General features: G+C 69.6%; 49 protein-coding genes, 1 tRNA gene and 1 rRNA gene. 39 read left to right on the top strand and 12 right to left on the bottom strand.

All coding sequences use genetic code 11. The features are described 5' to 3' along the window. The first annotated feature begins 134 nt into the window (after positions 1-134). The 5 genes from H629_RS0111590 to ilvA all read left to right on the top strand — a co-directional run bounded on the left by H629_RS0111590 (position 135) and on the right by ilvA (position 5,757). Complete coding sequence (locus H629_RS0111590) at positions 135-1,463, top strand: inorganic phosphate transporter (RefSeq protein WP_024357420.1); 1,329 nt, start codon at positions 135-137, stop codon at positions 1,461-1,463. Then, complete coding sequence (locus H629_RS0111585) at positions 1,460-1,759, top strand: hypothetical protein (RefSeq protein ID WP_024357419.1); 300 nt, start codon at positions 1,460-1,462, stop codon at positions 1,757-1,759. Before H629_RS0111590 ends, H629_RS0111585 begins: the two co-directional genes overlap by 4 nt. Before the next feature lie 46 nt (positions 1,760-1,805). Beyond that, entirely contained in the window at positions 1,806-3,209 is a 1,404-nt protein-coding gene (locus H629_RS0111580; protein WP_024357418.1) for an aldehyde dehydrogenase family protein, read from the top strand. A gap of 107 nt (positions 3,210-3,316) precedes the next feature. Next, positions 3,317-4,513, top strand: a complete 1,197-nt coding sequence (locus H629_RS0111575; protein WP_024357417.1) for an AI-2E family transporter — start codon at positions 3,317-3,319, stop codon at positions 4,511-4,513. Next, on the top strand, positions 4,510-5,757 hold the full coding sequence (gene ilvA, locus H629_RS0111570) for a threonine ammonia-lyase (protein ID WP_024357416.1): 1,248 nt from the start codon (positions 4,510-4,512) through the stop codon (positions 5,755-5,757). The genes H629_RS0111575 and ilvA overlap by 4 nt, the downstream gene beginning before the upstream one ends. A 160-nt stretch (positions 5,758-5,917) precedes the next feature. On the opposite strand, the gene H629_RS0111565 is transcribed toward ilvA, so the two are convergent. After that, positions 5,918-6,517 carry a TetR/AcrR family transcriptional regulator gene (locus tag H629_RS0111565; RefSeq protein WP_024357415.1) on the bottom strand — a complete coding sequence of 200 codons (600 nt, stop codon included), beginning with the start codon at positions 6,515-6,517 and terminating at the stop codon, positions 5,918-5,920. Between the two features lie 157 nt (positions 6,518-6,674). Here H629_RS0111565 and H629_RS0111560 point away from each other — a divergent pair, with 157 nt between their 5' ends. The 10 genes from H629_RS0111560 to H629_RS0111510 all read left to right on the top strand — a co-directional run bounded on the left by H629_RS0111560 (position 6,675) and on the right by H629_RS0111510 (position 17,650). Next, complete coding sequence (locus tag H629_RS0111560; RefSeq protein ID WP_024357414.1) at positions 6,675-8,390, top strand: amidohydrolase; 1,716 nt, start codon at positions 6,675-6,677, stop codon at positions 8,388-8,390. A 72-nt stretch (positions 8,391-8,462) separates the two neighbouring features. Then, entirely contained in the window at positions 8,463-9,875 is a 1,413-nt protein-coding gene (locus tag H629_RS0111555) for an APC family permease (RefSeq protein ID WP_024357413.1), read from the top strand. A 212-nt stretch (positions 9,876-10,087) separates the two neighbouring features. Beyond that, positions 10,088-10,759 carry a response regulator transcription factor gene (locus tag H629_RS0111545; RefSeq protein WP_024357412.1) on the top strand — a complete coding sequence of 224 codons (672 nt, stop codon included), beginning with the start codon at positions 10,088-10,090 and terminating at the stop codon, positions 10,757-10,759. Positions 10,760-10,762: 3 nt separating this feature from the next. After that, positions 10,763-12,136, top strand: coding sequence for a sensor histidine kinase (locus H629_RS0111540; protein ID WP_024357411.1), 1,374 nt, complete (start codon positions 10,763-10,765; stop codon positions 12,134-12,136). Then, complete coding sequence (locus H629_RS0111535; protein ID WP_024357410.1) at positions 12,133-13,101, top strand: TAXI family TRAP transporter solute-binding subunit; 969 nt, start codon at positions 12,133-12,135, stop codon at positions 13,099-13,101. The genes H629_RS0111540 and H629_RS0111535 overlap by 4 nt, the downstream gene beginning before the upstream one ends. A 235-nt stretch (positions 13,102-13,336) precedes the next feature. After that, positions 13,337-14,083, top strand: coding sequence for an amino acid ABC transporter ATP-binding protein (locus H629_RS0111530; protein WP_029746913.1), 747 nt, complete (start codon positions 13,337-13,339; stop codon positions 14,081-14,083). A gap of 61 nt (positions 14,084-14,144) precedes the next feature. Further along, a complete protein-coding gene (locus tag H629_RS0111525; protein WP_024357408.1) occupies positions 14,145-15,056 on the top strand; it encodes a glutamate ABC transporter substrate-binding protein in 912 nt (303 codons plus the stop codon). Between the two features lie 70 nt (positions 15,057-15,126). Beyond that, positions 15,127-15,783 (top strand): amino acid ABC transporter permease, encoded by a 657-nt coding sequence (locus H629_RS0111520; protein ID WP_024357407.1) that lies wholly within the window; start codon positions 15,127-15,129, stop codon positions 15,781-15,783. After that, entirely contained in the window at positions 15,780-16,700 is a 921-nt protein-coding gene (locus H629_RS0111515; RefSeq protein WP_024357406.1) for an amino acid ABC transporter permease, read from the top strand. The genes H629_RS0111520 and H629_RS0111515 overlap by 4 nt, the downstream gene beginning before the upstream one ends. Positions 16,701-16,855: 155 nt before the next feature. Then, positions 16,856-17,650, top strand: coding sequence for a TSUP family transporter (locus H629_RS0111510; RefSeq protein WP_024357405.1), 795 nt, complete (start codon positions 16,856-16,858; stop codon positions 17,648-17,650). A 177-nt stretch (positions 17,651-17,827) separates the two neighbouring features. On the opposite strand, the gene greA is transcribed toward H629_RS0111510, so the two are convergent. Both greA and H629_RS0111500 read right to left on the bottom strand, forming a co-directional pair. Further along, a complete protein-coding gene (gene greA / locus H629_RS0111505) occupies positions 17,828-18,313 on the bottom strand; it encodes a transcription elongation factor GreA (RefSeq protein WP_024357404.1) in 486 nt (161 codons plus the stop codon). A gap of 158 nt (positions 18,314-18,471) precedes the next feature. Continuing rightward, positions 18,472-18,930 carry a DUF4307 domain-containing protein gene (locus tag H629_RS0111500; protein WP_024357403.1) on the bottom strand — a complete coding sequence of 153 codons (459 nt, stop codon included), beginning with the start codon at positions 18,928-18,930 and terminating at the stop codon, positions 18,472-18,474. 84 nt (positions 18,931-19,014) lie between these two features. Between H629_RS0111500 and mca the strand changes: the two genes are divergently transcribed. From mca to recQ, 3 genes are read left to right on the top strand one after another with little or no spacing between them, the layout of a single operon-like run. Continuing rightward, on the top strand, positions 19,015-19,881 hold the full coding sequence (gene mca / locus H629_RS0111495) for a mycothiol conjugate amidase Mca (protein ID WP_024357402.1): 867 nt from the start codon (positions 19,015-19,017) through the stop codon (positions 19,879-19,881). Beyond that, a complete protein-coding gene (locus H629_RS0111490; RefSeq protein WP_036085050.1) occupies positions 19,878-20,138 on the top strand; it encodes a hypothetical protein in 261 nt (86 codons plus the stop codon). Before mca ends, H629_RS0111490 begins: the two co-directional genes overlap by 4 nt. A 6-nt stretch (positions 20,139-20,144) precedes the next feature. Further along, positions 20,145-22,247, top strand: coding sequence for a DNA helicase RecQ (gene recQ / locus H629_RS0111485; RefSeq protein WP_024357400.1), 2,103 nt, complete (start codon positions 20,145-20,147; stop codon positions 22,245-22,247). Positions 22,248-22,353: 106 nt separating this feature from the next. On the opposite strand, the gene trhA is transcribed toward recQ, so the two are convergent. After that, entirely contained in the window at positions 22,354-23,157 is an 804-nt protein-coding gene (gene trhA, locus H629_RS0111480; RefSeq protein WP_024357399.1) for a PAQR family membrane homeostasis protein TrhA, read from the bottom strand. A 102-nt stretch (positions 23,158-23,259) separates the two neighbouring features. On the opposite strand from trhA, the gene H629_RS0111475 reads away from it, so the two are divergent. From H629_RS0111475 to H629_RS0111460, 4 genes are all read left to right on the top strand, one after another. Continuing rightward, positions 23,260-24,045 carry an isoprenyl transferase gene (locus tag H629_RS0111475; RefSeq protein WP_024357398.1) on the top strand — a complete coding sequence of 262 codons (786 nt, stop codon included), beginning with the start codon at positions 23,260-23,262 and terminating at the stop codon, positions 24,043-24,045. Positions 24,046-24,050: 5 nt separating this feature from the next. Beyond that, a complete protein-coding gene (locus H629_RS0111470) occupies positions 24,051-24,839 on the top strand; it encodes an SDR family NAD(P)-dependent oxidoreductase (protein WP_024357397.1) in 789 nt (262 codons plus the stop codon). A gap of 221 nt (positions 24,840-25,060) precedes the next feature. Beyond that, on the top strand, positions 25,061-26,461 hold the full coding sequence (locus H629_RS0111465; RefSeq protein WP_024357396.1) for an amidohydrolase: 1,401 nt from the start codon (positions 25,061-25,063) through the stop codon (positions 26,459-26,461). 154 nt (positions 26,462-26,615) lie between these two features. Further along, entirely contained in the window at positions 26,616-27,371 is a 756-nt protein-coding gene (locus tag H629_RS0111460; protein WP_024357395.1) for a nucleoside phosphorylase, read from the top strand. Between the two features lie 8 nt (positions 27,372-27,379). Here the strand turns inward: H629_RS0111460 and H629_RS0111455 are convergent, their stop codons facing one another. Both H629_RS0111455 and H629_RS0111450 read right to left on the bottom strand, forming a co-directional pair. Continuing rightward, positions 27,380-27,871, bottom strand: a complete 492-nt coding sequence (locus H629_RS0111455; protein WP_024357394.1) for an S-ribosylhomocysteine lyase — start codon at positions 27,869-27,871, stop codon at positions 27,380-27,382. 155 nt (positions 27,872-28,026) lie between these two features. Next, positions 28,027-28,329, bottom strand: coding sequence for a hypothetical protein (locus H629_RS0111450; protein ID WP_024357393.1), 303 nt, complete (start codon positions 28,327-28,329; stop codon positions 28,027-28,029). 272 nt (positions 28,330-28,601) lie between these two features. Between H629_RS0111450 and H629_RS0111445 the strand changes: the two genes are divergently transcribed. Next, the gene (locus H629_RS0111445; protein ID WP_024357392.1) at positions 28,602-29,159 is read left to right on the top strand and encodes a phosphorylase family protein; all 558 of its coding nucleotides are present in this window, start codon (positions 28,602-28,604) and stop codon (positions 29,157-29,159) included. A gap of 151 nt (positions 29,160-29,310) precedes the next feature. Here the strand turns inward: H629_RS0111445 and H629_RS0111440 are convergent. Then, a tRNA-Ser gene (locus tag H629_RS0111440) sits at positions 29,311-29,401 on the bottom strand. A gap of 339 nt (positions 29,402-29,740) precedes the next feature. Here H629_RS0111440 and H629_RS0111435 point away from each other — a divergent pair. The 3 genes from H629_RS0111435 to H629_RS0111425 all read left to right on the top strand — a co-directional run bounded on the left by H629_RS0111435 (position 29,741) and on the right by H629_RS0111425 (position 34,347). Then, positions 29,741-31,411: a helicase HerA-like domain-containing protein gene (locus tag H629_RS0111435; RefSeq protein ID WP_024357391.1), complete on the top strand. Its 1,671-nt coding sequence runs from the start codon at positions 29,741-29,743 to the stop codon at positions 31,409-31,411. An 81-nt stretch (positions 31,412-31,492) separates the two neighbouring features. Then, positions 31,493-32,815, top strand: a complete 1,323-nt coding sequence (gene radA / locus H629_RS0111430) for a DNA repair protein RadA (RefSeq protein WP_024357390.1) — start codon at positions 31,493-31,495, stop codon at positions 32,813-32,815. Positions 32,816-32,844: 29 nt separating this feature from the next. Continuing rightward, entirely contained in the window at positions 32,845-34,347 is a 1,503-nt protein-coding gene (locus H629_RS0111425) for a malate:quinone oxidoreductase (RefSeq protein ID WP_024357389.1), read from the top strand. A 429-nt stretch (positions 34,348-34,776) separates the two neighbouring features. Here the strand turns inward: H629_RS0111425 and H629_RS0111420 are convergent, their stop codons facing one another. The 3 genes from H629_RS0111420 to H629_RS0111410 form a co-directional block, all read right to left on the bottom strand. Continuing rightward, on the bottom strand, positions 34,777-35,541 hold the full coding sequence (locus tag H629_RS0111420; protein ID WP_024357388.1) for an HAD-IIB family hydrolase: 765 nt from the start codon (positions 35,539-35,541) through the stop codon (positions 34,777-34,779). Between the two features lie 92 nt (positions 35,542-35,633). Then, positions 35,634-36,062 carry a DUF6941 family protein gene (locus H629_RS0111415; RefSeq protein ID WP_024357387.1) on the bottom strand — a complete coding sequence of 143 codons (429 nt, stop codon included), beginning with the start codon at positions 36,060-36,062 and terminating at the stop codon, positions 35,634-35,636. A gap of 58 nt (positions 36,063-36,120) precedes the next feature. Then, positions 36,121-37,638 carry an aminotransferase class I/II-fold pyridoxal phosphate-dependent enzyme gene (locus H629_RS0111410; protein ID WP_076624015.1) on the bottom strand — a complete coding sequence of 506 codons (1,518 nt, stop codon included), beginning with the start codon at positions 37,636-37,638 and terminating at the stop codon, positions 36,121-36,123. Positions 37,639-37,869: 231 nt separating this feature from the next. Here H629_RS0111410 and H629_RS0111405 point away from each other — a divergent pair, with 231 nt between their 5' ends. The 8 genes from H629_RS0111405 (at position 37,870) to argH (ending at position 47,838) form a co-directional block, all read left to right on the top strand. Further along, a complete protein-coding gene (locus tag H629_RS0111405; RefSeq protein ID WP_051137892.1) occupies positions 37,870-39,315 on the top strand; it encodes an APC family permease in 1,446 nt (481 codons plus the stop codon). Positions 39,316-39,337: 22 nt separating this feature from the next. Then, on the top strand, positions 39,338-40,519 hold the full coding sequence (locus tag H629_RS0111400) for an amidohydrolase family protein (RefSeq protein ID WP_024357384.1): 1,182 nt from the start codon (positions 39,338-39,340) through the stop codon (positions 40,517-40,519). Beyond that, positions 40,516-41,784, top strand: a complete 1,269-nt coding sequence (locus H629_RS0111395; protein ID WP_084705410.1) for a M20 metallopeptidase family protein — start codon at positions 40,516-40,518, stop codon at positions 41,782-41,784. The genes H629_RS0111400 and H629_RS0111395 overlap by 4 nt, the downstream gene beginning before the upstream one ends. Further along, a complete protein-coding gene (locus H629_RS0111390) occupies positions 41,781-43,100 on the top strand; it encodes an aspartate aminotransferase family protein (RefSeq protein WP_024357382.1) in 1,320 nt (439 codons plus the stop codon). Before H629_RS0111395 ends, H629_RS0111390 begins: the two co-directional genes overlap by 4 nt. 14 nt (positions 43,101-43,114) lie before the next feature. Further along, positions 43,115-43,957, top strand: coding sequence for a MurR/RpiR family transcriptional regulator (locus tag H629_RS0111385; protein ID WP_024357381.1), 843 nt, complete (start codon positions 43,115-43,117; stop codon positions 43,955-43,957). 85 nt (positions 43,958-44,042) lie between these two features. Further along, entirely contained in the window at positions 44,043-45,362 is a 1,320-nt protein-coding gene (locus H629_RS0111380; RefSeq protein ID WP_024357380.1) for a type I glutamate--ammonia ligase, read from the top strand. Between the two features lie 47 nt (positions 45,363-45,409). Further along, entirely contained in the window at positions 45,410-46,348 is a 939-nt protein-coding gene (argF, locus tag H629_RS0111375; protein WP_024357379.1) for an ornithine carbamoyltransferase, read from the top strand. A gap of 47 nt (positions 46,349-46,395) precedes the next feature. Further along, the gene (gene argH, locus H629_RS0111370) at positions 46,396-47,838 is read left to right on the top strand and encodes an argininosuccinate lyase (protein WP_024357378.1); all 1,443 of its coding nucleotides are present in this window, start codon (positions 46,396-46,398) and stop codon (positions 47,836-47,838) included. An 81-nt stretch (positions 47,839-47,919) separates the two neighbouring features. On the opposite strand, the gene H629_RS0111365 is transcribed toward argH, so the two are convergent. Further along, positions 47,920-49,716: a YncE family protein gene (locus tag H629_RS0111365; protein ID WP_024357377.1), complete on the bottom strand. Its 1,797-nt coding sequence runs from the start codon at positions 49,714-49,716 to the stop codon at positions 47,920-47,922. Positions 49,717-49,834: 118 nt separating this feature from the next. Between H629_RS0111365 and tyrS the strand changes: the two genes are divergently transcribed. Continuing rightward, on the top strand, positions 49,835-51,160 hold the full coding sequence (tyrS, locus tag H629_RS0111360) for a tyrosine--tRNA ligase (RefSeq protein WP_036085046.1): 1,326 nt from the start codon (positions 49,835-49,837) through the stop codon (positions 51,158-51,160). A gap of 179 nt (positions 51,161-51,339) precedes the next feature. Here tyrS and H629_RS0111355 read toward each other — a convergent pair whose 3' ends face one another. After that, positions 51,340-51,921 (bottom strand): helix-turn-helix domain-containing protein, encoded by a 582-nt coding sequence (locus H629_RS0111355; RefSeq protein WP_024357375.1) that lies wholly within the window; start codon positions 51,919-51,921, stop codon positions 51,340-51,342. A gap of 140 nt (positions 51,922-52,061) precedes the next feature. On the opposite strand from H629_RS0111355, the gene speB reads away from it, so the two are divergent. The 4 genes from speB (at position 52,062) to H629_RS14240 (ending at position 57,237) form a co-directional block, all read left to right on the top strand. Continuing rightward, the gene (speB, locus tag H629_RS0111350) at positions 52,062-53,009 is read left to right on the top strand and encodes an agmatinase (protein ID WP_024357374.1); all 948 of its coding nucleotides are present in this window, start codon (positions 52,062-52,064) and stop codon (positions 53,007-53,009) included. A 112-nt stretch (positions 53,010-53,121) separates the two neighbouring features. Further along, the gene (locus H629_RS0111345; RefSeq protein ID WP_024357373.1) at positions 53,122-53,535 is read left to right on the top strand and encodes a YybH family protein; all 414 of its coding nucleotides are present in this window, start codon (positions 53,122-53,124) and stop codon (positions 53,533-53,535) included. Further along, positions 53,532-54,959: a purine-cytosine permease family protein gene (locus tag H629_RS0111340; protein WP_024357372.1), complete on the top strand. Its 1,428-nt coding sequence runs from the start codon at positions 53,532-53,534 to the stop codon at positions 54,957-54,959. The genes H629_RS0111345 and H629_RS0111340 overlap by 4 nt, the downstream gene beginning before the upstream one ends. 751 nt (positions 54,960-55,710) lie before the next feature. Continuing rightward, positions 55,711-57,237 (top strand): 16S ribosomal RNA (locus H629_RS14240). Positions 57,238-57,671 lie beyond the last annotated feature (434 nt).

The raw sequence follows: 57,671 nt of genomic DNA, 5'->3' as shown, positions 1-57,671 counted from the left end.
CTTGACCTGTGCAGAGCGAGGTGAAACCATATGTACGGCGCGCGCGGTGTGCCGGTGTCCGCGGAGAGAACTGTGAACACCGGGTGTCTTCGCGGGTGATCCAAGCACCACATGCTCCCGAACGAAAGACGCCGGTGGAACTCACTCTCATCGTGCTGCTGGTCATCGTGCTGGCACTCTTCTTCGACTTCACGAACGGCTTTCACGACACCGCCAACGCGATGGCGACGCCCATCGCCACGGGGGCCCTGAAGCCGAAGACCGCGGTGCTGCTCGCCGCGATCCTCAACCTCGTGGGCGCGTTCCTCTCGACGGAGGTGGCCAAGACGATCTCGGGCGGCCTCATCAACGAGGGCGACGGCGGGGTGCTCATCACCCCCGAGATGATCTTCGCCGGCCTCATCGGCGCCATCGTCTGGAACCTGCTGACCTGGCTCTACGGGCTCCCGTCGAGCTCGTCCCACGCGCTCTTCGGCGGTCTCATCGGCGCCGCCATCGTCGGTGCGGGCATCTCCTCGGTCAACGGCGGCGTCTTCCTCTCGAAGATCCTCCTGCCGATGCTCGCCGCGCCGCTCACCGCCGGCATCGTCGCCTTCACCGCGACCCGAGTGGCCTACGCGATCACGCGCCGTCACGACGGCAAGAAGGACGGCCGCGGCCGCTTCCGCTACGCGCAGATCGCCTCCTCGTCGCTGATCGCGCTGGCCCACGGCACGAACGACGCGCAGAAGACGATGGGCGTCATCACGCTGACGCTCGTCGCGGCGAACCTGCAGGATCCCGGCACGGGCCCGCACCTCTGGGTGATCACCGCCTGCGCGCTCGCGATCGCGCTCGGCACCTACTCGGGCGGCTGGCGCATCATCCGCACGCTCGGCTCGGGCCTCACCCAGGTGAAGCCGGCGCAGGGCTTCGCGGCCGAGACCAGCACGGCGGCGACGATCCTCGCTTCGAGCCACCTCGGTTTCGCGCTGTCGACCACGCAGGTCGCCTCGGGCTCGGTGATCGGCTCCGGCCTCGGGCGCCGCGGCTCCAGCGTGCGCTGGCGCGCGGTCGGCCGCATCAGCCTCGGCTGGCTCTTCACGCTGCCCGCGTCGGGCATCGTGGCGGCGGTGGCGGCGCTCATCGCGCACATCGGCCCCGTCGGCATCGTCATCGATGCGGTGCTGGGCTTCGGCTTCATCCTCTTCATCTTCTGGCGCTCGCGCCGCAACCGCGTCGACCACTCGAACGCGATCCCGGTGCCCGACGTCGCCGAGGCCGGCTACGCGGTGCGCGTGAAGAAGGGCAAGGTCAAGAAGATCAAGACGCACACCGGCTCGATCCCGCCGCTCACCCCTGTCGCGCAGTCGGCCGTGCGCGACGACATCGCGGCGCGCGAGGCGGCGAAGGCCGCGAAGGAGGCCGCTGCGGCAGAGGTCGCCGAACAGCGCGCCGACGAGACCCGGAAGGAAGAGCGATGAGCATCGACTGGATGGCGTTTCTGATCGTCTTCGCGGCGGCACTGTTCTCGGCCGTGTTCGTGGTGGCCCTGTACTCGCTCGGGATCCGCTTCCTCGCGACACCAGCGCCCCGGGTGCGCGGCACGGATGGCAGCTTCGAGCCGGAGGGGCCGTCCCGCGACGACGAGGACGACGACGTCGACGACATCGGCCGACCCCGCTGGGCGACCGTGGCCGCCAACGTCTGCTTCACGCTGTCGGCGCTCGCGGTGCTCGTCGGCATCTTCCTGATCATTCCGGCGTTGCACTTCTGGTGATCGGCGCTCCCCGCCGCGCCTCGGCGCACGGGAGTAGCCTGGGCGCATGAGCGAGACCCAGGTGGATCGGATTCCCGGCGTCGTGGCGGGGCTGCGACACGGCTTCGAGCGCGGTATCACCCGCCCCGAGGCGTGGCGGCGCGAGATGCTGCGGCGGCTGCGGGCGCTGCTGGTGGAGCGCGGCGACGACTTCGAGCGCGCGCTGCACGATGACCTCGGCAAGTCGGGGACGGAGGCGCAGCTCACCGAGATCGGTTTCCTGGTCTCCGAGATCGACCACGCGCTCGCCCGCCTGCACGGCTGGATGCGGTCGCGTCGCGTCGCGGTGCCGCTCGCAGCGCAGCCGGCCTCGGCGCGGGTCGTGCCCGAGCCGCTCGGCGTCGTGCTCGTCATCGCGCCGTGGAACTACCCCCTGATGCTCGCGCTCTCGCCCGTGATCGGCGCGATCGCGGCCGGCAACGCGGTGGTCGTCAAGCCGAGCGAACTCGCCCCGGCCACTTCTCGGCTCATCGCGAGCATCGTGCCGGACGCGCTCGACCGGCGAGCCGTGGCCGTCGTCGAGGGCGGCGTGCCGCAGACCACGGCGCTGCTCGAAGAGCGCTTCGACCACATCTTCTACACCGGCAACGGGCGCGTGGGCCGCATCGTGGCCCGTGCGGCCGCCGAGCACCTCACCCCCGTCACGCTCGAACTCGGCGGCAAGTCTCCCGTCTACGTCGACGACACGGTCGACCTGGCGGAGGCCGCGAAGCGCATCGCGTGGGGCAAGTTCATGAACGCCGGGCAGACCTGCGTGGCCCCCGACTACGTGCTCGGCAGCGCGCGGGCGCTGCGGGAGCTCGGTCCGTTGCTCGCCGAGGCGATCCACGATCTCTACGGCAGCGCCCCGCAGCGCAACCCCGACTACGGACGCATCGTGAACGATGCCCAGTTCGCGCGATTGGTCGGCTACCTCGACGACGGCGAGGCGCTGGTGGGAGGCGGGCACGATGAGGCCGGCCGCTTCTTCGAACCGACGGTGCTGGTCGGCGCCGAGCGCGACTCGGCGGTGATGCGCGACGAGATCTTCGGCCCGATCCTGCCGCTCGTCGAGGTCGCCGACCTCGACGACGCGCTCTCCCTGGTCACTGCCCGCGACAAGCCGCTCGCGGCGTATGTGTTCAGCGATTCGGCGTCGGTGCGCGAGCGCTGGGAGCGCGAGACCAGCTCGGGCGCCCTGAGCTTCGGGGTGCCGGTGCTGCACCTCGTGGTGCCCGAGCTGCCCTTCGGCGGGGTCGGCGAGAGCGGCATGGGCGCCTATCACGGCGAGCGTTCGTTCCGCGTGTTCAGCCACGAGAAGGCGGTGCTCTCGAAACCGCTCGCCCCCGACACGCTCGGCGCGACGATCATGCCGCCGTTCACGCCGCAGAAGGATGCGCTCGTGCGCCGCTGGCTGCGCAAGCTCCTGTAGCCGCGGCACACCCGCTCGCGGCACCCGGCGGCGCGCCGCGGCACCGCACGCGATGCACCGCGCGAACATATGGCCGGCACGCATCGGGTGCTCGGTAGGATTGTGCCGTGGAAGAGCCCAGAAGCGAACTCGGCGACGCCGTGCACGACGACGCCGCGCACGAGCTGCCCCTCGGCGTGCGGGTGGCCGCCGCCTGGTCGTGGCGGCTGATCCTCATCGGCCTCGCCTTCGCCGGCTTCCTCTGGCTCATCGTGCAGGTGCGGATCATCGTCATCCCGCTGCTCGTCGCGATCCTGCTGACCGCGCTGCTGGCCCCCGTGGTGCAGTGGTTCGAGAAGCGCGGTGCGCCGCGCTGGCTGGGCGTGATCTTCGCGCTCGCGATGTTCGTCGCGGCGGTCTGGATCCTGGTCACCCTCATCGCGACGCAGCTCCGCAGCGGCTTCGACGACGTGGCGAAGCGCTCCGAAGAGGCGTGGTGGCAGCTGCTGCACTGGGGCGAGGCGACCTTCGGGTTCTCGGCGGTCGAGGTCGAGGGCTTCACCGGCCAGATCATGAAGACCGTCGAGGAGCACCAGTCGGAGATCTGGAACGGCGCCCTCGGCGTCGCCACCACCGCCGGCCAGTTCGTGACCGGCACGCTGCTCACCATGTTCTCGCTAATCTTCATGCTGATCGACGGGCGTCGCATCTGGTTCTGGGTGCTCGGCTTCCTGCCGGCGCGGGCGCACGCCCCGGTCGACGCGGCCGGCCGGGCCGGTTGGGTCTCGGTGGGGCAGTACGTGCGCGTGCAGATCTTCGTGGCGTTCGTCGACGCCGTCGGCATCGGTGCCGGCGCCGCGCTGCTCGGCGTGCCCCTGGCGATCCCGATCGCGGTGCTCGTGTTCCTCGGGTCGTTCATCCCGTTCCTCGGCGCCATCACCACCGGCGCCCTCGCCGCGTTCATCGCGCTCGTCTACAACGGGCCGCTCAACGCGCTCATCATGCTCGGCGTGGTGATCCTCGTCAACCAGATCGAGGGCCACGTGCTGCAGCCGCTGGTCATGGGCAGCGCCGTGAAGGTGCATCCGCTGGGCGTCGTGCTCGCGGTCTCGACCGGTGCGCTGCTCGCGGGCATCCCCGGGGCCTTGTTCGCGGTGCCCATCGCGGCCTCGGCCAACTCGATCGTCAACACGCTGGTGCATCGGCAGTGGGACCCGGGGTCGGATCCCGTCGCCGACTATCACCGCCGCGAGAAGACCTCGCAGCGGGCCCGTCACCGCGCCCGCAACGTCGCGCGAATGCTGCGCAAGGAAGGACACTCATGAGCGAGGCCGCTCGTACCGCCCCCACGCTGGATGATTTCGAGCGCGCGCTCAAGACCGTGCACCGGGTCACCCAGCGCACCCCGTTCGAGTCGTCGCGCTATCTCGCCGAGGTGCTCGATGTCCCCGCGGTCTACCTGAAGTGCGAGAACCTGCAGCGCACCGGAGCCTACAAGCTGCGCGGCGCCTACAACCGCCTGACGCAGCTCACGCCCGAGGAGCGGGCGCGCGGTGTCGTGGCCGCCTCGGCCGGCAATCACGCGCAGGGCGTCGCCTTCGCGGCGCGCGAGCTCGGGATCAAGGCCACGATCTTCATGCCGCTCGGCGTCGCTCTGCCGAAGCTGCAGGCCACGAAGCACTACGGGGCCGAGGTGGTGCTCGAGGGTGCCACCTTCGACGAGACGAACCGGGCTGCGCAGCAGTTCGTCGAGGAGAGCGGGGCGATCTTCATCCCGCCGTTCGATCACCCCGCCGTGATCGAGGGACAGGGAACGGTCGCGCTCGAGATGCTGCAGCTGCAGCCCGAGATCGAGACCCTCGTCGTGCCGATCGGCGGCGGCGGCCTCATCTCCGGCGTCGCCGCGGCGGCGAAGCAGTGGGCAGCCCGCGAAGGTCGCCCGATGCGGGTGATCGGCGTGCAGTCCGAGAATGCGGCTCCCTACAAGCCGTCGCTCGAGGCCGGGCATCCGGTGACGATCGAGACGCGGCCCACGATCGCCGACGGCATCGCGGTCGCCCGCCCCGGCGAGCTGAACTTCGAGATGGTGCGCGAGTACGTCGACGAGGTCGTCACCGTCAGCGACGACGACATCGCGCGCGCCATCGTCATGCTGCTGGAGCGGGCGAAGCTGGTGGTCGAGCCGGCCGGCGCCGCGGGTGTCGCGGCGATCCTCGCTGGCAAGGTGCACGCCTCCGGTGTGACGGCGACGATCCTGTCGGGCGGCAACATCGATCCGCTGCTGCTGCAGCGCGTGATCGGCCACGGCCTCGCCGCGTCGGCGCGCTATCTCAAGCTGCGCATCCTGCTGCCGGACGTGCCGGGTCAGCTGGTGCGGACGGCGTCGATTGTGGCGTCGCAGAACGCGAACGTGGTCGAGGTGATCCACACGCGCCACGCGACGGAGCTGCCGGTCAGCCAGGTCGAGCTTGAGCTGCACATCGAGACGCGCGGGCACGAGCACGGCGACGCGGTCGCGCAGGCGCTGCGCGACGCCGGGTACACCGTGCGGGTGGGCGAGCGGTACTAACCCCGCCCCACCCTCTCCCGCCCTCTCCCGACCCCGCCCTCTCCCGCAGTTCAGGGCGTGGATCGCAGTTCAAACTGGGCTTTCTGCTGAAAGGCTCCGCCTGAGCTGCGATCCACGCCCTGAACTGCGGGGTACAGGTGGGGCGAGGGCTGGGTGGGGGTTAGAGAGGGAGGGGAGCCCCGGCCTGCTCGGCGAAGAGGCGGATCGCGCGCCGGGCGTCGTCGAGCGTGATGCTGCCACCGGCCACGATGTGCAGGCCGTAGGCGTCTTCGAGGGCGACGAAGTTCATGGCGATGTCGTCGAGCGGGCCGGTCAGCGCGAATGCGCCGCCGGCGACCCCTTCGGCGAGGATGCCGCGGTAGAGCTCGAGCTGCTCCCGGTAGAGCCGCTGCACGAGCTCGTCGTGCAGCGGCGACTTGCCGGCCAGCACGTCGAACTCGTAGAGCAGCCGCATGAGCGCGTCGTCGGGGCCTTCGGGGAGGCCGGCCTCGACGGCCGTCGCGAGCTTCGCCGCCGCCCCCTGCTGCTGCGAGACGAGCGCGGCGCGTTCGGCGCCGACGCGCTCCATGCCGGCGGCGTGCGCCTCGACGAGGATCGCTTCGAGGTCGTCGTAGTAGTAGAGCAGTGCGCCGCGCGTCACCCCGGCCTGGTTGGCGACGTCGGTGAGCGAAAGGTTGCGCAGGCCGTGCTCGGCGGCGGCGGTGAGGGCCGCGTCGACCACTTCGCGGCGGCGCTGCTTCTGGGTGCTCGGGCGTGCCATGCCTGCCAGTATGCCAGGCGCCGCGCCGCGCACGGCCTCGGCGCGGCAGCGTCGGCGGCGGTCCGCAGGCGTTTCTTGACAAATGAGTAAATTAATTTACTCTGGAGTTAAAGAACTCGGCCGCACCGGCGGCCCGACCGAACTCGCAGGAGATGACATGGCCGTCGACACGCTCTACACCGGTGGCAGGATCCGCACCTTCGACCCCGACCAGCCCTGGGTCGAGGCCCTCGGCGTCACCGGCGACCGGATCTCCTACGTGGGATCCGCCGCAGACGCCCCCGCGGCCCGCCGCACCGTGCAGCTCGAAGGGCGCCTGCTGACCCCCGGCGTCGCCGACACGCACAACCACCTGCTGCTCGGCTTCGACGACCTCGCCGTGAGCCTCGACCAGGTCACGAGCCTCGACGTCGTGCGCGCCCGCATCGCCGAGTTCGCCGAGACCCACCCCGAACTCGAGTGGATCTGCGCCGAGAACGCCCTCTACTCCGTCGTCGAGGGCCGCCGCCCGAACGCCGACGACCTCGTGGGCGTCACTGACAAGCCCGTCTTCATCACCACCTACGACCAGCACTCCGTGTGGCTCAACCGGCCCGCGCTCGCGAAGCTCGGCATCCTGAACGGCGGCGACATCGCCTGGGGCAACCCCGAGATCGACGCGACCACCGGCGAGCCCACCGGCTGGGTCACCGATTTCTACACGAGCGCCATGACGATCAACGGCCTCGCCGAGCTGCAGCGCGACATCCCCATGTACTCGCCGGATCGCCGCTACGCGAAGATCGCGAACAGCCTCGACATGGCCGCTCGCTTCGGCATCACCACCGTGGTTGAGCCGCAGGTGCCGCTCGCCGAGCTCGACCTCTTCGCCCGCGCCGAGCGCGAGGGACGCCTCACCAGCCGCACGATCGCCGCGATCTACCACCCCGTCGGCGCCGACGGCGACTTCCGCGCCCGCATCACCGAGGCGATCCGCGAGACGCCCCAACACGAGCGCTTCAAGCTCGGCCCCGTCAAGCTCTACGCCGACGACGTGATCGAGCCGCACACCGCCGCGATGCTGCAGGACTACGCCAACCGTCCCGGCCATCGCGGGCACACGAGCCTCGAACCCACAGAGTTCACCAGGCTCTTCACCGAGCTCGACCGCCTCGGCTACCAGGTGCACACGCACGCCACCGGCGACTGGGGCATCCGCCTCACCCTCGACTCGATCGAAGCCGCCCAGCGCGCGAACGGCCGCACCGACACCCGCCACGGCATCGTGCACGTCGAGTGCCTCGCCCCCGAGGATCTGCCCCGCTTCCGCGAGCTCGGCGTCGTCGCGGCGATGCAGCCCCGCCACGCCTCACCGGATCTCGTGGCCGGCACCTGGATGGAGAACGTCGGCGAGACCCGCTGGGATCGCGCGTGGCGCTTCCGGTCGATGATCGAGTCGGGCGCCCGCGTCACCTTCTCGAGCGACTGGCAGGTCGGCGAGATGGATCCGCTCGTGGGCGTCTACAGCGCCATGACCCGCGCCGGTCTCGACGGTTCGCAGGCGTGGACCCAGGGCGAGCGCGTCGGCCTCGACGCGACGCTCGAGGCGTACACGCGGGGCGGCGCCGAGGCGTTCCACCACGAGGGTGCGCTCGGCATGCTGCGCGTGGGCTACCTCGCCGACCTCGTCGTCTGGTCGGGCGACCTGTACTGCATGGATCCGGCCGAGATCCTGGAGCAGCGCGCCGAGCTGACCGTGGTCGGCGGGACCGCGATCCACGATGTCCGCGGCGAGCTCGGCGGCACCGCAGCCGCGGCCGCCGTGCAGGATCCCGCGGGCGCCGGCCAGAGCTGCAGCGAGCCCGACGACAGCCACCACTGCCACAGCCACTGATCCGCCGGTTCCCCGGGCGCGCGCCCGGGGAGCACCGCGGTGCACACCACAACGACGTGTAAGGACCCCCCCATGACCAGCCTCCCTTCCCGCACCGGCGTCGCCGCGGGCGATGACCAGATCGCGCACGCCGTCACCCATGAGCGGGGCGCCCTGAAGCGCACCCTCAAGCTGCGCCACCTCGTGTTCATCGGCCTCGCCTACATGGCGCCGCTCGCGGTGTTCGACATGTTCGGCATCGTCGCCGACGAGACCGGCGGCCATGTGCCGCTCGCCTACCTCATGGTGATGGTCGCCGTGCTGTTCACCGCGTTCAGCTATTCGCGCATGGTGCGCTTCTTCCCGATCGCGGGCTCGGCCTACACCTACGCGAAGGAGGCGATCAACGCGCACCTCGGCTTCCTCGTGGGGTGGGCGGCCACGCTCGACTACCTGCTGCTGCCGATGATCAACGCGATCCTCTCGGGCATCTACATGGGGGCGGTGTTCCCCGAGGTGCCGTTCTGGGTGTGGGTGCTGCTGACGGTGGGGATCTGCACGGCTCTCAACCTGGTGGGCGTGAAGCTCGCGGCGAGCATGAACGTGCTGCTCGTCTCGATCCAGCTCGTCGTGGCCGTCGTGTTCGTGGTGCTCACGATCGTCAACATCGTCAACGGTGCGAACGGTGCGGAGTTCACGGCCCGGCCGTTCATCTCGAGCGACATCCAGGTCGCGGCGATCGCGGCGGGTGCGGCGATCCTCGCGCTCTCCTTCCTCGGCTTCGACGCGGTCTCGACCCTCGCGGAGGAGGCCGAGAAGCCCGAGCGCGACATCCCGCGCGCGATCTTCATCATCATCGGCGTGGCCGGAGCCTTCTTCATCACCGTCACCTACGTGATGCAGGTGCTCTTCCCCGATGTGACGCAGCTCGGCGACATCGTGGGAGCCTCGCCCGAGATCGCGAAGTACATCGGCGGCGCCGCGTTCCAGGCGATCTTCGTGGGCGGCTACATGATGGCGGTGCTCGGCTGCGGGATCACGCAGCAGATGAGCGCCGCGCGCCTGCTCTACGCGATGGGCCGCGACGGCGCGCTGCCGAAGCGCCTCTTCGGCGGGGTGAACGAGCGCACGGGCGTGCCGGTGGTGAACGTGCTCATCGTCGCAGCGATCGCGCTCACCGCGCTCTTCGTGGATCTCGACCAGGCGGCCTCGATGATCAACTTCGGCGCCTTCATCGCCTTCACCTTCGTGAACCTCTCGGTGATCTTCGTGTTCTTCCGCTTCCTGAAGCGGCGTTCGGCGGGAGCCTGGCTCGGGTTCGTGCTCGTGCCGGCGGTGGGCGTGGTCATCAACATCTGGCTGTGGCTCAGCCTCGACACCGTGTCGATGATCATCGGCGGCATCTGGCTCGCCGCGGGTCTCGTCTACCTCGTCGTGAAGACGCGCGGCTTCCGAGCTGCAGCGCCCGATCTCACCGGGCCGATCAACATCGGGATGTACGAGTAGGGGCCCGGCCCCTGCGCTTTGCCCCTGCCCTCCCCCTCTTGGGGTCGCAGTTCAGGGCGTGGATCGCAGCTCAGGCGGGGGTTCTCGCTGAAAACCTCCGCCTGAGCTGCGATCCACGCCCTGAACGGAGGGGCTCGGGGCTCGGGGCTGCGCAACAGGCGCGCGGGATGGCCTAGTCTGGAGGTGCCCTCGGACCAGGCGGAGATCCCGACATGAAGATCCTGATCGTTGAAGACGACGAACGCGTCTCCGACGCTCTGAGCGCTTTCCTGCGCCAGGCCGGGTACACGACCGTGTGCGCCGCGAGCGGCGCCGCCGCACTGGAGGTGCTCGGCTCGGACACCGAGGCCGTGCTGCTCGATCTCGGGCTGCCCGACATGGACGGGATCGACGTGTGCCGGCGGATCCGCGGCTTTTCGGGAGTCCCCATCATCGTCGCGACCGCGCGCAGCCACGTCGAGGAGCGCATCAAGGGGCTGCACGCCGGGGCCGATGACTTCGTGGTGAAACCCTACGATGTGCGAGAGCTCGTCGCGCGCATCGAGGCCGTCACGCGACGCACGCGACCACTGCCGGTCGACTCGGGGGAGGCCGCAGGCCTCACCGTCGACGGGGTCTACATCGACTTCCGCAACCGTCTGGTGCTGGCCGACGGCGGCCCGGTCGAGCTCACCCCCAAGGAGTTCGACATCGTCGCGGTGCTGGCTCGCTACCCCGGGGTCGTGGTGCCCCGCGACCGCATCATCCGCGAGGTGTGGGGCACCGACTGGAGCGGCTTCAACCGCTCGCTCGAAGTGCACGTCGGCTCGATCCGGCGCAAGCTCGGCCGCCCCTCGCTCATCGCGACGCTGCGGGGCGTCGGATACCGGCTGGCGGGGGCCTGAACGGTGCGCACCCGTCTCATCATCGTGTTCCTGGTGCCGATGGCGGTGATCCTGCTGGCCCTGAGCGGCGCCTACGCGTGGAGCGTGGCCCGCAGCATCCAGCAGGAGGTCTCCAACCAGCAGCTCGGCGATCTCGGATACTTCCTCACCGGTGCTCGCCAGTCGCTGCGCGCGGCGAACCCGGCTGTGGTGACGGGCGAGCTGGAGCGGTACAGCGATCTGTACGGCACGCGGATCGCGGTCTTCGACCGTTCGGGAACCCTCTGGGCCGCAGGTGGTCTGCAGCCCGAGGAGATCGACGAGGAGATGACGGCGCGGATCGGTCTCGCGCTCTCCGGCCGCCGCAGCGATCCGAATCTGACGGTGCTGCCCTGGTCGCTCGGCGAGACGGTAATGGTGGAACCGGTGTTCGACGACGGCAATGTGATCGGGGCGGTCATGATCTCGGCGAGCGCCGATGCGCCGCGCGGCGAGATCCTCACCCACTGGACCCTGATGGTGCTCGTCTGCGCCGTCGTCATCGGGCTGCTGATCCTCGCGGTGTTCCGGCTCGCGCGTTGGGTGCTGCAGCCGATGCTGCGCGTCGACCACGCCATGGCCGCCATCGAGCACGGCGAGATGGACGCCCGCATCGCCGATGACACGGGTCCGCCGGAGATGCGCCGTATGATCCGGCTCTTCAACCAGATGGCGGAGGAGATCGAGCGCGTGGTGTCGCGGCAGCGGGAGTTCGCGATGAACGCCTCGCACGAGCTGCGCAACCCGCTCGGAGCCCTGCTCATGCGGGTCGAATACCTCGCGACCGGGCTCGACGCCCGCTGGGAGGAGGACATCGAGAAGACCCGCGAAGAGGGCCGTCGCATGTCGCGGATCCTCGACACGCTGCTGAACATGGCGAGAGCCGGACATCAGGACTCGTCGTTCGCCGTGGTCGATCTGGTGGAGCTGGTCGAGGACCGTGCGGCGGCGTGGCGCGATGTGGCCCGTGAGCGGGGGCTCCGACTCAGCGTCGACGGCACCCCGCCCGTGATGAGCACGACCGACCGCACCGCGGTCGAGAGTGCCTTCGACGCCGTGATCGACAACGCGCTCAAGTTCGCACCCGAGGGCTCGACCATCGATGTGACGGTGCGCCGCGGGGGCGACTCGTGCGTGATCGCCGTGCGGGATCGCGGCCCGGGCCTCGAACCCGAGGAGCTCGAACGGGTGACGAGCCGGTTCTGGCGCAGCCCGCGAGATCAGAACGTGCCCGGCTCGGGGCTCGGACTCGCGATCGCCACCGACCTGCTCGCGGCGCTGCAGGGGAGCGTCGAGGTCTCCGCCCCCGACGGCGGGGGCCTCCGTGTCGCACTGCGCCTGCCCGGCGGTGAACGATGACGCGGCTCAGGGCGCACACGCGGGGCGTCGCGGCGGCCGTCGCGCTGGCGACCGCGATGCTCGGACTCACCGGCTGCGTCGGGCCGGTCACCACGGGCAACGAACGGTTCGAGATCGCCGGTGGCGGCACCACCGGGGTCTACTACGCCTACGGCGAGGAGCTCGCCGGCGCCCTGCACCGGGAACTCGGCATCGACATCGCAGTCGAGGAGACCCACGGCTCGGTCGACAACCTGCTGCGGGTCGCGGCGGGGGAGGCCCTGCTCGGCTTCGCGCAGGGCGACACGGCGGCCGATGCGGTGCGGGGCGACGGCTACTTCGCGGAGCCCCTGCCGGTGCGCGCGGCGGCTCGGGTCTACGACGAGTACGTCCACCTGGTCGTGCCCGCCGAGTCGGAGGTGCGCCGGATCGCCGACCTGGAGGGGCGCCGGGTCTCGCTCGGAGCGCCCAACTCGGGGGTGCAGGTCATCGCGACTCGCGTGCTCGCGTCCTCCGACGTCGCGACGGGCCGGATCGAGAACCCCGAACTCGGGCTCGACGCTTCCATCGAGGCCATGCAGCGCGGTGAGATCGACGCCTTCTTCTGGGTGGGCGGCCTGCCGACGCCGGGCATCGAGCGGCTGGCGGAGGCGATGCCGATCCGCCTGCTCTCCATCGAGGCCGACACGGTGGATCGCGTCAACGAGGGGCACGCCGGCGTCTACCGCCTCGCCGACTTCCCCGTGGGCGTGTACGGCATCGAGACGCCCGCCGTCACGATGACGGTGCCGAACTACCTGATCGCCTCCGAGGACGCACCCGAGGAGCTCATCTACGACGTGGTGCGGGTGCTCTTCGACTCGCGTCAGACGATCGGCCGCCGGGTCGCCGCGGGCGAGTTCCTCGACCGGCGCCAGGCCATCTTCACCGCCCCCGTGGAGCTGCACCCGGGCGCCGAGCGCTACTACGTCGACGCGCGCCGGTAGCGGTGCCGATCGCGCCCGTACCCCTCGAACCTCAAGAAGTGCTCAAGAGCACGCTCAAGAAAGCCTCAAGGCGGCTGACGGGCGCGCGATCGGCTCTCTAGCGTAAGGGTCGATCGGTTCGACGATGTACCGCCACCCACACGGGTCGCCAGCGCACGCCGGACTGTTGCAGCCAGGCCAGCCGCCTGCGACGCGCACACCGCGCCGCAGGTCACGACCCAGAGGTGGAGACATGATGAGTGCGAGCGAACCGCTTGTCGTCGTGGAGAACGTGCAGAAGCACTACGGGGAGTTCCAAGCCCTGACCGATATCGATCTCACGATCGACGCGGGCGAGGTGGTCGTGATCATCGGGCCCTCCGGCTCGGGGAAGTCGACGCTCTGCCGCTCGATCAACCGTCTGGAGACCATCACCAGCGGCTCGATCCGCGTCGACGGCAGGGAGCTGCCCGCCGAGGGGAAGGCGCTCGCGAAGCTGCGCGCCGAGGTCGGCATGGTGTTCCAGTCGTTCAACCTCTTCGCCCACCTGACGATCCTCGAGAACGTCACCCTCGGCCCTATCAAGGTGCGGGGCCTCAGCCGGGCCGATGCCGAGCGCGAGGCGATGCAGCTCCTCACCCGTGTCGGCGTGGAGAAGCAGGCCTCGAAGCTGCCCGCCCAGCTCTCCGGCGGGCAGCAGCAGCGCGTCGCCATCGCACGCTCCCTCGCGATGCACCCCAAGGTGATGCTCTTCGACGAGCCCACGAGCGCCCTCGATCCCGAGATGATCAACGAGGTGCTCGACGTGATGGTCGGGCTCGCGAAGGAAGGAATGACGATGATCGTCGTCACCCACGAGATGGGCTTCGCGCGGAAGGCGGCGGATCGGGTCGTCTTCATGGCCGACGGCCGGATCGTGGAGGAGGCCACCCCCGACGAGTTCTTCACCAACCCGAAGAGCGATCGCGCCAAGGATTTCCTCTCCAAGCTCATCACCAGCTGACCGTCCGGGCCGCGGACGCCCCGACCACCCGAACCACCGAACGATCGAAAGGAACACTCCCATGCGTTTCAAGAAATCCCTCGCGGCGCTCGGCTTCCTCGCCGCAGCGGCGCTGACGCTCACGGGCTGCAACAGCGGCGCCCCCGGCGCGACCGAGGGCAGTGACGACGCCCCCGCGGCGGCCAGCGAGACCCCGTGGGAGGTTGCCGAGGGCTTCACTCTCGAGGGCAGCCCCACCTTCGACAAGATGGAGGAGCGCGGCAAGGTCGTCGTGGGCGTCAAGGAGGACCAGCCCGGACTCGGCTACCTCGACAACGTCACCCAGGAGCGCAGCGGCTTCGACGTCGACGTCTCGCGCTGGATCGCCGCCTCGCTCGGCTTCGACGAGGAGCAGATCGAGTACAAGGCGATCGCCTCGGCGAACCGCGAGCAGGCGATCGTGAACGGCGACATCGACTACTACGTCGGCACCTACTCGATCAACGACAAGCGCAAGCAGGACATCGACTTCGCCGGTCCCTACTTCGTGACCGGCCAGGGCCTCCTGGTGCGCAGCGACGACGAGGACTACCAGACGCTCGAAGAGCTCGCGGGCAAGACCGTGTGCTCGGCGACCGGCTCGACGCCGATCCAGAACATCAAGGAGAACTTCCCCGAGATCAAGACGCAGGAGTTCGACCTCTACTCGGCCTGCGTCGAAAACCTGATCAACGGCCAGGTCGACGCGGTGACCACCGATCAGGCGATCCTCATCGGCTATGCCGCTCAGGACCCCGACAACCTCAAGGTGACCACCGGCCCGCTCTTCACCGAGGAGCTCTACGGTGTGGGCCTCCCGAAGGGCGACGACGTGCTGCGCACGCACATCAACGACCTCTTCACCGACGGCGGCACCATCTGGCAGGCCATCTTCGACCAGAACCTCGGCAACTCGGGGATCACGGTCGAGCAGCCCGAGGTCGACGCATACTAACCGCTGGTGGCCGCCGGGGCGGGCGTGAACTCGCCCGCCCCAGCGGCCCTCGCTCAGGAGGGGAAGGCGCATGGACGTCATCTTCGGGAACCTCGATCTCTGGGGGACCGCGATCAAGAACACCCTGCTGGTGTTCTTCGGGGGCGGGGCGCTCGCCCTGGTGCTCGGCGTCGTCGTCGGCGCCATGCGGGTCTCGCCCGTGCCGATCGCGCGGGGTGTGGGCACCGTCTACGTGAACATCATCCGCAACACGCCGCTGACGCTGGTCTTCTTCTTCTTCGTCCTCGGGTACCCCGCGCTCGGGCTCCCGAAGATGAGCACCCTGGTGCTCGGCATCCTCGCCATCGGCATCTACACGGCGACCTATGTCGCCGAGGTGCTGCGCGCCGGGATCAACACGGTACCGGTGGGGCAGGCCGAGGCCGCTCGGGCGATCGGCCTGCCGTTCGGGCAGGTCATGGGCCTCGTGGTGCTGCCGCAGGCGTTCCGCTCGGTGGTGCCTCCGATGATGAGCGTCTTCATCGCGCTGCTGAAGAACACGACCGTCGCGGCCGGCTTCTCGGTCGCCGAGCTCGCGGCGCTGCGCGCCACGATCAATGATTCCGCCGGGCGCCCCGGCAGCCCGATGGAGGTGCTGCTCTGGGTCGCGCTCGTCTTCGTGGTGCTCGTGTTCATCCTGAGCTTCGCGCAGAACCGTCTCGAGAAGAAGTGGAGGATCATCCGATGACTTCCGTGCTGTACGACGTTCCGGGGCCGAGGGCGATCCTGCGCAATCGCCTGATCGCGGTCGCCACGGTCGTGGTGATCGGCGCACTGGCGGCGTTCCTCATCTACCGCTTGGCGCTCTCCGGGCAGTTCTCCGCGACGAAGTGGGGGCTCTTCACCTACACCGCGATCTGGGAGCAGATCCTCGCCGCGCTCGGCAAGACGCTCGCCGCCTTCGGCCTCGCGGCAGTGCTGAGCATCGTGGTCGGCTTCGTGCTCGCGATCGGCCGCCTCTCGGACCACCGGTGGGTGCGCGGGCCCTTCATGGGGGTCACCGAGATCTTCCGCGCGGTGCCGGTGCTGGTCATGATGATGCTGCTCTACTACGGTCTGCCGTCGATCGGAGTGCGCATGGAGCCCTACTGGGCCGTGGTCATCGCCCTCGTGGTCTACAACGGATCCGTGCTCGCCGAGGCGCTTCGCGCCGGCATCGAAGCACTGCCGCGCGGGCAGAAGGAGGCCGGATACGCGATCGGCCTGCGCAAGAGCGGCGTGATGCGGCTCGTCCTGCTGCCGCAGGCGGTGCGGGCCATGCTGCCCGTGATCGTCGCGCAGCTCGTCGTGACCATGAAGGACACGGCGCTCGGCTTCATCATCACCTACCCGGAGCTGTTGTATCTCGCGAAGCAGCTCAGCAGCAATGTGCAGTTCGGGCGTCCACTGCTGCAGTCGGCCTTCGTCATCGGCGGCATCTACATCATCATGTGCCTGATCCTCTCGGGTCTGGCGAAGTGGTTCGAGATCCGCATGCGCAAGAGCCCCAAGGCCAAGGGCGGTGCTGCCGGCACCCCGACGGAGACGGTGCCCGTGCAGCCGGGTGACCCCCGGCTGCACGAGGCGGGCACGACCACCGAGGTGATTGCGACTCAGGGCAGATAGGCGGCGCCCCTCCCCGCCTCTCCAGTCGAGAAGGAGATCGCAGCTCAGGCGGAGGTTCTCGGCGAGAACCTCCGCCTGAGCTGCGATCCACGTGCTGAACGGCGGCCGAGCGGCGAGGCGGGGCCGCGATGTGAGAGGGTGTGCTGGTGACCGAGATCGCGTTCGTGCCCGAGGGCGCTGATTGGACGACCCTGCTGCTGCTGCTCGTCGCGGCCTTCGCCGCGGGCTGGATCGACGCCGTGGTCGGCGGGGGCGGGCTGATCCAGCTGCCGGCCCTGCTGCTCGTGCCCGGCATCACCCCCGTGCAGGCGCTCGCCACGAACAAGCTCGCGTCGGTCTTCGGCACCGCGACCAGCAGTGTCACCTACGCCCGGCGGGTGCGGCCCGGCCTGCGCACGGTGCTGCCGATGGCCGGGATCGCGCTGCTCGGAGCGTTCGGCGGGGCGACCGTCGCCGCCTTCCTGCCCGCGGCGCTCTTCAAACCGATCATCGTGGTCGCCCTGATCGCGGTGGCGCTCATCACCCTGTTCAAGCCCGCGCTCGGCGCGGTGACGCGCCTCAAGCATCGGGGGCGTCGCCACGTCGTCATCGCCGGCGCGACGGGCGCGGCGATCGGCTTCTACGACGGGGTGCTGGGCCCGGGCACCGGCACCTTCCTCGTGATCGCGCTCGTCGGCCTGCTCGGCTACGACTTCCTGCGGGCGAGCGCGCAGGCGAAGATCGTCAACTTCGCCACGAATCTGGGCGCGCTGCTTTTCTTCATCCCGCTCGGCGCGGTGCTGTGGCCGCTGGGGCTGCTGATGGGGATCGCGAACGTCGCCGGCAGCTTCATCGGCTCGCGCATGGCGATCGCTCGGGGCGTGCGGTTCGTGCGCGTGCTGTTCCTCGTGGTGGTGGGCGTGCTGATCGTGAAGCTCGGCTTCGACGTGTGGCACGAGAACTTCGCCTGAGGGGCCACTCTTGCGCCCCGCCCCGATCCCACCCGCGGCCGCAGTTCAGGGCGGAGATCGCAGCTCAGGCGGAGGTTCTCGCTGAAAGCCTCCGCCTGAGCTGCGATCCACGCCTTGAGCTGCGGGGTACAGGGGCAGAAGGTAGGGGGGTAGAGGGCGCGGGGGCAGGGGGGTTGCTCAGCCGGTGTAGGTGTCGACCGCGAGGATCTTCACCGGGATCCGGTTGCCGTTGGGCGCCGAGTAGCTGGTCTCGTCGCCGATGCCCATGCCGATGATGGCGAGGCCGAGCGGGCTCTCGGCGCTGTAGATGTCGAGGTCGGAGCCGTCGGCGAGCTCGCGGCTGCCGAGCAGGAAGCGCTCCTCGTCGCCGAAGATCTCAGCGGTGACGACGGTGCCGACCTCGACCACGCCGCTCGCCTCGGGGGCCTCGCCCACGACGGAGTGCTTCAGCAGCTCCTCCAGGTCGCGGATGCGCGCCTCCATCTTGCCCTGCTCGTCCTTCGCGGCGTGGTAGCCGCCGTTCTCCTTGAGATCGCCTTCTTCGCGAGCGGCCTCGATGCGCGCTGCGATGTCCTTGCGACCCGGGCCCGAGAGTTCGTCCAGTTCGGCCTTGAGTCGATCGTAGGCGTCTTGAGTCAGCCAGGTCTGGGTGGGCTCGGCCATGTCGATCCTCGTTTCCTTGGTTGTGCCCGTCGGTGCGGTGCGCCGCCGGGGCCGTGCGCGGGGATGCGCAGGGATACACGCAACGCCCCGACGAGATCAGGGCGCAACCTCCAGGATATCAGCGTCGCCGCCGCGCGGGGCGGAAGCCGGACTCCCGGTTATTGCTCGATCACCCAGCAGTCGCGCACCGATGCGGCGGTCGCGGGGTTGGTGGTGATGAGGCGGGTGGTGACGGTGTGGGTGTGCTCGTCGGTGACCGGCAGCTCCACGACCTTCCAGCCGACGGTGGCCTTCGAGGTGTTGAGGGCTTCCACCGCGCAGGCGACCGGGGTGCTCGGCGGCGCGCTCACCTCGAACTTGACGTCGAGGGCGAAGTCGCTGGCGCGGGTGAAACCGATGTCCTGCCAGGAGACGCGGTTCGTGCTCTGCCAGCCACTGAAGAGCAGATAGACGACGCCCGCGAGCAGCAGCAGCGCCGCCGCGATCCAGCCGAAGCGCCGGTCGATGCTGCGACGACGGCCGGTGCCGTAGCGGTCCTCGAGCGACTGCGCGGGCTGCGCGGCCGGTTCGGCCGCGGCGCCGGGGGTCGACGGGTGCGCGGATGCAGCCTCCGACACGGGAACCTCCGATGCGCACTGGGTAAACTGTGTAGTCGTTGCCAGCGTACCGGGGTGAGCCCGGGAAGCACGTGAGAGGACCGCATGACCCTTCGACTGATCGCGGTGCACGCCCACCCCGACGACGAGTCGAGCAAGGGCGCGGCGACCTACGCGCACTATCTCGACCAGGGCGTCGAGGTGCTGATCGTCAGCTGCACCGGCGGTGAGCGCGGCGACGTGCTCAATGAGCTGGTGGCGCGCGATCCGAAGAGCCGGCGCGACCTCGCCGGGCTGCGACGAGACGAGATGGCGGGCGCGCAGCGCATCATCGGCTTCGAGCACCGTTGGCTGGGCTATCAGGATTCGGGGCTGCCCGCCGAGGGCGACCCGGTGCCCGCGGGGTCGTTCGCGCACATCCCTGCCGAGGTCTCCGCGGAAGCGCTGGTGCGGCTGGTGCGCGAGTTCCGCCCTCACGTCATGATCACCTACAACGAGCAGGGCGGCTATCCGCACCCGGATCACATTCGCTGCCACGAGGTGAGCCGCATCGCCTGGGAGCGCTCGGGCGATGCGAGCGCCTACCCCGATGCGGGCGCGCCGTGGAGCATCAAGAAGCTCTACTACGAAGAGATCTTCAACGCCGAGCGCGTCACCACCGTGTACCAGTGGCTGGTCGATCACGAGCCGGAGTCGCCGCTGATCGGGCAGTTCGCGGAGCTGCGGGAGTGGATGTCGCGGCGCGCCTACCGGGGCACGGCGAAGATCGAGGTGGGCCGCTTCTTCGAGCAGCGCGATGAGGCGCTGCGCGCGCACGCGAGCCAGGTGCCGCCCGACAGCGCGTTCTTCTTCTGGCCGAACGAGCTGCAGCGCCAGGCGTGGCCGTTCGAGGACTACCGGCTCGCGGCGTCGCGCGTGGCGACGAGCGAGTTCGAGGCCGATCTGTTTCAAGGAATCGAGGAGGGCGCGTGAGCGTGTGGAGTGTGGTGGCGCGAGTCGCCGAGGAGAGCACGGAGTTCGACCCCAACAAGGTGACGCCGGGGTTCGAGGGCTTCGTGTTCACGGGTCTCATGGCGGCGGGCATCATCGTGCTCGGCTTCCTGCTCGTGGGTCGTCTGCGCCGCAACGCGTACCGGCACCAGGTGCGCGAGGAGATCGAGCGGGAGCTCGGCTCGGAGGAGAGCGGCGAGGAGCCGGATCGCGATCCCGAATCCGATCAGCGAGGCTGAAGCCGCGTGACTGACGGCGGCGATCCCGCGTTCGGCTTCGAGCCCGGGGCCGAGGCGTTCGGCGACTTCGACGGCGGCGACTTCGACGGCGCCGGTTTCGATGTCGAGGAGCGGTGGCCGGGGGAGGCCTGGGGTGCTCCGGCGCCGGCTGGCTGGGCGGATCGCGCGGCGTCGCCCGCGGAGCGCTCCGGGGTCGTTTCCGAGCCGGCGCCGGGCGCTGCGGCGCCTCGCGTGTCGGCGCCGGCGGGCGGTCCGCATGTCGGCGAGGATCCGCTGGCGGTGCTCGCGGAGGTCTTCGGCTATGACGCTTTCCGCGGCGATCAGGAGGCGATCGTCCGGCAGGTGATCGGCGGCGGCGACGCCGTCGTGCTCATGCCCACCGGCGGCGGCAAGTCGATCTGCTACCAGATTCCCGCGCTCGTGCGCGAGGGCACCGGGGTGGTGCTGTCGCCGCTCGTGGCGCTCATGCACGATCAGGTGGCGGCGCTGCAGCTCGTGGGCGTGCGGGCCGCGGCGCTCAACTCGGCGATGTCGATCGAGGATCGCCGCGAGGTCGAGCGTGCCTACCGTGCGGGCGAGCTCGACGTGCTCTACCTCGCACCCGAGCGGCTCTCGGCCCCGGGAACGGTGCAGCTGCTCGAGCAGGGGCGCATCGCGCTGTTCGCGATCGACGAGGCGCACTGCGTCTCGCAGTGGGGCCACGATTTCCGCCCGGACTACCTGCGCCTCGGCGCGCTCGCTGAGCGCTGGCCGGATGTGCCGCGCATCGCGCTCACCGCGACGGCCACGCCTGAGACGCACCGCGAGATCACGGAGCGTCTGCACCTGGAGAACGCCCGGCACTTCGTGTCGAGCTTCGACCGCCCGAACATCCGCTACCGCATCGTGTCGAAGCAGAACGTGCGTGCGCAGCTCATCTCCTTCATCCGCGGCGAGCACGCGGGGGAGGCGGGCATCGTCTACGCGCTGAGCCGGAAGCGGGTCGAGCAGACCGCGGCCGCGCTGCGCGACGCGGGCGTCGACGCCGTCGCCTATCACGCTGGGCTGCCCGCGCACGAGCGCCTCGAAGCGCAGACCCGATTCCTGCGCGAGGATGGCGTGGTCGTGGTCGCCACCATCGCCTTCGGCATGGGCATCGACAAGCCCGATGTGCGCTTCGTGGCGCACATCGACCTGCCGAAGTCGATCGAGGGGTACTACCAGGAGACGGGGCGCGCCGGCCGCGACGGGCTGCCCTCCGAGGGGTGGCTCGCCTACGGCCTGCAGGATGTGGTGCAGCAGCGCCAGATGATCGAGTCCGGCGACGGCGACGCCGTGACGAAGGCCAGTCAGACCCGGCACCTCAACCAGATGCTCGCGCTGTGCGAGGGTGTGACGTGCCGGCGGCGATTCCTGATCCGCTATTTCGGGCAGGAGGCCGCCGAGACGTGCGGCAACTGCGACGTCTGCCTCGATCCGCCGAAGCTGTGGGACGCGACGACCCCCGCCCAGATGCTGCTGTCGACGATCATCCGCACGCAGCGCGAGCGCGGCCGCAGCTATGCGGCCGGTCAGCACATCGACGTGCTGCGCGGGGTCGCCTCCGAACGGGTCTCGCAGATGCGGCTCGACGAGCTGTCCACCTGGAACATCGGCACGGAGTGGTCGGTGGCGCAGTGGCGCGGGCTCGTGCGGCACCTGCTCGCGGTGGGGCTGCTCGAAGCCCGCGGGGAGTGGGGCGTGCTCGCCCCCACTGAGGAGGCGAAGCCGGTGCTGCGCGGCGAGGAGCAGGTCATGATGCGCGAGGAGGTCGTGGCGAAGGCCGGTGCGGCCCGCGGTGCGCGCGGTTCGCGGACGGGCGGATCGGCGGGCGGCGCGAAGCGATCCGCTGCTGCCGCCGACCTCAGCCCCGAGCAGACCGAGATCTTCGAGCGGCTGCGCGAGTGGCGGGCGGGCGAGGCGCGCAAGCAGGGCGTGCCCGGCTATGTCGTCTTCGGTGACGCGACCCTCGCCGCGCTCGCGGTGCACCGGCCCGCGAGCGATGACGAGATGCTCGCGATCTCGGGCATCGGTCAGGTCAAGCTCGAACGCTACGGGGCCGCCGTGCTCGCGGTGCTCGCGCCGGCCTGATCGGCTCGGCCTCGGCGGTCGAGCCCACTTCGGGGCGGCCGTCGCGTGCGAGGTGTTTCACATGAAACACTCGTGAACGGCGCAGGAGGTTCTGATCCGCCCCGAGCTACCGCAGGTAGACGGGGTCGAGCGCCACGAGCAGCGCGGCGGTCCAGTGGCACAGGAACGCGAGCACCGTCAGCGCGTGGAAGATCTCGTGGAAGCCGAACACGCCGGGCACCGGGTTCGGTCGTTTGAGACCGTAGACCACCGAGCCGAGCGTGTAGAGCAGACCGCCCACGATCACGAGCACCATCGCGGCCGGGCTCGCGTGATAGATGTCGACCAGGAACATCACGGCCGCCCAGCCGAGCAGCACGTACAGGGGCACGTAGAGCCAGCGCGGCGCGCCGATCCAGAACACCCGGAACCCGATGCCGAGCAGCGCGCCCGCCCACACGAGCACCAACAGCAGCACGCCCTTGTCGAGCGGCAGCGCGAGCAGCGCGATCGGGGTGTAGGTGCCCGCGATCAGCAGGAAGATGTTGGCGTGGTCGAGGCGGCGGAACACCTGCTTCGTGCTGGGCTTCCAGTTGAAGCGGTGGTACAGCGCCGAGACCCCGAAGAGCAGCATGCTCGACAGCGTGTAGACGACCGACGCCCACTTCGCGACCGGGCCGTGCGCGAGCGAGATGAGCACGATGCCCGCGGCGATCGCCACGGGGAACATGCCGGCGTGGATCCAGCCCCGCCAGCGGGGCTTCGGCTCGGCGCCCGGTGCCGCGACCGGCTCGCCACCGGGCTGGTCGTGGGCGTGATCGAGCGCGTCTGCGAGCAGCGGGAGCGAGAAGCGGTCGGGCTCCGGGAACGGCCGCCCCTCGGCGGGCTCGGCGTGCGGGCGGAGATCATCGGGGGAGCCGTTCGTGCTCATGATTCGAGTGTATGGTCGGCACAGTTCTGAGGGGGCATATATGTGGAGATCCCCAGGTGCCGCCCTCGGGAACGGGCGCGGAGCAGACGATACACTCTGAGGGTGAACGCCCCGCCCACGACGCCGCGCGCCGGACTGCTCTACCGGCTCTACCAGCGGCGCCTGCGCCGGGAGATCGATCCGCGCCGCGTGCCTCGGCACATCGCGGTGATCGTCGACGGCAACCGCCGCTGGGCCAAGCAGCGCCTGCAGGAGCGGGCCGCCTTCGGGCACCGCGCGGGCGCGCAGAAGGTGGCCGAGTTCCTGGGGTGGTGCGACGAGGCGGGGGTGGACACGGCCACGCTCTACCTGCTCTCGGCCGACAATCTCGGGGCGCGCGACCGGCAGGAACTCGAAGACCTCTTCGGCATCATCGCGGCGCTCGCCGCACAGCTCGCCGAGAACCCGCGCTGGCGCGTCAAGCACGTCGGCTCCTGCGACGGGCTCTCCCCGGAACTCGCCGACGCGCTGCGCGATGCTGAGCAGCGCACCGCCGACCACGAGGGGCTGCACATCAACCTCGCGGTCGGCTACGGCGGACGCAGCGAGATCACCTCGGCGGTGCGCGACATCATCGCGGAGCACCAGGCCGCGGGCGGCACCATCGACACCCTCGCCGAGCACCTCACCCCCGAGAACATCGGCGAGCACCTGTGGACGCGCGGCCAGGCCGATCCCGATCTCGTGATCCGCACCTCGGGCGAGCAGCGGCTCAGCGACTTCATGATCTGGCAGTCGGCGCACTCCGAGTTCTACTTCGTCGAAGCGCTCTACCCCGACTTGCGCGAGGTCGACTTCCTGCGGGCGCTGCGCGACTACTCCTCGCGGCAGCGGCGGATGGGAGGGTGAGCGCGATGCGCGACACGGGACTGCCGGATCTGAGCGGGCAGCGGGTGCTGGTGACGGGCGCCTCCGGCGGCGTCGGCAGCGGGATCGCCCGGCGCTTCGCCGCCGCAGGCGCCCACCTCGCCGTGCACTACCGGGGGGCGTCCGCGGCGTCGGTCGAGGCGGCCTTCGCGGTTGTCGAGGAGCTGCGGGAACGCGGCTGCGTCGCAGTGGCGGTGCGCGCGGATCTCGGCGAGCCCGGATCGGCGGCTCGTCTGGTCGACGAAGCCGTGCGAGCGCTCGGCGGCCTCGACGGGCTCGTCAACAACGCCGGTATCCAGCCGCTCGCCCTGCTCGCCGAGACCTCGCGCGAGGAGTGGGACGAGGTGCTCGCCACGAACCTGGGCGCGGTGTTCGAGCTCTCCCAGGCGGCCGCCGCCGCGATGGGGGCCGCCGGGTCGAACGGCTGGATCACCCACATCGCCTCGATCGAGGCGAGCCGCCCCGCGCCGGCGCACGCGCACTACGCCGTGGCGAAGGCGGGGCTCGTGATGCACGCCCGCGCGGCGGCGCTCGAACTGGGGCCCGCCGGGATCCGTGTCAACACCGTCTCTCCCGGGCTGGTGGATCGCCCCGGCCTCGCCGAGGCCTGGCCCGAGGGCGTCGAGAGCTGGGTCTCGCACGCCCCGCTCGGCCGCCTCGCGACCGCCGAGGACATCGGCGACGCGTGCGTGCTGCTGGCATCACCGGCCGCGTCCTTCATCACCGGGCAGGATCTCGCCGTCGACGGCGGCATGCTCGCCACCCCGGGCTGGTAGCTGCGGCTTCGCTTTCGCTGCGCTTTCGCTTTCGCTTCGCCGTCTCGTCTTGGCCGTCTTTCTCCGCGCGCTCCCAGGAATTGGGGTCACTTTTTGCCGTGTCGCGTCACGACATGCGGCAAAAAGCGACCCCAACTCTCAGCATCGGCGGAACGGAGAGCATGCCTGACGAGAGTGTCAGTGGCTGACGATACAGTTGGCGTGGATGAGAGGAGCCGCCCATGAGCGAGACGATTCTGAGGGCCGACGCGATGCTCACCCCGAGCGGGGTGATCGTCGACGCCGAGCTCGCATTCGACGCCGACGGGCGCATCACCTACGCGGGAACGGTGCGGCCCGAGAGCATCGCCAACCTCGACCTCGGCGAGTCCCACGGCGCCGAGGGCATCAGCCCGGCCGTCCATGAGACCGGCGTGCCCGCCCACTCGGGGCGTGTGACGCACGACCTCACGGGTCACGTGCTCATGCCGGGGCTCGTGAACGGCCACACGCACTCGGCCATGACACTGCTGCGCGGCGTCTCCGACGACGAGGGCTTCATGCCCTGGCTCGCCGCCGTGCAGGCGCTGGAGCAGCACCTCACCCACGAAGACGTCGAGGTCGGCCTGCAGCTCGCGATGGTCGAGATGATCGAGACCGGCACGGTCGCCTTCGCCGACATGTACCACTGGGACGAGACCCTCGTCGAACTCGTGCGATCCGCGGGTATGCGGGCCATGGTCGCGCTCGCGTCCTTCGCGCCCGAGGCTGTCGGCTTCCCCGGGGTCTCCCCGTGGGACGGCGCGGAGGCCACGGCGCAGACGGAGACGCTCGCCGAGCGGTACGCCGGCGATCCGCAGATCCGGATCGCCTACGGCCCCCACGCGCCGTACACCTGCCCGCCCGAGTTCCTGCGCGACATCACCGCCCGTGCGCTCGAACGCGGCATCCCGATCCACACCCACGTCTCCGAGTCGGCGGCCGAGGTCGAGCAGATCCTCGACCGCTACGGCGCCACGCCGGCCGACCACCTCGCCTCGCTCGGCCTCTTCGAGGCCGAGGTGCTCGCGGCCCACTGCGTGCACCTCACCGAGGGCGAGATCGAGCTGTTCGCCCGTACGGGCACGGCCGTGAGCCACAACCCGGTGTCCAACCTCAAGCTCGGCAACGGCATCGCGCCGCTGCCCGCCTGGCAGCGGGCGGGGCTGCGCATCTCGCTCGGCACCGACTCCGTCGCGAGCAACAACACGCTCGACCTGTTCGAGGAGATCAAGACCGGCACCATCTTGCACCGGGGTGCTCACCAGGACGCCGCGATCGTGCGGGCCTCCGACGTACTCGACATCGCCACCCGGGGCGGCGCCGAGGCGATCGGCTTCCCCGAGTCCGGCGCGCTCGAAGTCGGACGCCTCGCCGACGTGATCGCGCTGGACGTGTCGGGATCCGCCGCCACGCCCCTCGACCTCGCAGCTCAGCCGGGCGCGCTCGTCTCGCACCTCGGCTTCGCGGCGACCGGAGCCGACGTGCGCCACGTGTTCATCGGGGGCCGCCACGTCTACGCCGACGGCGAGCACCTCACCCTCGATGCCCCGGCCATCCGGGAACGGGCCGCTCAGGCACGATCCCGGCTGCTGGCGCTCTGAGCCCGGGGCCGCTGCGTCGATATGGGATCTGCCGAATATATGGTGGATCTTCGGCCGTGGACCAGATATTCGGCAGATCCCATATCGACGGCCGACGTCGACCTTCACCCGAACCCGCCCAGAACCCCCTGACCCCCACCGAAAGGCCCCCGACATGGCACCCGTCCGACTTCCCGCCGACGCCGAACTCCCGCTGCTGCGCGCCCGGGTCTCCGACCTCGCCGACCGCGCGCTCGTGGTCGGCGATCCCGCCCGTGCGGCGCGCGTGGCCGAGCGCCTCGATGACGCGCGTCAGCTCGCCGACAATCGCGAGTACCACGTCTACGCGGGCACCCACCGCGGCGTGCCCGTCACCGTCGCCTCGCACGGCGTCGGCGCGGCCGGCGCGGCCGTCTGCTTCGAAGAGCTGGCGCGCGGGGGAGTGACCCGCATCATCCGCTCGGGCACCGCGGGCGGCATGCAGCCCGACGTGGTCGACGGCGCCATCGTGGTCGCCACCGGCGCCGTGCGCGCCGACGGAGTGAGCCACCAACTGGTGCCCACCGAGTTCCCCGCGCTCGCGACCCCCGAGCTGACCATCGCGCTCAAGGCCGCCGCGGCTCGGACCGGGCTCGACGTGCACAGCGGTGTCGTCGTCACCGGCGACATGTTCTACCCGAGCGACGTGATCACCGGCGTCGACCTGCGCATGTGGCAGCGCGCCGGCGCCGTCGCCGTCGAGATGGAGGCCGCCGCGCTCTTCGTGATCGCCGCGCTGCACGGCATCGAGTCGGGTGCGGTCTTCGCGATCGACGGCAACCCGCTCGCCGCCCAGGACGAATCGATGGACGGCTACGACCCCTACCGCGAGATCGTCACCCGCGCGGTCGACGGCGCGCTCGACGCCGCCCTCGACGTGCTCGTGGCGTAGGGTCGGGCTCAGGCGAGACGCGAGCGGTCGAAGGCGTCGAGGCTGATGCCCTGATCCAGCACCTGCTTCGCCCACTCTTTCGCGGAGTGCAGGCTGTGGTCGCGGTAGTTGCCGCAGCTGACGGCCTCGGTGCCGGGCACGTCGTCCCAGGTGACCCGCTCGACCAGATCCTCGAGCGAGCTCTTGATCGCCGCGCCCACCTGCTCCGGCGTGGGCTCGCCCCAGGCGATCAGGTGGAAGCCGGTGCGGCAGCCGAACGGGGAGATGTCGATCAGCCCGTCGAATCGCGTGCGCAGCAGTGCGGCGATCGTGTGCTCGATCGTGTGCAGGCCGGCCGTGGGGATCTCTCCCTGATTCGGCTGCACGAGGCGGATGTCGTAGTTGGAGATCGCGTCGCCCTGCGGCCCGTGCTCCACGCCGATCAGGCGCACGTACGGGGCCAGCACCTTCGTGTGGTCCAGGGAGAAGCTCTCAACCTCGGCAAGTTCGACATCGCTCATGCCGCCAGTGTAGCGACGGGCGCCGGGAGCGGCGCGAGTGTGACGGCGGCTTGCGGTGCACAGGTCTCGGGGAGGCGGATCCGGCTCCGGCGGGCTCAGAACTGTCGTCCCGGCCGCACCGAAGCCGAGTCTGTCACCGGAGCCGGCACGCCGGCCTACGCCGCGCGAGCGAGGTCGCGGCGGGTGAGGGCGATGCGGGCGCGGGATCCGGGAGCGCCGGGATCCTCGGAGACCCGCACCTCCCACCCCGCGCGGTCGAGCCGGCTCAGATCGCCGCGCGCCTCGTCGAGACGATCGGTCTCGACGAGGTACAGGGTGTGGCCGCCGGTGCGGTACACCGAGCGATGCTGCGCCCACTCGGGGACGCGCATCTCGTGGTCGTCGCCGAGCGAGTGGTAGGGGGTGCGCAGCGGGCGCCGACGGCGCTGCTGCAGGTCGATGATGTTGCTGGTTTCCATGATGAGTCCTTTCGAGCCGCACCACCGTGGTGCGGCTGTTCTCTGAAATGCGCACGACGCATGCCAAGGCGGCCGTACCGGCCGGGCCGTGCTGCTGAGCTTCGCGGGACTCGCGGAGTTGATCTCTCGACGCCGTGAATCTCTCCGATTCCTCGGGCGGAAACGCGTGCCTCTCGGAAGCTCAGCTCACTAGTTTAGAACATGTCTTCGAAAAACGCTAGTGTGGGGTGCGTTCGCATCGACCGGCGCCCGTCGCCATGAGGAGATCAGCCATGCCCCAGCCCGCCACGCTGCTCGTGTTCGCGCACCGAGACGAGGCCTCCGCCTTCTCCGACGTGCCCCACCTGGTGACCGGGGTCGGCAAGGTGAACGCGGCGGTGTCGTTGGCGAGCGCCCTCGCGGCGGGCGCTGCTGAGCGCGTCGTCGTGCTCGGCACGGCCGGAGTCGTGAGCGACGGGCCCGAGCGCCCGAGCCTTGAGGATATCTACCAGATCACGGGCGTGGTGCAGCACGACTTCTCGCTGCCCTCGCCCGAGCTGCGCCCCGCGGGCGACGCGATCCTGCCCCCGGAGCGCACCGCGGTGATCGCCACCGGTGACGTCTTCGTGAAGGATGACGCCCAGCGCGGCCACATCGCGAGCCTCGGGGCCTCGCTCGTCGACATGGAGGCCTACGCCTACGCGAGCGTCTGCGAGCGCTTCGGGGTGCCGCTGCAGATGTTCAAGGTGCCCTCGGACTTCGCCGACAGCTCGACCACCGACGAGGAGTGGGACACGATCGTGTTCCGCAAGAGCGAGCAGCTGCGCGAGTTCTGGAACCGCCTGGCGTGAGCCGGGGCCGCCCGGCGACCCGAGTTCGACGCTCGGGGCCCGGGCCTGGCCGCCTCGGCAACCCGGCCCCGGTCGCCCGCGCGGCCAGCCGCCCGGACATGACGAAGGCCCCGGATCCGCTGATTTCTCAGGGATCTCGGGGCCTTCGCGGTGGCGGTGACGGTGGGATTTGAACCCACGGTGCGGGGTTACCGCACACGACTTTTCGAGAGTCGCACCTTCGGCCGCTCGGACACGTCACCGCGAAAAAGAATACGGCATCGGCCTGCGCAACGCGAATCGAGGGCGGATCATCGGGCGTGTTGGGGCAGCGCTGCCCTCAAGCGCTCCGCATGTACGGCGATGGTCGTGCGCCGTTGCAAGAAGACGCGGCGAGTCTCTCCCGGCGCGTGGGCAGCGGGGCCCGGGAAGGCGCTTGCTGAGACCCCCTCCGCGGCGTGCATAGAGGCGGTGAATAGGCGCGCCAGCCGAATGCGGTGGCCGCCCGAGGCCTGCGATCCGCCACTGCCGCCACCCGCGAACCGAGCCCCTCGGCTACCCTGTGAGACGACAGGAGTGACACACCGCGAGGGAGCGAACGCATGGGCGAACCACTGACCGAGGAACAGGTCGAAGCGGTGCGGAGCGGGTACCCCGCGTCGGCATCTGACGGCGGCCCCACGATGCTCGACCTCGGAGCGCTCGTCAACGGCGACCCCCGCCCCGACGCGCAGATCACCATCCCGCTCGGCATGCTGAACCGGCACGGCCTCATCGCCGGCGCCACCGGCACCGGTAAGACCCGCACCCTGCAGGTGCTCGCCGAGCAGATCGCCGCGCACGGCGTGCCCGTCTTCGCCGCCGACATCAAGGGCGACCTCTCCGGCATCGCCGTCGCCGGCGAACCGAACGAGAAGCTGCTTGCCCGCACCGCCGGCATCGGGCAGGAGTGGCAGCCGCACGCCTCGACGACCGAGTTCTTCACGCTCGGCGGGCTGGGGGTCGGCGTGCCGATCCGCACCACCATCGAAAAGTTCGGCCCGGTGATGCTCGCGAAGGTGCTCGGGCTCAACCAGACCCAGGAATCGAGCCTCGGCCTCATCTTCTACTACGCCCGCGAGCAGGGGCTGCCGCTCATCGGGCTCGACGACCTGCAGTCGCTGCTCGCGTACCTCACGAGCGACGACGGCAAAGCGCAGATCGCGCAGATCGGCGGCCTCTCGCGGCAGACCGTGGGGGTGATCCAGCGCAACGTCATCGCGTTCGCCGCCGAGGGCGCCGACGTGTTCTTCGGCGAGCCGGCCTTCGACCCGGCCGATCTGCTGCGCACCGTCGCCGACGCCGACGGCATCGAGCGCGGCGTCGTGAACCTGCTCGAAGTGCCCGGCGTGCAAGACCGCCCGGTGCTCTTCTCGACGTTCCTGATGTTCCTGCTGTCGGAGCTCTTCGAGACGCTGCCCGAGGTGGGCGACCGCGACAAGCCGGAACTGGTGTTCTTCTTCGATGAAGCGCACCTGCTCTTCGCCGACGCATCGAAGGCGTTCCTGCAGCAGATCACCCAGACTGTGCGGCTGATCCGCTCGAAGGGCGTGGGCGTGTTCTTCGTGACCCAGACCCCGAAAGACGTCCCCGGCGACGTGCTCGCCCAGCTCGGCTCGCGCGTGCAGCACGCCCTTCGCGCCCACACCCCCGACGACGCGAAAGCGCTCAAAGCGACCGTCTCGACCTACCCGAACTCGGGCTACGACCTCGCAGAGGTGCTGCAGTCGCTCGGCACCGGCGAGGCGATCGTCACCGTGATGGGTGAGAAGGGCGCGCCGACGCCGGTCGCGTGGACGCGTCTGCGCGCGCCGCAGGGGGCGATGGACCCGGCCCCCGCCGCGACCGTGCAGGCCGCGGTGCTGGTGTCGCCGCTGCAGGCGAAGTACGGCGAAGCCGTGAACGAGCGCTCGGCGACCGAGGTGCTCGCCGAGCGCGCCGACGAGACCGCAGCCGCCCGCGCCGAGGAGGAGGCGAGGGCCGCCGCCGAGAAGGAGGCCGCCGCGCAGGCGAAAGCTGAGGAGAAGGCCGCCGCCGCTGCCGAACGGAAAGCGGAGCGCGAAGCCGAGCGCGCGGCCGCGGCCGCCGCGCGGAAAGCCGAGCAGGAGGAGGCGCGGCGCGAACGCGAACGGGCCGCGGCGACGAAGAAGACCGTCGACAGGGTCGGCTCGGTCGTGACCTCCGGCGTGCGCACCGTCGTGAACCAGGTGCTGCGCAACCTCTTCAAGAAGTAGGGGGCATTGGCCCGCGGTTCCGCCTCCGGGCTCGGGCGGTCCCGAAACGTGAATGTCAGAGGCTGGCGTTAGGCTCGCCGCATGGCGAGAACGAGCAGTGCGTACGTGTGCACCGAATGCGGGTGGCAGACCTCGAAGTGGGTCGGCCGCTGCGGTGAGTGCCAGCAGTGGGGCACGGTCGAAGAGCGCGCGGCCGCGGGCGCCTCGCTCGCCCGCACCACGCGCGCGGTGGCTCCCGGGGCGGGGAGGGAGGCCCGGCCCATCACCCAGCTCACGGGGGAGGCGGTGCGGCATCGGCAGACCGGCATCGGCGAGCTGGACCGCGTGCTCGGCGGCGGAGTCGTGCCGGGCGCGGCGATCCTGTTCTCCGGCGAGCCCGGCGTGGGCAAGTCGACGCTGCTGCTCGACGCCGCGGCCCGCGCCGCCTCGGTCGGTGCGCGGGTGCTCTACGCCAGCGGCGAGGAGTCGGCCGGCCAGATCCGAATGCGGGCGGAGCGTACGGGCGCGCTGCACGACACCCTGTTCCTCGCGAGCGAGACCGACCTCGCCACGGTGCTCGGGCACATCGAGCAGGTCGATCCCGCGCTGGTGATCGTCGACTCCGTGCAGACGCTCGCGAGCGGTGAGGTCGACGGGGCGGCGGGCGGTCCGGCCCAGGTGCGCGAGGTCGCGGGCGCACTCATCCGCGCCGCGAAGGGTCGGGGCACCCCCGTGATCCTGGTGGGGCACGTCACGAAAGACGGCTCCGTGGCCGGGCCGCGCCTGCTCGAGCACCTCGTCGACGTGGTCTGCCACTTCGAGGGCGACCGGCAGACCTCGCTGCGATTCCTGCGCACGCTCAAGAACCGCTTCGGCCCCACCGACGAGGTCGGGTGCTTCGAGATGCAGGATCGCGGCATCGTCGAGGTGCCCGACCCCAGCGGGCTGTTCCTCAGCCGATCCGCGTCGCCAGTGAGCGGCACCTGCGCCACCGTCGCGATGGAGGGGCGCCGGGCGCTGCCTGTCGAGGTGCAGGCGCTCGTCGCGAAGAGCGCCACGCCCAATCCGCGGCGGGTCACCGGCGGCGTCGACCCATCGCGGGTGGCGATGATCCTCGCCGTGCTCGAACGGCGCATCGGCGCGCGCCTGCACGACCAGGACGTCTACGTGTCGACGGTGGGCGGGGTGAAGCTCGCCGAGCCGGCGGCCGACCTCGCGATCGCGCTCGCCGTGCTGTCGGCGATCACCGACCGCCCGCTGCCGCACGATCTCGCAGCATTCGGCGAGATCAGCCTGGCCGGCGAGGTGCGCCCGGTCGTGGCCGGGGCGCAGCGGGCCGGTGAGGCGGCCCGCTTGGGCTACACCCGGGTCGTGGACGCGGCCGCGGAGACCCTGCAGGGCGCCCGATCGCGGGCGGGTCTCTAGGGGGCGGAGGGAGGGTAGACTGGACGATCGTGAGTAAGAACACGGTAGACGTCGTCCTCGTCGGCGGTGGTGTGATGAGCGCCACCCTGGGCACCCTCATCAAGCAGGTGCAGCCCGACTGGTCGATCGAGATCTTCGAGTCCCGCTCCCAGGTGGCTACCGAGAGCAGCAACGCCTGGAACAACGCGGGCACGGGGCACGCGGCCCTCTGCGAGCTCAACTACATGCCCGAGGGCAAGGACGGATCGCTGTCGGCCGCGAAGGCGATCGACATCAACGAGCAGTTCCAGCTCTCCCGGCAGTGGTGGTCGTCGCTCGTGAAGCAGGGTGTGCTCGGCGAGCCCTCCTCGTTCATCAACGCCACCCCGCATATGACCTTCGTGCGCGGCGAGGCGAACGTCGACTACCTACGACGCCGCCACGAGCTGCTGCAGAGCGAGCCCCTGTTCGCCGACATGGAGTTCAGCGACGATCCCGAGAAGATCGCCGAGTGGGCCCCGCTGCTCGTCGATCGCCGCGCCAAGGACGAGGTCTTCGCGGCAACCCGCTCTGAGAGCGGCACCGACGTCGACTTCGGTGCGGTCACGCATCAGCTCATCGACCATCTCGTCTCGAAGGGTGCGAACCTGCACCTGGAGCAGCGCGTCACCAAGCTGCACCGTCAGACCGACGGCACCTGGAACGTGCACGTCGAGAACCTCTCCGGCCACGCCCGCACCATCGTGAACGCCAAGTTCGTGTTCGTCGGCGCCGGTGGCGGCGCGCTGCCGCTGCTGCAGACCTCGGGCATTCCCGAGATCAAGGGCTTCGGCGGCTTCCCCATCAGCGGCAAGTTCCTCAAGTGCGACAAGCCGGAGATCGTGCAGCAGCACCGCGCCAAGGTGTACGGCAAGGCCGCTGTGGGCGCTCCGCCCATGTCGGTGCCGCACCTCGACACCCGCATCGTCGACGGCAAGGAGAGCCTGCTCTTCGGCCCGTACGCCGGCTTCAGCCCCAACTTCCTCAAGAAGGGCTCCTGGTGGGATCTGCCCGGGTCGGTGCGCGCCCACAACCTCGGCCCCATGCTCAAGGTCGGCCTCACCGAGTTCGGGCTTGAGAAGTACCTCGTCGGCGAGGTGCTGGCCAGCCGTGAGAAGCAGATGGCTACCCTGCGCGAGTACATGCCCACCGCCCGCACCGAGGACTGGCAGATGATCACCGCCGGTCAGCGTGTGCAGGTTATGAAGAAGGATCCCCAGAAGGGTGGCATCCTCCAGTTCGGCACCGAGGTCATCACGGGCGCCGAGGGGTCGATCGCCGGCCTGCTGGGCGCCTCGCCCGGCGCCTCGACCGCGGTGCACGCCATGATCGACGTGCTGCAGCGCTGCTTCCCGGAGCAGTACGAGGGCGGCTGGAAGGCCGCGTTCAAGCAGCAGATCCCCGCGCTCGGCGAGGGCGTCAACGGCGATGCGGCGGTGGCCGCCGCGACGCTCGCCGAGACCGCCGAGGTGCTCGGGCTCGTTCCGGCCGCGCAGCCGGCCGTCGAGGCCTGATCGTCGATCCCGAGAGCTGAGCCGCGGTCGCGGCCTCCGCTCGCCAACTGCCGGAGGGCGTCCGAGAGGGCGCCCTCCGGCGTATCCGGCAGAAGCCGGACCCGCGGCGGCGCGCCGCCGCTGTCCCGGCGTCGATCAGCCGCCGTACGCCAGCCGCGGCTGCTCTCTGCCGTGTTGCGTTTCAGAAATCGGGGTCACTTTTGGCCGCGTGTCGCTCCGACACGCGGCCAAAAGTGACCCCGATTCAGAGGGGACGGAGGCAGCAGCCGGGCGAGGGGACGGAGGCAGCAGCCGGGCGAGGGGACGGAGGCAGCAGCCGGGCGAGGGGACGGAGGCAGCAGTCGGGCGAGGGGACAGAGGCAGAAGCCGGCCGAGGCCGCGGGACCCGTCCGGGCCGTCTGCTAGGCGGCGGCGCGCAGCACGGCAGGCTCAGCCGGCGAGCAGCGCTTCGAGGAAGTCGGCGGTGTCCTCCCAGCCCTCGACCTCCCGGCACGCCACGCCGAGGGCCTTCACCGGGTAGTCGTTGCCGTCGGGATCGAGTCGGTCGCCCACGAACAGCATCGCGTCGAGCGGGATACCGGTGTGGGCCTCGAGCTTGCGCATACCGTAGGCCTTGTCGATGCCGCGCCTCGTGATGTCGACCGAGGTGGACCCGCCGCTGCGCACCTCGAGGCCGGGCAGGCGATCCGCCACGGCGGCGCGCAGCGCGTTCTTCTTCGCGCCGTCCGGGTCCCACGCCTGCTTCACCTCGACGGGGGCGCGCTGGCCGAGCGCCGAGAAGGTGACCTGGGATCCGCGATCCTCGAGGATCTCGCCCCAGGGTTCGGCCTCCCACAGCCCGAGCCGTTCGGCTTCCTCGCGCAGCACCGAGAGCGCGGCGTCGCGTTCCTCGGGCGAGAGGTTCTCGCGGTAGATCGTCGCCCAGCGACCGTCCTCACGGCGCTCGTAGCGGGTGCCGCAGGTGGGCAGCAGGTGCAGCCGCTTGAGGGCGGCCTCGTCGACGCCGGCGAAGGCGTCGAGGCGGTCCACCAGCTGGGCTTCGAACTGCTCGAAGTTGCCGCCCGAGATGACGGCGACGGTGGTGCGGTCGAGCAGCCGGGCGAACACCGCGAGCATGCGGGGATCGACGGGCGACTTCGAAGGGGCCAGGGTGTCGTCGAGGTCGAAGGCGATGAGGCGGGGCAACTCGGTCATGCCCCAATCCTTCCATGAGGCGGGCGTTGGGCCGATCCGCACCCGCTCACGGAGCCGCGAAGCAGTAGCCGCGAAGCAGCCTCAGCCGCGGCTCAGGGCTCCGACTCGTCGAGCGGCGGCATCTCGGTGGCGTTGGCGTAGAAGCGCACGTCGACCCGTTCGAGGCCCGTGCCCTCGAAGACGATGCGGTAGCTGCCGGGCATCGGCACCTGCGCGTCGTTCAGCGGGAAGACCATCGGGATGTATCCGGAGGCGTCGTTGCCGCCCCCGAGGCTGAAGGTGCCTTCGAGGCTGAAGACCTCGGCGCCCCCGACGGCCGGTTCGCAGCGGGCGCGGAAGGAGCGCTCGGGATCGCCGCGGCGGGCTTCGCTCTCGTCGTACTCGACCACCACGACGAGCGTGGCGCCGAGCGGGGCGGGGTAGCTCTCCCGGTTGATCGTGTTGATGAACCCCGACAGTACGCTCAGCGTGCCTTCGCGCACGTTGGCCGCATCGGCCAGGAATGCCGCCGCCACTCGCATGTGTCCTCCTCGGATCGTGGGTTCCACTCTGGCACGGCGGGCTGGGCGGATGTCGGGATCAGGGCTCTCGGGCGACGACCCGGAACCGGGCGAGGGCGGGGTCGAGCGAGCCGCGCACGTAGCCGATCGGCGACGCAGCGACCGTCTGCAGGAACGCCACGGTCTCGGCGGTGATGCGTTCGCCGGGGATGACGTTGGGGATTCCCGGCGGGTATGCGGCGAGCGAGTCGGCCGAGATGCGCCCGACGGCTTCGGCGGCGGGCACGATCTCGTGGGGCGAGAAGTAGGCGGTTCGGGGGCGGATGGTCATCGGGCCGGGCTGGGGAAGGGGCGGGAAGACGAGGGTGCTCTCGGCCCCTGCGGGCTCGGCGCGGTCGGCGATGGTGAAGAGCGCGCGTGCGAAGCGTGCGAGGTCGGGCCGCTTGCCCGGGCCGATGAAGGCGACGATCGCGTGCGCGGTCGAGATCTCGAGGTGCACGCCGTGCTCGCCGGCGAGGATCTCGCGGATGCGGTGCCCGCTCAGGCCGGTTGCGGTGACATCGATGGAGACGCGCAGCGGATCGTGGGCGACGATGTCGGGGAACGCCGAGAACCCGTCCGAGATGATGGGGTAGCGGCCGTCGGTGCGCAGCGTCTGGCGCAGTTCCTCGACGGTGGCGAGGGTCTCGCCGATCGGTTCGCGCCCCTGCACCAGGGCGCGGCGGGCGATATCGAGCGAGCCGAGCAGCAGCGCGCTCGCGCTGGTGGTCTGCGTGAGCATGTAGGTCCGGTCGAGCAGGGGTTCGAGCGCGTCTGCGAAGGGGCCCTCTCCGAGGTGGAGCATCGCCGACTGGGTGAGGCTGCCGCCGAGCTTGTGGGTGCTCGACACGACGAGGTCTGCGCCGAGGCGGGTGGGTGATTCGGGCAGCCCGGGGTGGAAGCCGAAGTGGGATCCCCAGGCGCCGTCGACGACGAGAGGCGCCCCGTGCCGGTGCGCGACCTCGGCCAGTGCGGCGACGTCGGCGACGGCGCCGAAGTAGCTGGGCGAGATGACGTACACGGCCGAGACGGCGGCGCCGTCCCGCGCGGCCCGGGTGAGAGCTTCGTCGAGCGCGTGCGGGTCGACGCCGTGGTTGATGCCGCGGGCGCCGTCGATGCTCGGCGTCACGAAGCGGGGCAGCAGGTCGCCGAGGATCACCCCGTCGGTGAAGCTGGAGTGCGCGCTGCGCTGGGCGATCACGGTGTCGCCGGTGTGCAGCCCGGCGACGGCGAGGGTCGCCATCCGGTTGGCCTGGGATGCCCCGTTGGCGAGGAACCAGGTGCGGCGGGCTCCCCAGGCTTCCGCCGCCAGTCGGGTGGCCTCCTCGAAGGGGGAGTCGGGGCCGACGTCGATGCCGTCGATCAGCGGGGGGATGTCCATGGCGAGGGCGTGCTCGCCGCAGAATCGCGCGAGGTCGGCGGAGAGGCCGTCGGGGGTGGCGCCGTGGCCGGGGACCATGAGGTTGACGGTGTCGCGCCGCGATTGGGCGAGCAGCGCGTCGGCATAGGGGGCTGCGGTCTGCGGCGCGCGGCTCGCGGCGGGGGCGTCGTCGGTCATGGTTCGCTCCTTCGCGCGGCGCGGATCGCACGCCGATGATCGGGTGCGGTGCCGGGGCCGGCACCGCGTGACTTGTTTGAAATTGTACAAAATGATTCCGCTTTGCAAAATACGTACCTTCGTGTACATTTCAATTCGGCGGCGATCCACAGCTCGGCGGCGATCCACCGGGAACTCGAACCGGGATCTTGCGAGCACCGCCGATCAGCAGAGACGAAGGAGTCCGCACAGATGACTGAGACCACGACCCCGGCCGTACGGGAAGCCGCAACCGGCGGCAAGCGCAAACTGCGCATCTGGGAGGTGACCGCCCTCTCGGTGGGATTCATGGGGCCGGTGATGGCGATGGCGCTCAACGGGATCGGCGTCGCCGGGCTCGTCGGCAAGTCCGTGCCGTTCACCTTCGCCCTCGCATTCATCGGCACGCTGCTCGTCGGCTACGGCTTCATCAGGCTCACCGGGTACTTCACCCACGCGGGATCCGTCTACGCCCTCGCCGGAGCGACCATCGGGCCGCGCGCCGGCTTCTTCGGCGGCTTCGCGCTGCTCGGCACCTACCTCTTTTTCGCCGCCTGCATCCTCGGCGCCACGGGCGTGTTCTTCGAGGCCTGGGCCGAGCAGTTCGGCGGCGGCCTGCGCAGTGTGCCGTGGATCATCGTCGCGCTCGTCGTGGCGGTGCTCGTCGTGGTCCTCAACGTCAGAGAATCCCGGATCGTGACCCGGGTGCTCTTCGTCATCGGCTCGCTGGGCGTGCTCGCGATGCTCGTGCTCGCCGCCGTCATCTTCTGGCGCGTCGGCACCGGCGACGCACCGGTCGAGGGCGCCACGATCGACTGGAGCGCGTTCCTGCCGGGCGAGGCCAGCGGCACCGCGATCCTCACCGCGTCGGTGTTCGCCTTCCTGTCGTGGGCCGGGTTCGAGTCGGGCACCTCGCTCGGCGAGGAGACCGAGAACCCGCGGCGCGTGATCCCGCGGGCCCTGCTCGGCGCCATCGTCGTCGCCGGCCTCCTCTACCTCGTGATGATGTTCGCCCAGACCGTCGGCTACGGCACCGGCGAGGCCGGCGTCGCTGCCTTCGCCGGATCGAACTCCACGCTCACCGAACTCTCCACCCTCTACATCGGCCGTGAGTACGCGCTGCTCATCGCCTTCATCGCGTTCGTCGTGGCGTTCGCCTCGGTGCTGAGCTCTACCGCTGCCGCCGCGAGGCTCATCTACGCGCTCGCCCGAGACGGTTTCGGCCCGAAGCGTCTCGGCGTGGCGAACCCCCGCACCGGCGTGCCCACCGCCGCCGTGTTCACCACCATCGTGCTCGCGCTCCTGCTCGCCGGCGGCATCTCGATCTTCGGCGGCACCGCCTTCGACGCCTACTACTGGTACGCGACGATCGCCACCCTCTGCATGGTGGTCGCCTACGGCATGACCTCGGTCGGCGTGATCGTCTACGTCTTCCGCCGACGCACCCGAATCCCGAAGTGGGAGGTCGTCATGCCCGTGCTCGGGCTCGTCTACCTCGCGTTCGTCTACGCTGTGCAGGTGATCGGGCAGCAGGCCCCCTACACCTACTTCCCGTGGATCGCGGGAGCCTGGTGCCTCGTCGGCCTCATCATCATCGTCACGATGCCGAAGCTCGCCGAGCGCATCGGCGGTCGGCTCTCCGCCGAAGACCTCGACTGATCCGCATCCGGAAGGAACTGGAATGACGCCCACCCCGCTCGACGCATCGGCATTCGACGGTGCGCCGCTCATCGACCACCACTGCCACGGGGTCGTCGAGCAGACGCTCGATCGGCCCGCGTTCGAGGACATGATCACCGAGTCCAACTGGGCCGCGCCCAGCGGCACCTCGGTGTTCGACTCGCAGCTGGGCGTCGCGATCCGCCGCTGGTGCGCCCCAGTGCTCGATCTCGAACCGCATGTCAGCGCCGAGCGCTACCTGGAGCGCCGCGCCGAGCTCGCGCCCGAGCTCGTCAACGAGCGCCTGCTGCGCGCCGCCGGCATCGACCGCTACCTCATCGAGACCGGGCACCGCGGGGACGACATCCTCGACCCCGCCGGCATGGCGGTTCGCGCCGGCGCGGCCGCCGATGCCGTAGTGCGGCTGGAGCGCGTCGCCGAGCAGATCATCGAGACCGGTCCCGCGGCCGCGGCCTACCCGGACCGGTTCCGCGCGGAGCTGCGCGAGCAGCTCCGCCTCGCGGTCGGGGTGAAATCGATCGCGGCGTACCGGATCGGCCTCGACTTCGACCCTGAGCGACCCGACGACGCCGAGGTGATCCGCGCCGCCGAACGCTGGCTCGCCGAGATCGAGGCGGGCGCACCGGTGCGGATCACCGATCCCGTGCTCATCCGCTTCGGCATCTGGTGCGCGGTCGAGGAGCGCCAGGCGATCCAGTTCCACATCGGATTCGGCGACCCGGACGTCGACCTGCACCGCTGCGATCCGCTGCTGCTGACCGAGTGGTTGCGACGCACTCGCGAGTCGGGCGCCCGGGTGCTGCTGCTGCACTGCTACCCCTTCCACCGACAGGCCGGCTACCTCGCGCACGTCTTCCCGCACGTCTTCTGCGACGTCGGCCTCGCGATCAACTACGTCGGAGCGCGCTCGCCGCAGGTGATCGCCGAATCGCTCGAGCTCACCCCCTTCGACAAGGCGCTCTTCTCGTCCGATGCGTGGGGCTTGCCGGAGCTCTACCACCTCGGCGCCCATCTCTTCCGTCGTGGCCTGCGGGCGACGATCGACGAGTGGATCCGCGCCGACGAGTGGAGCGCCGCCGACGGCGAGCGCCTGATCCGCAAGATCAGCGGCGAGAACGCGATCAGAGCGTACGGGCTGGCCGACGAGCCCGCCTGGTGCGGAGCGACGGGGGTTCCCGCATGAACCACGCAGTCCTCGCGGCGAGGCTCACCGAGGCCGCTCTCGCCCGCATCCCCGCGGCAGTGCGCGACCGCGAGGAACTGCACGGCATGGCGGAGGTCTCCGGCGCCGAGCACGGCACGGCGGCCTGGATCGCCGAACGCATGCCCACGCCGATGGATACGGTCGCCGAAACCGGGCGGATCGGGCGGATCGGCCCGCACGGCGGGCCGTCCGTCGCCGTCCGCGCCGAGCTCGACGCCCTGCCGGTGGCTGAGGCGACGGGCGCGCCGTTCGCCTCCACGACCGGCGTGATGCACGCCTGCGGGCACGACGTGCACCAGGCGGCGCTGCTCGCGCTCGCCGGGGCCGCTGCCGAGGTGGAAGCCGAGATGGGCCTGCCGTACGCCTTCGTGCCGTTCCTCCAGCCGCGGGAGGAGGCGTACCCGTCAGGCGCGCTCGACATCGTCCGCTCCGGCGCGCTCGCCCGGCACCGCGTCGAAGTGGTGCTCGCCGCGCATGTGCACCCGCGCATCCCGGTCGGAGCGGTGGCGACGGGCAAGGGCCCCACGAACGCCGCCGCCGACGAGATCACCGTCACCGTGCGCGGTCACGGCGGCCACGGCGCGTACCCGCACGAGGCCCAGAACCCGATTCCCGTGCTCTCCCAGATGGTGATCGGCCTCACCGAGGTGCTGCGCCGCACCATCTCGCCGATGCGGCCCGCAGTGTTCACCGTGGGCCGGATCTCGGCCGGACGGATCGCGAACGTGATCCCTCACTCCGGCTCCTTCGCGGGCACCCTGCGCACCATGGATCGCAGCGACCGCGAGAACGCGCACACCGCGATCCGCAGCTACGCTGCCGGCATGGCCGCCGCGCACGGGGTGACCGCCGAGGTCGAGATCACGCTCGGCGAGCCCGTGCTGGAGAACGACGCCGAGCTCGTCGATCTCGTCGACGAGCGGCTGCGCAGCCTGGGGCTCGAGACGAGCGAGCCGATGCGGTCGTGCGGGGCCGACGACTTCTCGTTCTTCTCGGAGGAGCTGCCGGGGCTGATGGCCTTCGTCGGCGTGGAGACCACCGGGGCGGTGCCGCAGCCGAGCCTCCACAGTGCGAACTTCCTGCCGGACGAGGATGCGGTGCGCCGCGTCACGCTCGCCCTCGTCTCGGGCTACCTCGGAGCCTGCGACCTCCTCGACGCGAGGATCGCGCAGACGGCCCATGCGGCCGCAGCCGTCGATGCGACCGCAGCAGCCGCCCCCGGAGCCCCCGGAGCCGGGTCATGAGCGCCGCGCCCGCACTGCTCGATCGCGATGCTCGGGTCATCGCCGGCAATCAGAAGCTGCGCTTCTTCCCCGCGAGCGTCGTCTCGGGGCGGGGGAGCGAGGTCATCGACGACACCGGACGCCGCCTGCTCGATCTCTCCGCGGCGTGGGGCGCGAACAGCGTCGGCCACGCCCACCCCCGCGTCATCGCAGCGATCGGGGACGCCGCCGCGACAGGCGCCGGAGCGAGCGTGCTCTCCGCCACGAACCCGTTCGCGGTGGAGCTCGGCGAGCTGCTGCTCGAACGCACCCCCGGCGACGGCGACCGGCGGGTGCTGCTCGGCCACGCCGGCACCGACGCGAACAACTCGGCGCTCGCCGCCGCTCGGGCGGCCACCGGCCGACCACGGATCGTCGCCTTCCGCGGCGGGTACCACGGCGGCTCCGGCGCGGCGCAGGCGGTGAGCGGTGTCTTCGTCGACGGCGGAGTGCCGGCCGACCCCGCGAGCGCCCTGCTCGACTATCCGGTCGAGACGGGCGACCCCGCGGCGGACGCGGCGGCGCTCGCGCACGTCTTCGCCGCGCTCGACGCCGAACTCGCGGGCGGCGACGTCGCCGCGATCATCGTGGAGTCGCACCAGTCCGACGGGGGGCTGCTCGTGCCGCCGCCCGGCTTCCTCCGCGGTCTCGCGCACCGCGCCCGGGCCGCCGGGGCTCTGCTCATCTGCGACGAGGTCAAGGTCGGCCTCGCCCGCACCGGGCGCATGCACGGCTTCCAGCACGACGGGGTCGTGCCGGATCTGGTCACCTTCGGCAAGGCGCTCGGCGGCGGGTTGCCGCTTTCGGCCGTCGTCGGCCCGGCCGAGGTGCTGGATGCTGCCCCCGCGAGCGCGCTGCTCACGACGGCGGGCAACGCGATCGCCGCGGCGAGCGGACGAGCCGTGCTCGAGACCATCGCGGCGGAGCACCTCGTGGAGGCGGCCGAGGAGCGCGGCATCCAGCTGCGGACGCTCATCGCGGAGCTCGCCGAGCGCACCCCCGAGATCCACGAGGTACGGGGCCGCGGTCTCAGCCTCGGGATCGAGCTGCGCGCCGAGCCGGGCGCCCAGGAACGTGAGGACGCCGACGCCGACTTCGCGAAGCGGGTGATCTACCGGATGTGGCAGCTCGGCGCGATCTGCTACCTCGTACGGGACAACGTGGTCGAACTGACCCCGCCGCTCACGCTGACCGCCGAGGAGGCGCTGCGGGCCGTGGACCTGCTCGACGCGGCCATCATCGATGTGCGCTCGGGCGTCGTCTCCGACGCCGACATCGCCCCGTACCGGGGCTGGTAGGAGAGGACCCGGAAATGCAGGAATCACGCACCCTCGCCGAGACGTTGAAGATCTCGCTCGATGCGATGAGCCCGTCCGAGAAGAAGGTCGCACGGGCGTTGATCGCCGACTACCCGGTCGCCGGCCTCGAGTCGGTGACGAAGCTGGCCGAGCGGGCGAGTGTGAGCACGCCGACGGTGTTCCGCATGCTCGCGAAGATCGGAATCCCGTCGTACCCCCGGATGCAGGAACTGCTGCGGCAGGAGATCGCGCAGCGCACGACCTCTCCGATCGACCAGTACGCCTCCCGGCGCGGCGACGCCAGCGACGGGCACCGGGTGCTCGGAGAGGCCAAACGCGTCTTCAGCGACGGGATCGCGGCGAGCCTCGATGCGGCGCCGGGGTCGGAGTTCGACCGGGTGGTGCAGCTGCTGGCCGACCCGAAGCGCCGCATCTGGACGGTGGGTGGCCGATACAGCGGCCTGCTGGCCGAGTATCTGACGATCCACCTGCGGATGCTCAGGCCCGAGGTGCGCTTCGTCGGCCACACCGAATCGGACAAGTCGCTCGCGCTGCTCGACTTCGGCCCGCGAGATGTGCTGGTGGCGTTCGACTACCGCCGCTATCAGGATGCGACGGTGTCGTTCGTCGCCCGTGCCAAGACGAACCGGGTCAGCACCGTGCTGTTCACCGACCCCTGGCTGTCGCCGGCCGCCAAGCACGCCGACTGCCTGCTGTCGAGCGTGGTCGAGGCGCCGAGCCCGTTCGACTCGCTCGTGCCGGCGCTCGCGCTCGTCGAGACCGTCATCGCTGGAGTCGTCGCCGAGCTCGGCGCCGAACCTCTCGGGCGGATCCAGGCCTTCGACGCCTGGGAGTAGCCGGGCAGCCGGCCCCGAAGCATCGGCGGCGCCGCACGGCTCCGCCGCCCCGTACCCTTCACTCCTCACCATGTAAGGACGCATCATGAGAAAAGAACCCCTCGGCATCATCCTCACCTCCGATCTCGCGGCGAAGGCCCGGGGCCGCGCCTTCCCGCAGCAGGACTTCCAGAAGTATCTGAGCACCGGCTGCGGCTGGGTGCCGGCGAACCTCGCGATCGACGCCTTCGGTTCGATCGTCGCCCCCAATCCCTTCGGCTCGGTGGGCGACCTGCGCCTCATGCCTGATGTGTCGAGCATCGCCACCGTGGCGCTGAACGACACGGGCGAGCAGACGACGATGGTGCTGGCCGACATCCACACGCCCGCAGGCGAGCCCTGGGAGAACGACCCCCGCAGCTTCCTGAAGAACGCGATCCAGGATCTCGAAGCCGAGACCGGGCTCAGCGTGGTGTCGTCGTTCGAGCACGAGTTCATGCTGCGCGACGACGACGGCAGCCCCGTGAACGCGCCCTTCTCGCTCGAATCCTTCCTCGAAGAGGAGGAGCTCGGCGGGCTGCTCGTCGCCGCGCTGCAGGATGCCGGCCTCGAACCCGAGATGTGGCTCCCCGAGTTCGGTCGCAACCAGTTCGAGGTCACCATCCGTCCCGCGCCGGCCCTGGTCGCCGCCGACCGCGCCATCTACCTGCGCGAGATCACCAGGCACGTCGCCAGCCTGCTCGGCAAGCGCATCACCTTCTCGCCGATCATCGAGGAGAACGGCGGCGGCAACGGCGTGCACGTGCACCTGAGCCTCCAGGACGGCGAGGGTCGGTTCGTCACCTACGATTCGAGCCGGCCCGGCAAGCTCTCGGAGGTCGCCGGCTCCTTCGCCGCGGGCATCCTGGAGCACGCCGAAGCGATCCAGGCGATCGCCGCCTCCGCGCCGATCTCGTACGAGCGCCTGGCGCCCAACCGGTGGAGCGCTGGCGGTGTCTTCCTCGGCGAGAACAACCGCGAGGCGCTGCTGCGGATCTGCCCGCTCTTCGACATTCCGGGCGCCAACCATCAGAAGCAGTACAACCTGGAGTATCGCGCGGCCGACGCCACCGCGAACCCGTGGCTCGTGCTCGGCTGCCTGATCCGGGCGGGCCTCGACGGCATCCGGCGCGGCCTGCCGGCGCCGAGCATCGTGCACGGCGAAGCGGCGGAGCTCTCCGAGGCGGAGCGCGACCGGCTCGGCATCCGCAGCATCCCGGCGACGCTGGAGGAGGCCCTCGACGCCTTCACGGAGTCGGAGACCGTGCAGGGATGGTTCTCGCGCGACTTCGCCGACACCTTCACCGCGGTCAAGCGTGCCGAGATCGCCCGGGTGGCCGGTCTCGATCCCGCGCAGAAGTACGACGCCTACGCGACGACGTACTGAGCATCGGGTCGCCTACCCGGAGTCTGCGCTCCGGGTAGGCTGGTCCTGTGACCAGACACTTCCTGCGAGACGACGACCTGAGCCCCGCCGAGCAGCGCGAGGTGCTCGACCTTGCCGCAGCGCTCAAGAAGGATCGTTTCGCGCGACGTCCGCTCGACGGGCAGAAGACCGCCGCGGTCATCTTCGACAAGACCTCCACCCGCACCCAGGTGAGCTTCTCGGTGGGTGTCGCCGATCTCGGCGGCAACCCGCTCATCATGGATTCGAAGAACTCCCAGATGGGCGGTAAGGAGTCGATCTCCGACACCGCCAAGGTGCTCTCGCGCATGGTCGAGCTGATCGTGTGGCGCACCTACGCGCACTCCGGCCTCGAAGAGATGGCCGCGCACGCGACGGTGCCGGTGATCAACTCGCTCTCGGACGACTTCCACCCGTGCCAGATCCTCGCCGACCTGCAGACGATCCGCGAGCACCGCGCGGCCCGCAACGGCGGCGAGCTCGCCGGCCTCACCGCCACCTACGTCGGCGACGCCGCGAACAACATGGGGCACTCCTACCTGCTCGGCTTCGCCACCGCGGGCATGCACATCCGGGTGGCGGGCCCCGCGGGCTACCACCCGCGCGAGGACATCGTGGCCGATGCGAAGCGGATCGCCGCCGAGACCGGCGGCAGCGTGACGATCCTCACCGACCCGATCGAGGCGGTGCGCGGCGCCGACGCGGTCATCACCGACACCTGGGTCTCGATGGGGCAGGAGGAGGAGAAGGCCGAGCGCATCGCCACCTTCGGCGCCTACCGGGTCACCCCCGAGCTGATGGAGCACGCGGCCGACGACGCCATCTTCCTGCACTGCCTGCCCGCCTACCGCGAGTACGAGGTCGCCCCCGAGGTGATCGACGGCCCGCGGAGCGTCGTCTGGGATGAGGCCGAGAACCGCGTGCACGCGCAGAAGGCCCTCATGGCCTGGCTGCTCGAACAGGCGTAGGCGCTCCGCGATCAGAGCCCACCGTCCGCGAACGGTAGGCTGGTCGGGTGACTGAGAGCATCGAGAACACCACTGCGGAGACCGGCAATCGCGCCGCCGAGGCCGGCGCCCTGTGGGGCGGACGTTTCGCGAGCGGCCCGTCGCCGTCGCTCGCGGCGCTGAGCAAGTCGACCCAGTTCGACTGGGTGCTCGCGCAGTACGACATCCGCGGTTCGAAGGCGCACGCCACCGCGCTCGCCGCAGCCGGCTACCTCAGCGACGACGAGCTGCGCGACATGCGCGCCGCGCTCGACGAGCTCTCCGCCCGCGTCGCCGATGGCCGCGCACTGCCCGCCGATGACGACGAGGACGTGCACTCCGCGCTGGAGCGTCTGCTCATCGAGATCACGGGTGTGCAGCTGGGCGGCAAGCTCCGTGCCGGCCGCAGCCGCAACGATCAGATCGCGACGCTCGTGCGGCTCTACCTGCTCGACCACGCCGCGATCATCCGGGGCCACCTGCTCGACCTGCTCGATGCCATCGCCGAGCAGGCGGCCGCGCACCCCGACGCGATCCTGCCTGGCCGTACCCATCTGCAGCACGCGCAGCCCGTGCTGCTCGCGCACCAGCTCGCCGCCCACGCGTGGCCGATCGTGCGCGACCTGGAGCGTCTGCGCGACTGGGCGCAGCGCGCCGGCGCCTCGCCCTACGGCGGCGGGGCGCTCGCCGGCAGCTCGCTCGGCCTCGATCCGCGTCTCGTGGCCAGCGAGCTCGGCCTCGGCGATCCGCTCGAGAACTCGATCGACGGCACGGCGGCCCGCGACGTCGTCGCCGAGTTCGCGTTCATCTGCGCCCAGATCGGCATCGACCTGTCGCGTCTCAGCGAGGAGATCATCATCTGGAACACCAAGGAGTTCGGCTTCGTGCGCCTGCACGACGGCTACTCCACGGGCTCCAGCATCATGCCGCAGAAGAAGAACCCCGACATCGCCGAGCTCGCGCGCGGCAAGTCGGGGCGTCTGATCGGCAACCTGACGGGGCTGCTCGCCACGCTCAAGGGGCTGCCGCTCGCGTACAACCGCGACCTGCAGGAGGACAAGGAGCCCGTCTTCGACTCCGTGCAGCAGCTGGAGGTGCTGCTGCCCGCCTTCACTGGCATGGTCGCGACGATGAGCTTCGACACCGACCGCATGGCCGAGCTCGCCCCGCAGGGCTTCTCGCTCGCCACCGATGTCGCCGAGTGGCTCGTGAAGCAGGGTGTGATCTTCCGCGATGCTCACGAGATCTCGGGCGAGCTGGTGCGCTACTGCGAGGAGCGCGGCATGGAGCTGCACGAGCCGAGCGATGATGAGCTGCTGAGCGTGTCCGAGCATCTCAGCCCGGCTGTGCGCGAGGTGCTCACCATCGAGGGTTCGGTGAACTCGCGCACCGGTGCCGGCGGCACCGCGCAGGTGCGCGTCGGCGAGCAGCTGGCCCGACTGGGTGAGCGGATCGCGGAGTTCCGCGCCTGACACGCGCTGCTGCCGCTGTACGACGATGCCCCCGCAGGCCAGGCCTGCGGGGGCATCGTCGTGTGTCGTCGTGCGTTGGGTTCAGGCCGCGCGGCGGCGCACGCGCGCTGCGGTGACGGCTGCTGCTCCGACAGCGAGTAGGAGCGTCGCGGCCCAGAGCGGCTGCTCGTCGGAGCCGGTGCGCGCGAGGGCATTGCCGCCCGAGGTGTTCGATCCGCCGCTGTTCGGCGCGGGCGGAGTCGGCTTCGGCGCCGGGGTCGAAGCGAGTGCGATCTCGCGCACCGCCGCCGCCGGGGCGCCCTGGGCGGTGAAGCCGGAGGCGACGAGGTGGTGGGCGCCGGGCTCGACGCCGCTCGCGGGGATCGTCACCTGGAAGGTGGCGGTGCCGTCGGCACCGACCCGCCCCGAGCCGAGCAGCACAGGACTGGAGTGCAGCGAGACGTCGACGAAGGAGGATGGTGCGAAGCCGGTCGCGACGACGTCGATCTTCTGGCCGAGCCGCGCGGCGGTCGGCTGAGCGCCTGCGAAGCCGATGCTGGCGCCACCCGTGGGGGCGGGCACCGAGGCGGGGGCTGCCGGGGCGGAGATGGTGACGGCTGCGGACGGCTGCGACGGCGTGGAGCCGGCGTCGGTGGCCGTGGTCACCACGAACTGCACCGGGCCGACGGGCAGGCCCGAGATGACGCAGAACGTGGAAGTGGTGGTGCAGAGCACATCGTCGCTGCCGACTGCGCTGACGGTGTAGGTGGCGGATCCGGTGGTGGATGCCGTCCACGCCACGGCCGCCTGGCGTGCGCCGGGCGTCGCCTGCACGTTCGTCGCGGGGTTCGGCGCGGGGGTGATGTACTCCAGCACCGAGATCAGGCTGTCGAAGGTGTTGGTCACGTAGACCTTCGTGCCGTCGGGGGAGATCGCGGTGTCCCAGAGACCTTCGGCGAGTTCGACGGTGTCGGTGACCTCGAGGTTGACGGGGTCGATGAAGAACACAGTGCCGTTGAGGTCGGAAGCGACGAGCTCGCCGGTCACGGGGTTCACCGAGAGCGAGGGGGATGCGAAGTCGGCGCCGTCGAGGTCTCTCGTCTGCTCGAGGGTGAAGGTGGCGGTGTCGATGGCGAGGATTCTCGCGTAGTAGTCGAGCACGTAGAGCGTGGCCCCGTCTGCCGAGATGACGATGTCGGTGGGCATCAGACCGGGCAGATCGAGCACGGTCGAGGCGTCCTCGCAGCCGCAGATGTCGCCCCACTCGACGCCGCTGAGATCGATGGCGCTGATCGACTCCTGCGACATGTCGGCGGTGTAGACCACGGGCCTGCTGGGGTGCGCGGCGATGGCCAGGGGCATGTCGCCCAGGCCGGCCCACCGGATCAGCTCACCGGTGAGCGGGTCGCGCTCGGAGAGCTGGCCGGCGTCGGTGCTGAACACGGTCGCCGTGAATTCCGAGTAGGTCATGGCGTCGACGCCGGGGCCGTACGCCGCGGCGCCGGTCCAGGTGCCTGGCGTCAACGAGTAGACGTCGTTGGTGCCGGCGGTGAGCACACGGTAGCCATCGGGCGCGAGGGTGACGATAGTGGGCTCGCCCCAGCCGTTGAGGGGTGCCTCGGTGGAGAGACCCATGGTGGCGGTGTTCAGGATGCTGAGCAGATTACCGGCTTCGTAGTTGACGAAGAGCTTCGCACCGTCGGGCGACGCCGTGATGTCGCGCGGTGCGGGGTGGGCGGTGGTGGAGGTGCTGGACACCTGCCAGCCCGTCTGGGGGCCCGGATCGGGAATGGCGAGCGCGGGTGCGGCACCGGCCCAGGTGAACGATGCCGCCACCGCTGCGAGTGCGGTGACGAGCGCCGCCGAACGGCGCGCCGGGCTTATGGGGGTCTTGCGCATGATCCTCCTCGTGCGAATACTCGACTGCACCAAACTAGCTATCTTTTACCTTTCGATCCACTGTGATGGGTGGTTCCTACTGGTGCGTGGCGGCGCGCCCTAGCCGTGTCGCGGTACGATGGCAGGCGTGTCAGTAGCAGAAGAACGAGCCGAGATCCTGGCCGCCCAGCGCAACGACGACAGCTTCGCCACTCTGTGGGACGAGCTGCAGTGGCGCGGGCTGGTGCACGTGTCGACCGACCCCGAGGCGCTCTCCGAGCTGCTCGAGGGCGAGCCGTTCACCTATTACTGCGGCTTCGATCCGACGGCGCCGAGCCTGCATCTGGGCAATCTCGTGCAGCTCCTGCTGCTGCGCCGCCTGCAGCTCAAAGGTCATCAGCCCCTCGGCCTGGTGGGCGGGTCCACCGGCCTCATCGGCGATCCGCGCCCCACCGCCGAGCGTACCCTGAACAGTCGCGAGACCGTGGCGGAGTGGGTGACGCGTCTGCAGGGCCAGGTGTCTCGCTTCCTGTCGAGCGAGGGCGAGAACGCAGTGCGACTCGTCAACAACCTCGACTGGACTGCGCCGATGTCGGCGATCGATTTCCTGCGCGAGGTGGGCAAGCACTTCCGCGTCGGCACCATGCTGAAGAAGGATGCCGTGGCGGCGCGCCTCAACTCGGATGAGGGCATCAGCTACACCGAGTTCAGCTACCAGGTGCTGCAGGGCTTCGACTTCCTCGAGCTGTTCCGTCAGTACGACTGCGTGCTGCAGTCGGGCGGCAGCGATCAGTGGGGCAACCTGACGAGCGGCACCGACCTGATCCGCAAGGTCGAGGGGCGTTCGGCGCACGCCGTGGGCACTCCGCTCATCACGAACGCCGACGGCACGAAGTTCGGCAAGAGCGAGGGCAACGCCATCTGGCTCGACCCGGAGATGTGCTCCCCCTACACCTTCTACCAGTTCTGGCTCAACCAGGCCGACGCCGACGTGATCGACCGCCTCAAGGTGTTCACCTTCATGTCACGCGCCGAGATCGAGGAGTACGAGCGCCAGGTCGCCGAGGAGCCGTTCAAGCGCGCCGCGCAGAAGCGTCTCGCGCTCGAAGTGACGACGCTGGTGCACGGTGCGGCCGCCGCGCAGGGCGCCATCGACGCGTCGGAGGCGCTGTTCGGTCGTGGTGATCTCACCGCGCTCGACGAGGCGACGCTGCGGGGAGCGGTGTCGGAGCTGCCGCAGGCGGTCGGGGTGGTCGGCGCACCGGTCGCGCAGCTGATGGTCGAGGCCGGGCTCGTGAAGAGCCTGGGCGAGGCGCGTCGTGCGGTCGCGCAGGGCGGCGTCTACGTGAACAACGCGGCTGTCGAGAGCGAGGATCGCGCCCTCGAGGCGGCGGATCTGCTCCATGGCCGCTTCGCGGTGCTGCGCCGCGGCAAGAAGACCCTCGCAGGCATCGTCGCTGGCTGAGCCGCCCGGCCCGGGCGCGCCCGCCCGCCGGCACACCCACTGAGCCGGCCCACTTTTTTCGAGCCGGCCTGCAATTCACGCGAATTGCAGGCCGGCTCGAAACTTATAGGCCGACTGGGTCGTTGGTCGTTGGTCGTTGGTCGCGGATCGGCGGATCGGCGGATCGGGCCGGCGATCGGCTACGCGGATCCGCTCCATGCTGCGGGCACGAGCACCCACACCACCTCGGCGCCCGCCTCGGACGTGCGCCAGGTGTGCGGCGTGCGGCCGGGGAAGGTGAGCGTGTCGCCCGGATCGAGGGTCTCCTCGCGGCCGGCGAACTCCACGGTGACCGACCCCGAGATGACGTGCAGCGATTCCACGGCGCAGTTGACGGTGTACAGCTGATCGCCGCCGTTCGCGTGCGGCTCCAGGCGGGAGCGCAGCAGTTGCACGCGCTCCTCGGTGCGGGGCGTGACGAGGCGCTCGTCGGCGCCGGATCCGCCCATATTGATGCGCGGGGCATCGGCGAGGGCGACCCGCTGCAGATCGGGGGCCTCGAACAGATTGCCCACCGGGAGTGAGAGCGACTGGCAGATCTGCACCAGCGTCGGCACGCTCGGCATGGTCTCGTTGCGTTCGATGCGACTGAGGAACCCCTTGGTGAGGCCGGTCGCCGCGGCGAGGTGCTCGAGGGTCATCCCCTGGGAGAGACGGGAGGAGCGCAGTTGGGCGCCGATCCGCACGGGTGCGTCGTCGGCGGTGGGGTGCACGGGGCGCATGGCGTCTGCCCTTCTCCGCGCAGGCCGATCCGGTGCGCGGCTTCGTTGACGGCGCGGGAAGAACCGGCCTATAGTGAATGCAAGTTCACCATCAGAACTCACATGTTTACTATAAGACAACTTCGAAAGGAAGTGGGAACGTGACCGAACACACGCGTCAGGGCCCGGTCGACGCGAGCCTCACCCCGCGCTACGCAGGGATCGCGACCTTCGCCAAGCTGCCCCGCATCGAGGACGTGCCGGCCGCCGACATCGCCGTCGTGGGCGTGCCCTTCGACACCGGCGTGAGCTTCCGCCCCGGCGCCCGCTTCGGCCCCAGCCACGTGCGCGAAGCCTCGCGCCTGCTGCGCCCCTACAACCCGGCCCAGGACATCTCGCCCTTCGCGCGCAAGCAGGTCGTCGACGCCGGCGACATCGTGGCCAACCCCTTCAGCCTCGACGAGGCCGTGCGCCAGGTCGAAGAAGCCGCCACCGAACTCGGCGAAAAGGTCGACAAGATCGTCACCATCGGCGGCGACCACACCATCGCCCTGCCGCTGCTGCGCGCCATCAACAAGAAGCACGGGCCCGTCGCCGTGCTGCACTTCGACGCGCACCTCGACACCTGGGACACCTACTTCGGTGCGCCCACCACGCACGGCACCCCCTTCCGCCGCGCCTCCGAAGAGGGCCTCATCGACCTCACCGCCTCCATGCACGGCGGCACTCGCGGCCCCCTCTACGGGAAGAGCGACCTCGAAGACGATGTGAAGCTCGGCTTCCAGATCGTCACGAGCGAGTTCATCGAGGAGCACGGGATCCCCGCCGCCCTCGAGAAGATCCGCGAGCGCGTCGGCGACAAGCCCCTCTACATCTCCATCGACATCGACGTGCTCGATCCCGCGCACGCCCCCGGCACCGGCACCCCCGAAGCCGGCGGGCTCACGAGCCGCGAGATGCTCCGCCTCATCCGCGGTCTCGCCGACCTGCACATCGTCGGCGCCGACGTCGTCGAGGTCGCCCCCGCCTACGACCACGCCCAGATCACCGCGGTCTCCGCGAGCCACGTCGTGTACGAGCTCGTGAGCGCCATGGCCGGTCGCGACTGATCCACCCTCCGCCGCCGGCGAGAAACGGGGCGGATCGGGGCCGCTTATCGCAGCTCCGATCCGCCCGCCCACCCGCAGGCAGACCCCACTTCAGGTTCGAAGGAGCACCAGCATGAACACCGTTCCCACCGAGGCCGAGGTGCTCGCCGCGGCCGACGCCATCATCGAGGCGTTCGCAGCGACCGACACCGATGCCTACTTCGCGGGCTTCGCCGAAGACGCGAGCTTCATCTTCCACCCCGAGCCCGCGCGCCTCGGCTCGCGCGCCGAATACGAAGCCCTCTGGGCGGGCTGGATCGCCTCCGGCTGGCGGGTCACCGCCTGCGGCTCCACCGACCGCCTCGTGCAGCCCTTCCCCGGCGGCGCCGTGTTCAGCCACACCGTCGCCACGAGCATCGACTCCGCAGACGGCCCCGACTCCTACATCGAGCGCGAGAGCATCATCTTCCGAGTCGCTGAGACCGGTGGTCTCATCGCGATCCACGAGCACCTGTCGACGGTGCCGAGCGAGGGGGGCGAGGCATGACCTCTCCGCAGACGATGGCCGTCAGCCTCGACGGCCACGACGACTCCGCGGGCCCCGTCCGCGGCACGCAGTCGCTGCTGCGCATCGCGATGATCTGGCTCGCCGCCAACCTCGTGGTCACCACGCTGCTCACCGGCACACTCTTCACCCCAGCGGTCTCGTTCGGCACGGCGTCGGCGATGATCGTGGTCGGGACGCTCATCGGTGTGGTCGTGCTCGTGCTGATCGGCAACATGGGCACGCGCACCGGCCTGCCCACGATGGCGCTCACCCGCGGATCCTTCGGCATCCGCGGCAGCCTCGTGCCGGCGGCCGCGAACCTCATCATCCTGATGGGGTGGAGCTGGGTGCAGGCGATGCTCGCCGGCGTCACCGTCAACTACCTCGTGCACGAGGCGACCGGCTTCTCGAACCCCATGCTCTTCTCAGCGATCTGCCAGGCCATCGTGGTGGTGCTGGCGATCTTCGGCCACACCGGCATCTCGCGCGTCGAGCCCTGGCTCGCCCTCGCGATCCTCGTGGTCATGGGCTTCGTGTTCGCCGCCGCCTTCGGGGCGTTCAGCCCCGGCGAGTTCGCGGCGATCCCCGTCGACTCCTCACTCGGCGGCACCCCGTTCATCACGCTCGACATGGTCATCGCGACCGCGATCTCGTGGACGGTGCTCTCGGCTGACATGAACCGCCACGCGAAGAGCAGCACCGCGGGCATCGTCGGCTCGGGCATCGGCTACACGCTGTCGACCACGATCTCCATGTTCCTCGGGCTCGTCGCCTTCAGCGCCGTGCTGCTGCACGGCGACCGCGAGCCGATCCCGTTCGACCCGGCGACCATCGTGTCCGAGTTCGGCTGGCCGCTCGGCATCGCGATCTTCCTGTCGGTGATGGCGACGAACACGATGGTGGTGTTCGGCATGGTGACCTCGGTGGTGAACGCCCAGTCGAAGTGGCACCTGAAGTTCCTGCCGACAGCGCTCGTGCTCGGTGTGATCTCGGTGATCGGCTCGACGTTCCTCGGCCTGCTGAACCAGTTCACCGACTTCTTGTTCGTCATCAGTGCGTTCTTCGTGCCGGTGTTCGCGATCATGATCGCCGACTACTACCTGCTCAAGCACCGCGGCTACTCGCGGCAGATCCTGCACGAGCGCCCCGAGAGTCGGTACTGGTACACGGGCGGCGTCAACTGGGTGGCCGTGGGCGTGTGGGTGATCGGAGCGGTGCTCTCGTACGTGCTCGCCTATGTCGCCCCCAGCCCCATCGGTGCGAACATCCCCGCCTTCGCGGTCAGCTTCCTGCTGTACCTCGGCCTGATGGTGGTCATCGGCCGCGGGGGAGCGCTCGGTCTGCGGGATCGGCGCGACGCCGACCCCGCCGGACACCTGCTCGACGGTGCCGACGAAACCGCCGCGCTGCGCCTGGAGAGCTGAGCGCCGCGGCCGGCTCGATACGGACCCGGCACGTCGCGAGAGCGGAAGCCGCTCGCTGTCGTCCCCACCTCGGTGGGGCGGCGGCGGGCGGCTTCTCGCATTGCGGGGGCCGGCAAGGGCGGGACACGCCCGGGAATCGGGGCTGAACCGCCCAATCGGGCCAGTTTGGGCCTGTTTTCGGGGGTCCCGGGCCGACCGCGTGGAATAGACGCTGGGGGCAGAAACCGCGGAATCATGCGGAGACACGCCCGGGATTCGGGCGGTAATTGCAGGGGGCTCAGGATCTGCGTAATGTATTCCCTTGTCAGCGCGACAGGGCGGGAAGCGAAAGCGGCCCGGACCGGTTGCGAATCGGATCTCACGAAGATCACCCCGAGAGGGACTTGAAGAAGTCTGCTCCGGAGTGTAAAGTGGGACTCTCGATCTCACCACCGAGATCCATCCTGAAACAGGATGTGATTCTGATGCTCGTTCATCGAAATGAGTTGGATTTGCGAAGAGCGAGTTCAAGTGGTAAGTTAGACAGGTTGCTGTTCGGAAGGCTTTGGCTGGTACGGGTGGTGTCTGGTCTTTGAGAACTCAATAGTGTGCACTTGATTGTCATATGCCAATTATTTATCCCCGGCATCGACTGTTTTGGTTGGTGTTGGAGATTCCTTTTTTGGATAACGAGATTGTCAGTAATGATGGTCTGTTGTCAGGTCAAACTCGCAGCTGGTCGCCTTATTCCGGTGGTTGGTTGCACATGTTTTTTACGGAGAGTTTGATCCTGGCTCAGGACGAACGCTGGCGGCGTGCTTAACACATGCAAGTCGAACGCTGAAGCCCGAGCTTGCTCGGGTGGATGAGTGGCGAACGGGTGAGTAACACGTGAGTAACCTGCCCATGTCTCTGGGATAAGCGCTGGAAACGGCGTCTAATACTGGATACGAGCATCCACTGCATGGTGAGGTGTTGGAAAGATTTATCGGACATGGATGGACTCGCGGCCTATCAGCTAGATGGTGAGGTAATGGCTCACCATGGCGACGACGGGTAGCCGGCCTGAGAGGGTGACCGGCCACACTGGGACTGAGACACGGCCCAGACTCCTACGGGAGGCAGCAGTGGGGAATATTGCACAATGGGCGCAAGCCTGATGCAGCAACGCCGCGTGAGGGATGACGGCCTTCGGGTTGTAAACCTCTTTTGTCAGGGAAGAAGCGAAAGTGACGGTACCTGGAGAAAAAGCACCGGCTAACTACGTGCCAGCAGCCGCGGTAATACGTAGGGTGCAAGCGTTGTCCGGAATTATTGGGCGTAAAGAGCTCGTAGGCGGCTTGTCGCGTCTGCTGTGAAAACCCGAGGCTCAACCTCGGGCCTGCAGTGGGTACGGGCAGGCTAGAGTGCGGTAGGGGAGATTGGAATTCCTGGTGTAGCGGTGGAATGCGCAGATATCAGGAGGAACACCGATGGCGAAGGCAGATCTCTGGGCCGCTACTGACGCTGAGGAGCGAAAGCATGGGGAGCGAACAGGATTAGATACCCTGGTAGTCCATGCCGTAAACGTTGGGAACTAGATGTAGGGCCTGTTCCACGGGTTCTGTGTCGTAGCTAACGCATTAAGTTCCCCGCCTGGGGAGTACGGCCGCAAGGCTAAAACTCAAAGGAATTGACGGGGGCCCGCACAAGCGGCGGAGCATGCGGATTAATTCGATGCAACGCGAAGAACCTTACCAAGGCTTGACATATACGAGAACACTGCAGAGATGCAGGACTCTTTGGACACTCGTATACAGGTGGTGCATGGTTGTCGTCAGCTCGTGTCGTGAGATGTTCGGTTAAGTCCGGCAACGAGCGCAACCCTCGTCCTATGTTGCCAGCACGTTATGGTGGGAACTCATGGGATACTGCCGTGGTCAACACGGAGGAAGGTGGGGATGACGTCAAATCATCATGCCCCTTATGTCTTGGGCTTCACGCATGCTACAATGGCCGATACAAAGGGCTGCGATACCGCGAGGTGGAGCGAATCCCAAAAAGTCGGTCTCAGTTCGGATTGGGGTCTGCAACTCGACCCCATGAAGTCGGAGTCGCTAGTAATCGCAGATCAGCAACGCTGCGGTGAATACGTTCCCGGGCCTTGTACACACCGCCCGTCAAGTCATGAAAGTCGGTAACACCCGAAGCCGGTGGCCTAACCCCTTGTGGGAGGGAGCTGTCGAAGGTGGGACTGGTGATTAGGACTAAGTCGTAACAAGGTAGCCGTACCGGAAGGTGCGGCTGGATCACCTCCTTTCTAAGGAGCACTCGACAGCACTGCTGTCGCAGAATGACTCGACCAACGACAAACGTTCGTTGCGAGTCGCTCATGGGTGGAACATATAACAAGCAAGCTTGTTTGCTCGCCTGCGCTAGTACGCATGGTCTTCTTCGTGGAGATGATGTTGGAACGTGGGGGTGTGTGAGCGGGGTTGCGGCAGGTGCATACTATTGGGTCCTGGAAGACCAGCCGATTCGCCTCCTTTTGGGGGTGGGTGGACTGGGTTTCTTCTGGCCCGCGGTCATGGAACGTGTTGTCCATGATGGTGGGATCGGCCGTACGTTGAGAACTACACAGTGGACGCGAGCATCTAGCCAACGTCAAATCATGATTCTGTTTCCTTTGTGGGGCGGGTTGTGGGTTGGGGTTGGTTGATACTTTAATTTCATTGGTCGCACACCGGCCATGGG

Origin of the sequence: Leucobacter chironomi DSM 19883 (genome assembly GCF_000421845.1) — a bacterium.
GTDB classification, from domain to species: Bacteria; Actinomycetota; Actinomycetes; order Actinomycetales; family Microbacteriaceae; genus Leucobacter; species Leucobacter chironomi.
This window is presented reverse-complemented; position numbering and strand designations above follow the sequence as displayed.

Bases quoted from the DNA above. Each gene is read 5' to 3' on its own strand.
- H629_RS0111585 (WP_024357419.1), top strand. From the start codon at position 1,460: ATGAGCATCGACTGGATGGCGTTTCTGATCGTCTTCGCGGCGGCACTG.
- H629_RS0111580 (WP_024357418.1), top strand. From the start codon at position 1,806: ATGAGCGAGACCCAGGTGGATCGGATTCCCGGCGTCGTGGCGGGGCTG.
- ilvA (WP_024357416.1), top strand. From the start codon at position 4,510: ATGAGCGAGGCCGCTCGTACCGCCCCCACGCTGGATGATTTCGAGCGC.
- H629_RS0111565 (WP_024357415.1), bottom strand. From the start codon at position 6,517: ATGGCACGCCCGAGCACCCAGAAGCAGCGCCGCCGCGAAGTGGTCGAC.
- H629_RS0111560 (WP_024357414.1), top strand. From the start codon at position 6,675: ATGGCCGTCGACACGCTCTACACCGGTGGCAGGATCCGCACCTTCGAC.
- H629_RS0111555 (WP_024357413.1), top strand. From the start codon at position 8,463: ATGACCAGCCTCCCTTCCCGCACCGGCGTCGCCGCGGGCGATGACCAG.
- H629_RS0111545 (WP_024357412.1), top strand. From the start codon at position 10,088: ATGAAGATCCTGATCGTTGAAGACGACGAACGCGTCTCCGACGCTCTG.
- H629_RS0111535 (WP_024357410.1), top strand. From the start codon at position 12,133: ATGACGCGGCTCAGGGCGCACACGCGGGGCGTCGCGGCGGCCGTCGCG.
- H629_RS0111530 (WP_029746913.1), top strand. From the start codon at position 13,337: ATGAGTGCGAGCGAACCGCTTGTCGTCGTGGAGAACGTGCAGAAGCAC.
- H629_RS0111525 (WP_024357408.1), top strand. From the start codon at position 14,145: ATGCGTTTCAAGAAATCCCTCGCGGCGCTCGGCTTCCTCGCCGCAGCG.
- H629_RS0111520 (WP_024357407.1), top strand. From the start codon at position 15,127: ATGGACGTCATCTTCGGGAACCTCGATCTCTGGGGGACCGCGATCAAG.
- H629_RS0111515 (WP_024357406.1), top strand. From the start codon at position 15,780: ATGACTTCCGTGCTGTACGACGTTCCGGGGCCGAGGGCGATCCTGCGC.
- greA (WP_024357404.1), bottom strand. From the start codon at position 18,313: ATGGCCGAGCCCACCCAGACCTGGCTGACTCAAGACGCCTACGATCGA.
- mca (WP_024357402.1), top strand. From the start codon at position 19,015: ATGACCCTTCGACTGATCGCGGTGCACGCCCACCCCGACGACGAGTCG.
- trhA (WP_024357399.1), bottom strand. From the start codon at position 23,157: ATGAGCACGAACGGCTCCCCCGATGATCTCCGCCCGCACGCCGAGCCC.
- H629_RS0111470 (WP_024357397.1), top strand. From the start codon at position 24,051: ATGCGCGACACGGGACTGCCGGATCTGAGCGGGCAGCGGGTGCTGGTG.
- H629_RS0111465 (WP_024357396.1), top strand. From the start codon at position 25,061: ATGAGCGAGACGATTCTGAGGGCCGACGCGATGCTCACCCCGAGCGGG.
- H629_RS0111460 (WP_024357395.1), top strand. From the start codon at position 26,616: ATGGCACCCGTCCGACTTCCCGCCGACGCCGAACTCCCGCTGCTGCGC.
- H629_RS0111455 (WP_024357394.1), bottom strand. From the start codon at position 27,871: ATGAGCGATGTCGAACTTGCCGAGGTTGAGAGCTTCTCCCTGGACCAC.
- H629_RS0111450 (WP_024357393.1), bottom strand. From the start codon at position 28,329: ATGGAAACCAGCAACATCATCGACCTGCAGCAGCGCCGTCGGCGCCCG.
- H629_RS0111445 (WP_024357392.1), top strand. From the start codon at position 28,602: ATGCCCCAGCCCGCCACGCTGCTCGTGTTCGCGCACCGAGACGAGGCC.
- H629_RS0111435 (WP_024357391.1), top strand. From the start codon at position 29,741: ATGGGCGAACCACTGACCGAGGAACAGGTCGAAGCGGTGCGGAGCGGG.
- radA (WP_024357390.1), top strand. From the start codon at position 31,493: ATGGCGAGAACGAGCAGTGCGTACGTGTGCACCGAATGCGGGTGGCAG.
- H629_RS0111420 (WP_024357388.1), bottom strand. From the start codon at position 35,541: ATGACCGAGTTGCCCCGCCTCATCGCCTTCGACCTCGACGACACCCTG.
- H629_RS0111415 (WP_024357387.1), bottom strand. From the start codon at position 36,062: ATGCGAGTGGCGGCGGCATTCCTGGCCGATGCGGCCAACGTGCGCGAA.
- H629_RS0111410 (WP_076624015.1), bottom strand. From the start codon at position 37,638: ATGACCGACGACGCCCCCGCCGCGAGCCGCGCGCCGCAGACCGCAGCC.
- H629_RS0111405 (WP_051137892.1), top strand. From the start codon at position 37,870: ATGACTGAGACCACGACCCCGGCCGTACGGGAAGCCGCAACCGGCGGC.
- H629_RS0111400 (WP_024357384.1), top strand. From the start codon at position 39,338: ATGACGCCCACCCCGCTCGACGCATCGGCATTCGACGGTGCGCCGCTC.
- H629_RS0111395 (WP_084705410.1), top strand. From the start codon at position 40,516: ATGAACCACGCAGTCCTCGCGGCGAGGCTCACCGAGGCCGCTCTCGCC.
- H629_RS0111390 (WP_024357382.1), top strand. From the start codon at position 41,781: ATGAGCGCCGCGCCCGCACTGCTCGATCGCGATGCTCGGGTCATCGCC.
- H629_RS0111385 (WP_024357381.1), top strand. From the start codon at position 43,115: ATGCAGGAATCACGCACCCTCGCCGAGACGTTGAAGATCTCGCTCGAT.
- H629_RS0111380 (WP_024357380.1), top strand. From the start codon at position 44,043: ATGAGAAAAGAACCCCTCGGCATCATCCTCACCTCCGATCTCGCGGCG.
- H629_RS0111365 (WP_024357377.1), bottom strand. From the start codon at position 49,716: ATGCGCAAGACCCCCATAAGCCCGGCGCGCCGTTCGGCGGCGCTCGTC.
- tyrS (WP_036085046.1), top strand. From the start codon at position 49,835: ATGGCAGGCGTGTCAGTAGCAGAAGAACGAGCCGAGATCCTGGCCGCC.
- H629_RS0111355 (WP_024357375.1), bottom strand. From the start codon at position 51,921: ATGCGCCCCGTGCACCCCACCGCCGACGACGCACCCGTGCGGATCGGC.
- H629_RS0111345 (WP_024357373.1), top strand. From the start codon at position 53,122: ATGAACACCGTTCCCACCGAGGCCGAGGTGCTCGCCGCGGCCGACGCC.
- H629_RS0111340 (WP_024357372.1), top strand. From the start codon at position 53,532: ATGACCTCTCCGCAGACGATGGCCGTCAGCCTCGACGGCCACGACGAC.